64 protein-coding genes, 1 pseudogene and 1 riboswitch (2 of these 66 running past the window's edge) are annotated in these 57,671 nt (G+C 31.8%); of the genes and pseudogenes, 5 read left to right on the top strand and 60 right to left on the bottom strand.

Annotation, left to right across the window (positions count from 1 at the left end):
* The 6 genes from B5X81_RS08720 to B5X81_RS08695 form a co-directional block, all read right to left on the bottom strand.
* Nucleotides 1–541, bottom strand: partial view of an ABC transporter permease gene (locus B5X81_RS08720; protein WP_079491017.1) — the 5' portion only. It extends 392 nt beyond the left edge of the window; 541 of the gene's 933 nt are visible here — the first part of the coding sequence; it begins with the start codon at nt 539–541; its stop codon lies off the left edge, out of view.
* The gene (locus B5X81_RS08715; RefSeq protein WP_170917337.1) at nt 542–1,630 is read right to left on the bottom strand and encodes an ABC transporter permease; all 1,089 of its coding nucleotides are present in this window, start codon (nt 1,628–1,630) and stop codon (nt 542–544) included.
* 29 nt (nt 1,631–1,659) lie between these two features.
* A complete protein-coding gene (locus B5X81_RS08710) occupies nt 1,660–3,180 on the bottom strand; it encodes an ABC transporter ATP-binding protein (RefSeq protein WP_079491014.1) in 1,521 nt (506 codons plus the stop codon).
* A 9-nt stretch (nt 3,181–3,189) separates the two neighbouring features.
* Nucleotides 3,190–4,332 carry a BMP family ABC transporter substrate-binding protein gene (locus tag B5X81_RS08705; protein ID WP_079491013.1) on the bottom strand — a complete coding sequence of 381 codons (1,143 nt, stop codon included), beginning with the start codon at nt 4,330–4,332 and terminating at the stop codon, nt 3,190–3,192.
* Complete coding sequence (locus B5X81_RS08700; RefSeq protein ID WP_079491011.1) at nt 4,325–4,918, bottom strand: xanthine phosphoribosyltransferase; 594 nt, start codon at nt 4,916–4,918, stop codon at nt 4,325–4,327. The genes B5X81_RS08705 and B5X81_RS08700 overlap by 8 nt, the downstream gene beginning before the upstream one ends.
* A gap of 165 nt (nt 4,919–5,083) precedes the next feature.
* A riboswitch (purine riboswitch) is annotated at nt 5,084–5,185 on the bottom strand.
* 73 nt (nt 5,186–5,258) lie between these two features.
* Nucleotides 5,259–6,869, bottom strand: coding sequence for an S-layer homology domain-containing protein (locus B5X81_RS08695; RefSeq protein ID WP_079491010.1), 1,611 nt, complete (start codon nt 6,867–6,869; stop codon nt 5,259–5,261).
* Nucleotides 6,870–7,120: 251 nt separating this feature from the next.
* Here B5X81_RS08695 and B5X81_RS08690 point away from each other — a divergent pair, with 251 nt between their 5' ends.
* Nucleotides 7,121–7,828, top strand: coding sequence for a zinc dependent phospholipase C family protein (locus B5X81_RS08690; protein WP_079491008.1), 708 nt, complete (start codon nt 7,121–7,123; stop codon nt 7,826–7,828).
* A gap of 9 nt (nt 7,829–7,837) precedes the next feature.
* On the opposite strand, the gene B5X81_RS08685 is transcribed toward B5X81_RS08690, so the two are convergent.
* From B5X81_RS08685 to B5X81_RS08645, 9 genes are all read right to left on the bottom strand, one after another.
* Nucleotides 7,838–8,029 carry a PspC domain-containing protein gene (locus tag B5X81_RS08685; RefSeq protein WP_079491007.1) on the bottom strand — a complete coding sequence of 64 codons (192 nt, stop codon included), beginning with the start codon at nt 8,027–8,029 and terminating at the stop codon, nt 7,838–7,840.
* Between the two features lie 125 nt (nt 8,030–8,154).
* On the bottom strand, nt 8,155–8,700 hold the full coding sequence (locus B5X81_RS08680; protein ID WP_244282040.1) for a TDE2712 family protein: 546 nt from the start codon (nt 8,698–8,700) through the stop codon (nt 8,155–8,157).
* A 101-nt stretch (nt 8,701–8,801) separates the two neighbouring features.
* The gene (locus tag B5X81_RS08675; RefSeq protein ID WP_079491004.1) at nt 8,802–9,938 is read right to left on the bottom strand and encodes an MGDG synthase family glycosyltransferase; all 1,137 of its coding nucleotides are present in this window, start codon (nt 9,936–9,938) and stop codon (nt 8,802–8,804) included.
* A gap of 51 nt (nt 9,939–9,989) precedes the next feature.
* Entirely contained in the window at nt 9,990–10,868 is an 879-nt protein-coding gene (gene galU / locus B5X81_RS08670) for a UTP--glucose-1-phosphate uridylyltransferase GalU (RefSeq protein WP_079491002.1), read from the bottom strand.
* Nucleotides 10,869–11,451: 583 nt separating this feature from the next.
* Complete coding sequence (locus tag B5X81_RS08665) at nt 11,452–11,859, bottom strand: GFA family protein (RefSeq protein WP_079491001.1); 408 nt, start codon at nt 11,857–11,859, stop codon at nt 11,452–11,454.
* Nucleotides 11,860–11,935: 76 nt separating this feature from the next.
* The gene (locus B5X81_RS08660; RefSeq protein WP_079490999.1) at nt 11,936–13,108 is read right to left on the bottom strand and encodes a DUF4932 domain-containing protein; all 1,173 of its coding nucleotides are present in this window, start codon (nt 13,106–13,108) and stop codon (nt 11,936–11,938) included.
* Nucleotides 13,109–13,217: 109 nt separating this feature from the next.
* A complete protein-coding gene (locus B5X81_RS08655) occupies nt 13,218–13,775 on the bottom strand; it encodes a hypothetical protein (protein ID WP_079490997.1) in 558 nt (185 codons plus the stop codon).
* Nucleotides 13,776–13,843: 68 nt separating this feature from the next.
* Nucleotides 13,844–14,689, bottom strand: coding sequence for a MerR family transcriptional regulator (locus B5X81_RS08650; RefSeq protein ID WP_079490996.1), 846 nt, complete (start codon nt 14,687–14,689; stop codon nt 13,844–13,846).
* A gap of 357 nt (nt 14,690–15,046) precedes the next feature.
* On the bottom strand, nt 15,047–15,715 hold the full coding sequence (locus tag B5X81_RS08645; RefSeq protein ID WP_079490994.1) for a class I SAM-dependent methyltransferase: 669 nt from the start codon (nt 15,713–15,715) through the stop codon (nt 15,047–15,049).
* A gap of 1,540 nt (nt 15,716–17,255) precedes the next feature.
* On the opposite strand from B5X81_RS08645, the gene B5X81_RS08635 reads away from it, so the two are divergent.
* Entirely contained in the window at nt 17,256–17,906 is a 651-nt protein-coding gene (locus tag B5X81_RS08635; RefSeq protein WP_079490991.1) for a DUF1905 domain-containing protein, read from the top strand.
* Between the two features lie 268 nt (nt 17,907–18,174).
* Here B5X81_RS08635 and B5X81_RS08630 read toward each other — a convergent pair whose 3' ends face one another.
* The 11 genes from B5X81_RS08630 to B5X81_RS08580 all read right to left on the bottom strand — a co-directional run bounded on the left by B5X81_RS08630 (nt 18,175) and on the right by B5X81_RS08580 (nt 28,489).
* Nucleotides 18,175–19,587 carry an SLC13 family permease gene (locus tag B5X81_RS08630; protein ID WP_079490989.1) on the bottom strand — a complete coding sequence of 471 codons (1,413 nt, stop codon included), beginning with the start codon at nt 19,585–19,587 and terminating at the stop codon, nt 18,175–18,177.
* A gap of 113 nt (nt 19,588–19,700) precedes the next feature.
* Nucleotides 19,701–20,090, bottom strand: coding sequence for a prenylated flavin chaperone LpdD (gene lpdD / locus B5X81_RS08625; protein ID WP_079490988.1), 390 nt, complete (start codon nt 20,088–20,090; stop codon nt 19,701–19,703).
* Complete coding sequence (locus B5X81_RS08620) at nt 20,071–20,655, bottom strand: UbiX family flavin prenyltransferase (RefSeq protein WP_079490986.1); 585 nt, start codon at nt 20,653–20,655, stop codon at nt 20,071–20,073. Before B5X81_RS08620 ends, lpdD begins: the two co-directional genes overlap by 20 nt.
* Nucleotides 20,656–20,671: 16 nt before the next feature.
* Complete coding sequence (locus tag B5X81_RS08615; protein ID WP_079490985.1) at nt 20,672–22,021, bottom strand: UbiD family decarboxylase; 1,350 nt, start codon at nt 22,019–22,021, stop codon at nt 20,672–20,674.
* A gap of 333 nt (nt 22,022–22,354) precedes the next feature.
* A complete protein-coding gene (locus B5X81_RS08610; RefSeq protein WP_079490983.1) occupies nt 22,355–23,245 on the bottom strand; it encodes a bifunctional enoyl-CoA hydratase/phosphate acetyltransferase in 891 nt (296 codons plus the stop codon).
* A 10-nt stretch (nt 23,246–23,255) separates the two neighbouring features.
* Nucleotides 23,256–24,323, bottom strand: a complete 1,068-nt coding sequence (gene buk, locus B5X81_RS08605; protein ID WP_079490982.1) for a butyrate kinase — start codon at nt 24,321–24,323, stop codon at nt 23,256–23,258.
* 32 nt (nt 24,324–24,355) lie between these two features.
* Nucleotides 24,356–25,222 (bottom strand): thiamine pyrophosphate-dependent enzyme, encoded by an 867-nt coding sequence (locus B5X81_RS08600; protein WP_079490980.1) that lies wholly within the window; start codon nt 25,220–25,222, stop codon nt 24,356–24,358.
* Nucleotides 25,212–26,411, bottom strand: a complete 1,200-nt coding sequence (locus B5X81_RS08595) for a transketolase C-terminal domain-containing protein (RefSeq protein ID WP_079490979.1) — start codon at nt 26,409–26,411, stop codon at nt 25,212–25,214. The genes B5X81_RS08600 and B5X81_RS08595 overlap by 11 nt, the downstream gene beginning before the upstream one ends.
* Complete coding sequence (locus tag B5X81_RS08590) at nt 26,404–26,697, bottom strand: 4Fe-4S binding protein (protein WP_079490977.1); 294 nt, start codon at nt 26,695–26,697, stop codon at nt 26,404–26,406. The genes B5X81_RS08595 and B5X81_RS08590 overlap by 8 nt, the downstream gene beginning before the upstream one ends.
* Nucleotides 26,669–27,223 (bottom strand): 2-oxoacid:acceptor oxidoreductase family protein, encoded by a 555-nt coding sequence (locus B5X81_RS08585; protein WP_079490976.1) that lies wholly within the window; start codon nt 27,221–27,223, stop codon nt 26,669–26,671. The genes B5X81_RS08590 and B5X81_RS08585 overlap by 29 nt, the downstream gene beginning before the upstream one ends.
* 777 nt (nt 27,224–28,000) lie before the next feature.
* Nucleotides 28,001–28,489, bottom strand: coding sequence for an Lrp/AsnC family transcriptional regulator (locus B5X81_RS08580; protein ID WP_079490974.1), 489 nt, complete (start codon nt 28,487–28,489; stop codon nt 28,001–28,003).
* Nucleotides 28,490–28,627: 138 nt separating this feature from the next.
* Here B5X81_RS08580 and B5X81_RS27780 point away from each other — a divergent pair, with 138 nt between their 5' ends.
* Complete coding sequence (locus B5X81_RS27780) at nt 28,628–28,807, top strand: hypothetical protein (RefSeq protein ID WP_139380285.1); 180 nt, start codon at nt 28,628–28,630, stop codon at nt 28,805–28,807.
* Nucleotides 28,808–29,034: 227 nt separating this feature from the next.
* Here the strand turns inward: B5X81_RS27780 and B5X81_RS08575 are convergent, their stop codons facing one another.
* Together B5X81_RS08575 and B5X81_RS08570 are read right to left on the bottom strand one after the other, a co-directional pair.
* Nucleotides 29,035–29,637 (bottom strand): nitroreductase family protein, encoded by a 603-nt coding sequence (locus B5X81_RS08575; RefSeq protein WP_170917336.1) that lies wholly within the window; start codon nt 29,635–29,637, stop codon nt 29,035–29,037.
* Between the two features lie 398 nt (nt 29,638–30,035).
* Nucleotides 30,036–30,764 (bottom strand): HAD family hydrolase, encoded by a 729-nt coding sequence (locus B5X81_RS08570; RefSeq protein WP_079490971.1) that lies wholly within the window; start codon nt 30,762–30,764, stop codon nt 30,036–30,038.
* A 342-nt stretch (nt 30,765–31,106) separates the two neighbouring features.
* Here B5X81_RS08570 and B5X81_RS08565 point away from each other — a divergent pair, with 342 nt between their 5' ends.
* Nucleotides 31,107–31,349: an AbrB/MazE/SpoVT family DNA-binding domain-containing protein gene (locus B5X81_RS08565; RefSeq protein WP_079490970.1), complete on the top strand. Its 243-nt coding sequence runs from the start codon at nt 31,107–31,109 to the stop codon at nt 31,347–31,349.
* A 102-nt stretch (nt 31,350–31,451) separates the two neighbouring features.
* A pseudogene (locus B5X81_RS28675) lies at nt 31,452–31,805 on the top strand (recombinase family protein); the annotation flags it as partial.
* 206 nt (nt 31,806–32,011) lie between these two features.
* Here B5X81_RS28675 and B5X81_RS28390 read toward each other — a convergent pair.
* The 32 genes from B5X81_RS28390 to B5X81_RS08405 all read right to left on the bottom strand — a co-directional run.
* On the bottom strand, nt 32,012–32,140 hold the full coding sequence (locus B5X81_RS28390) for a hypothetical protein (RefSeq protein WP_280175257.1): 129 nt from the start codon (nt 32,138–32,140) through the stop codon (nt 32,012–32,014).
* Nucleotides 32,141–32,432: 292 nt separating this feature from the next.
* Nucleotides 32,433–32,963 carry a hypothetical protein gene (locus B5X81_RS08550; protein WP_079490968.1) on the bottom strand — a complete coding sequence of 177 codons (531 nt, stop codon included), beginning with the start codon at nt 32,961–32,963 and terminating at the stop codon, nt 32,433–32,435.
* A 210-nt stretch (nt 32,964–33,173) separates the two neighbouring features.
* Entirely contained in the window at nt 33,174–33,929 is a 756-nt protein-coding gene (locus tag B5X81_RS08545) for a DNA adenine methylase (RefSeq protein ID WP_079490967.1), read from the bottom strand.
* A gap of 61 nt (nt 33,930–33,990) precedes the next feature.
* Entirely contained in the window at nt 33,991–34,245 is a 255-nt protein-coding gene (locus B5X81_RS08540) for a DUF5659 domain-containing protein (protein ID WP_079490965.1), read from the bottom strand.
* 32 nt (nt 34,246–34,277) lie between these two features.
* A complete protein-coding gene (locus B5X81_RS08535; protein WP_244282039.1) occupies nt 34,278–34,481 on the bottom strand; it encodes a hypothetical protein in 204 nt (67 codons plus the stop codon).
* Between the two features lie 13 nt (nt 34,482–34,494).
* Complete coding sequence (locus tag B5X81_RS08530; protein ID WP_079490963.1) at nt 34,495–34,710, bottom strand: hemolysin XhlA family protein; 216 nt, start codon at nt 34,708–34,710, stop codon at nt 34,495–34,497.
* A 16-nt stretch (nt 34,711–34,726) separates the two neighbouring features.
* Nucleotides 34,727–35,272: an N-acetylmuramoyl-L-alanine amidase gene (locus B5X81_RS08525; RefSeq protein WP_079490962.1), complete on the bottom strand. Its 546-nt coding sequence runs from the start codon at nt 35,270–35,272 to the stop codon at nt 34,727–34,729.
* Nucleotides 35,273–35,468: 196 nt separating this feature from the next.
* The gene (locus tag B5X81_RS08520) at nt 35,469–35,918 is read right to left on the bottom strand and encodes a hypothetical protein (RefSeq protein ID WP_079490960.1); all 450 of its coding nucleotides are present in this window, start codon (nt 35,916–35,918) and stop codon (nt 35,469–35,471) included.
* Between the two features lie 260 nt (nt 35,919–36,178).
* A complete protein-coding gene (locus B5X81_RS08515) occupies nt 36,179–37,285 on the bottom strand; it encodes a siphovirus ReqiPepy6 Gp37-like family protein (protein ID WP_079490959.1) in 1,107 nt (368 codons plus the stop codon).
* 62 nt (nt 37,286–37,347) lie between these two features.
* The gene (locus B5X81_RS27355; RefSeq protein ID WP_170917335.1) at nt 37,348–37,488 is read right to left on the bottom strand and encodes a hypothetical protein; all 141 of its coding nucleotides are present in this window, start codon (nt 37,486–37,488) and stop codon (nt 37,348–37,350) included.
* A gap of 1 nt (nt 37,489) precedes the next feature.
* Nucleotides 37,490–37,765: a hypothetical protein gene (locus B5X81_RS08510; protein WP_079490957.1), complete on the bottom strand. Its 276-nt coding sequence runs from the start codon at nt 37,763–37,765 to the stop codon at nt 37,490–37,492.
* Nucleotides 37,766–37,776: 11 nt separating this feature from the next.
* A complete protein-coding gene (locus B5X81_RS08505; RefSeq protein ID WP_079490956.1) occupies nt 37,777–39,621 on the bottom strand; it encodes an outer membrane protein assembly factor BamB family protein in 1,845 nt (614 codons plus the stop codon).
* Nucleotides 39,614–40,411 (bottom strand): hypothetical protein, encoded by a 798-nt coding sequence (locus B5X81_RS08500; protein WP_079490954.1) that lies wholly within the window; start codon nt 40,409–40,411, stop codon nt 39,614–39,616. The genes B5X81_RS08505 and B5X81_RS08500 overlap by 8 nt, the downstream gene beginning before the upstream one ends.
* A gap of 3 nt (nt 40,412–40,414) precedes the next feature.
* Complete coding sequence (locus B5X81_RS08495; RefSeq protein ID WP_208985025.1) at nt 40,415–41,488, bottom strand: hypothetical protein; 1,074 nt, start codon at nt 41,486–41,488, stop codon at nt 40,415–40,417.
* Nucleotides 41,489–41,503: 15 nt separating this feature from the next.
* Nucleotides 41,504–42,352, bottom strand: coding sequence for a phage tail family protein (locus B5X81_RS08490; protein WP_079490952.1), 849 nt, complete (start codon nt 42,350–42,352; stop codon nt 41,504–41,506).
* Nucleotides 42,353–42,362: 10 nt separating this feature from the next.
* On the bottom strand, nt 42,363–47,345 hold the full coding sequence (locus B5X81_RS08485; protein WP_079490950.1) for a phage tail tape measure protein: 4,983 nt from the start codon (nt 47,343–47,345) through the stop codon (nt 42,363–42,365).
* A gap of 44 nt (nt 47,346–47,389) precedes the next feature.
* The gene (locus tag B5X81_RS08480; RefSeq protein WP_079490949.1) at nt 47,390–47,641 is read right to left on the bottom strand and encodes a hypothetical protein; all 252 of its coding nucleotides are present in this window, start codon (nt 47,639–47,641) and stop codon (nt 47,390–47,392) included.
* Nucleotides 47,642–47,661: 20 nt separating this feature from the next.
* On the bottom strand, nt 47,662–47,991 hold the full coding sequence (locus B5X81_RS08475; RefSeq protein ID WP_079490947.1) for a hypothetical protein: 330 nt from the start codon (nt 47,989–47,991) through the stop codon (nt 47,662–47,664).
* Between the two features lie 61 nt (nt 47,992–48,052).
* Complete coding sequence (locus tag B5X81_RS08470; protein ID WP_079490945.1) at nt 48,053–48,628, bottom strand: major tail protein; 576 nt, start codon at nt 48,626–48,628, stop codon at nt 48,053–48,055.
* A gap of 49 nt (nt 48,629–48,677) precedes the next feature.
* The gene (locus B5X81_RS08465; RefSeq protein WP_079490943.1) at nt 48,678–49,025 is read right to left on the bottom strand and encodes a hypothetical protein; all 348 of its coding nucleotides are present in this window, start codon (nt 49,023–49,025) and stop codon (nt 48,678–48,680) included.
* A complete protein-coding gene (locus tag B5X81_RS08460) occupies nt 49,022–49,411 on the bottom strand; it encodes an HK97-gp10 family putative phage morphogenesis protein (RefSeq protein ID WP_079490941.1) in 390 nt (129 codons plus the stop codon). The genes B5X81_RS08465 and B5X81_RS08460 overlap by 4 nt, the downstream gene beginning before the upstream one ends.
* Nucleotides 49,408–49,728: a phage head closure protein gene (locus B5X81_RS08455; RefSeq protein WP_079490939.1), complete on the bottom strand. Its 321-nt coding sequence runs from the start codon at nt 49,726–49,728 to the stop codon at nt 49,408–49,410. The genes B5X81_RS08460 and B5X81_RS08455 overlap by 4 nt, the downstream gene beginning before the upstream one ends.
* Before the next feature lie 6 nt (nt 49,729–49,734).
* Entirely contained in the window at nt 49,735–50,016 is a 282-nt protein-coding gene (locus B5X81_RS08450) for a head-tail connector protein (RefSeq protein ID WP_079490937.1), read from the bottom strand.
* Between the two features lie 58 nt (nt 50,017–50,074).
* Nucleotides 50,075–51,385 carry a phage major capsid protein gene (locus tag B5X81_RS08445; RefSeq protein ID WP_079490935.1) on the bottom strand — a complete coding sequence of 437 codons (1,311 nt, stop codon included), beginning with the start codon at nt 51,383–51,385 and terminating at the stop codon, nt 50,075–50,077.
* A 21-nt stretch (nt 51,386–51,406) separates the two neighbouring features.
* A complete protein-coding gene (locus B5X81_RS08440) occupies nt 51,407–52,096 on the bottom strand; it encodes an HK97 family phage prohead protease (RefSeq protein ID WP_244282038.1) in 690 nt (229 codons plus the stop codon).
* Complete coding sequence (locus tag B5X81_RS08435) at nt 52,083–53,333, bottom strand: phage portal protein (RefSeq protein WP_079490933.1); 1,251 nt, start codon at nt 53,331–53,333, stop codon at nt 52,083–52,085. Before B5X81_RS08435 ends, B5X81_RS08440 begins: the two co-directional genes overlap by 14 nt.
* A gap of 3 nt (nt 53,334–53,336) precedes the next feature.
* A complete protein-coding gene (locus tag B5X81_RS08430) occupies nt 53,337–53,531 on the bottom strand; it encodes a hypothetical protein (protein WP_079490931.1) in 195 nt (64 codons plus the stop codon).
* Nucleotides 53,532–53,555: 24 nt separating this feature from the next.
* Complete coding sequence (locus tag B5X81_RS08425) at nt 53,556–55,289, bottom strand: terminase large subunit (protein ID WP_079490930.1); 1,734 nt, start codon at nt 55,287–55,289, stop codon at nt 53,556–53,558.
* Between the two features lie 8 nt (nt 55,290–55,297).
* Nucleotides 55,298–55,624: a hypothetical protein gene (locus B5X81_RS08420; protein WP_079490929.1), complete on the bottom strand. Its 327-nt coding sequence runs from the start codon at nt 55,622–55,624 to the stop codon at nt 55,298–55,300.
* 104 nt (nt 55,625–55,728) lie between these two features.
* Nucleotides 55,729–56,427 carry a hypothetical protein gene (locus B5X81_RS08415; RefSeq protein ID WP_079490928.1) on the bottom strand — a complete coding sequence of 233 codons (699 nt, stop codon included), beginning with the start codon at nt 56,425–56,427 and terminating at the stop codon, nt 55,729–55,731.
* A 1-nt stretch (nt 56,428) separates the two neighbouring features.
* Nucleotides 56,429–57,208, bottom strand: coding sequence for a phage terminase small subunit (gene terS, locus B5X81_RS08410; protein ID WP_079490927.1), 780 nt, complete (start codon nt 57,206–57,208; stop codon nt 56,429–56,431).
* A 386-nt stretch (nt 57,209–57,594) separates the two neighbouring features.
* Nucleotides 57,595–57,671, bottom strand: the 3' end of a protein-coding gene (locus B5X81_RS08405; RefSeq protein WP_079490926.1) for a tyrosine-type recombinase/integrase. Its footprint extends 550 nt past the window's final position; only the last 77 of its 627 coding nucleotides appear in the window; its start codon lies off the right edge, out of view — the gene reads right to left on this strand; its stop codon occupies nt 57,595–57,597.

Raw genomic sequence — 57,671 nt, 5'->3', positions numbered from 1 at the left:
CTGCTGCTGAAGGATTTTCTCCTACCATTCTAAGATTTAATCCCTTTCTTGTATAGTATAAATAGATACCTAATATAATAGCCATAATATAACCTAAATAAATAAATAAGTTATGCTGAAACAATATTTCTCCAACAAAGGGGATTTTTCCTATTACAGGAATTTCTACCGGTTTAAAAAATTCCTTTATAGCTTGTGGAACAACCTCCCCTATAAGCACTTGTCCAGCAAAGCTTGATACACCAGTACCTAAGATTGTCAAGGATAATCCAGTTACAACTTGATTTGTCTTTAATGTTATCGTTAGAAAAGCAAAGATAAGGGCTGTAAGGGCACCAGCTCCTGCCGCACCAAACAATGCTAAAATAGGACTCGATGTTAATAGACCAACTTGAAATCCTACAACTGCACCCATTAGCATCATACCTTCAACACCAAGGTTCAAATTCCCGGATTTTTCTGTCATAATTTCTCCTAAGGTTGCAAATAGCAGAGGTGTACCTGATTGTACTGCCGCACTTAAAAAAGCTATAATCGCCATCTATTCACACCTCTTTTCTAGTCCTTTATTATTTAGTGATATTTTTTTATCTATAACTAATCTATAATTAACAAAAAATTCACTTCCCAATACAAACATCAGAATCATACCCTGAAGTATTTGAGCAGCCGACTGAGGAATTTGAAAAGCAGTTTGTATATAAGCTCCTCCCTGAACTAAAATTGCAAACAAGAATGATACTAGAAGTATTAGAGGAGCACTAAGACTTGATAACCAAGCAACAATAATTGCCGTATAGCCAGTTCCCGCCGAAAGCTCAACAGATAAAGTATTATTAACAGCCGATGCTTGAATCATTCCAGCAAGGCCACAAAAGCCTCCACTTATTAACATAGCTGTTACAATAACTTTTTTTACATTCATACCAGCATATTTACCAGTCTTCTCACTTTCTCCTATAACTGAAATTTCATATCCTTTTTTAGTATGATGCATAAATAGATAAGTAAAAAATACTAATATTATTGCAATCAACCATCCCATATGAATGCCAAAAAGCTTTGGTAATGTGGCATTATCTGAAAAATTGGGTATTTTAGGAAACCCCAATGCATTTGGATCTTTCCATGGCCCAAATTGTAGATAAGTTATCCACTTTATAGCTATATAATTCATCATCAATGTAAATAATGTTTCATTTGTTCCGTATTTTGCTTTAAATATAGCCGGTATTAGGGCCCAAATTCCACCACCTATTATCCCTGCAATAATCATTAATAATAGTAATATTGGCTTTGACATTTCTGGAAATTTTAAAGCAACAAAACTTGATAAAAAAGCCCCCATGTATATTTGCCCTTCTCCCCCGATATTCCAAAATTTCATTTTGAATGCAATTAGAATACCAAGGGCTGTAATTACTAAAGGGATAGTATTAATTATAGTTTCTTTAAATCTATATAATGAACCAAAGGATCCATCTAGCATTGAAATATATACTTTTATAGGATTGTGCCCTAAAAAGAGTATAAATAATGTTGCAGTAAGTAATGCCAATAAAATTCCAATAAATTTAGTTGTTGCAGCTCTAGTCCTACTTATATTTGCTTTTTTAATTATTCTAACCAAAGTTATCATTCCTTCGTAATATCATAAGCTTATTCCACTTTTAGCCCCAATGTTTCTCCTGCCATCATAAAGCCTAATTCTTCTTTTGTGACAGTCTGGGCATCTACAATGCCCGTTATTTTCCCACCACATAAAACTAAAATTCTATCACAAAGCTCCATAAGAACATCAAGATCTTCTCCTATAAATAAAATCCCTACACCTTTTTTCTTTTGTTCGTTTAATAAATCATATACAGTATAGGCAGCACCAATATCAAGTCCTCTAGCTGGGTATGCAGTAATTATCAAGCTGGGATTGGTCTCAATTTCTCTTCCTAAAAGTACTTTTTGAATATTTCCACCTGAAAGCTTTCTAACTGGATGATTAATGTCAGGAGTTGCAATATTTAATTTTTCTACAATTCTATTTGCCTTCTCTCTGGCAGGCTTTCTACTGAGGAAGGCCCCCCTTTGACTCTGATATTCCTTTAAAAGCACATTGTCAACTATATCCATAGAAGCTACTAGGCCCATTCCCAGTCTATCCTCAGGCACAAAACTCATACTAATTCCCATTTTAATAATTTCCCTAGGATTCTTACCTAAAATACTTTGATCTTTGTAGACTATATTTCCTCCTGAAACAGGATATAATCCAGCAATGGCCTCACAAAGCTCTTTCTGACCACTTCCTGCCACACCTGCCACTCCCAATATTTCTCCCGATCTAATATCAAAGGATACTTTATCAAGAACTTTAGTATTCTCACTATTTATTACCGAAAGATTAGTCACATTCAATATGGATTTTTTATTTTTAGTTTCAATTCTTTCAATTGATAAATCTACTGATCTACCAACCATTAAATCTGCCAGCTTTTTAGGACCTACATCTTCTTTATTTACAGTTCTAATAAATTCTCCCTTTCTAAGAACTGTAATTTTATCACTAATTTCCATAACCTCGTTGAGCTTATGAGTAATTATTATTACTGCACAACCAGCTTCCTTCATTCTTTTAATTATTTTAAAAAGTCTCTTTGTTTCTTGGGGCGTTAATACCGCTGTTGGTTCATCTAATATTAAAATGTCTGCTCCTCTATATAAAACCTTTAAAATTTCTAATCTTTGTTTTTCGGCAACTGACATATTGTAAACTTTTTTGTCAGGAGATATCTCCAGTCCATATTTCTCAGAAATCTCCTTAATCTCCTTAGAAAGCTTTTTGCTATTTATGAAGAATTTTCCTTCTTGACCAGCAATAATATTTTCTTTAGCAGTTAAAATATCCACTAATTTAAAGTGTTGATGTATCATACCTATTCCCATTTTAATTGAATCTTTAGGTAGGTTAAATCTAACTTTTTTGTCTTTGACAAAAATAGAACCACTGTCAGGGCTATAAATCCCTGACAGCATATTCATCAAAGTGCTCTTTCCTGCACCATTTTCTCCCAAAATTGAGTGAATTTCACCACTATAAAATTTAAGGCTAATATTCTTATTTGCAACAACTGTTCCAAAGGTCTTAGATATGTTTTGTATATCTACCAGCGTCTTCTTTTCCATCTTATCACCTTATTTTTCTATTTTGCCTTCTACACCTTCTACAAACCATTCAATTGATAACATTTCACTATCAGATAAAGCTTCTCCTTCTTTGACTACAATTTCTCCATCTTGATTTTTAATAGGTCCACCAAAAACATTTAATTCTCCATTTAGTATTTTTTCCTTAACTTCATCTACTTTCTCCTGGGCACCTTCTGGAGCGTTTTCTGTAATTGGCGCAAGCTTAACTATACCATCCTTTAAACCACCCCAGTAGCTATGACTTTCCCAGTTACCATCCATTGCTGCTTTAACCTGCTCTACATAATATGGCCCCCAGTTCCAAATTGGAGCTGTCATAAAAGCCTTTGGTGCCTGCTCATAGGAGTTTGTATTGTATCCAACTGCAAAGGCTCCTGCTTCTTCAGCCGCCTGTTGTGGCCCAGCAGTATCTTGATGCTGTGCTATTACATCTGCACCTTCATCCAATAATGCCTTCGCTGCTTCCTTTTCTTTAGCTGGATCATACCAAGTATGGGTCCATCTTACGGCAACTTTAGCATCAGGGTTTACAGATTGAACACCTAGAGTAAATGCGTTTATTCCTCTAACTACTTCAGGTATACTATAGGCAGCAACATAACCTATTTTATTTGATTCTGTTTTCATCCCGGCAACTATACCAGATAAATATCTTGCCTCATATATTCTTCCAAAATAATTAGACATATTCTCTGTTGTCTTATATCCTGAACAATGTAAAAATTTAACCTCTGGGAATTCCTTTGAAACCTTTTCTACATAATCCATATATCCAAAGCTTGTGGCAAATATAACTTTAGCACCTTGGTCTATCATGTCCTTCATAACCTTTTCAACTTTTTGGTCTTCAGGTACTGATTCTCTGTAGATTGTTTCTACTCCTAATTCTTCTTCTAAATATAATCTTCCTTCATTATGAGAATATGTCCATCCACCATCACCAATCGGTCCTACATAAATAAAACCAACCTTAAACTTTTCATCATCAGTATTCCCATCATCAGTATTTGCTGTTGCCTCTGCCTTAGGATTTTCTTCAGGCTTTTCTGAAGCCTCGTTACCACATCCTGCTAAAAGTGAAAATGATAAAACTAATACTAATAAAATTGATAGTGTTCTTTTAAACATAATTTTCTCCCCTTTGTTGTCTAAATTTTATTTTTCCTTTTTCCATAGAGTCAATAATCGCCAAGGATTTAAGATTTACATTCATATTACGTAGAACATTACCACCTTCTTGAAAACCCTTTTCAATTACGATCCCAACACCAACGAGATTTGCTTTTGCCTGCTTAATAATATCTATAAGCCCTAGCACTGCCCTTCCCTTTGCTAAAAAATCGTCAAGCACTAGTATATTTTCATTTTTATTTATGTATCTTTTGGAAGCTCTAATTTTGTAGGTTTTACCCTTTGTAAAGGAAAAAACCTCACCTTCATAAGTATCCTTATCTAGATTTTTTGATTCAGTTTTTTTAGCAAAAACAACAGGCACATTAAAGTGCATTGCAGCCACACATGCAATTGCTATTCCCGATGCTTCAATTGTTAAAATCTTATCTACTTTTATATCTTTAAAAATTTCCTTAAATTCTTTTCCAACATCATTAAGGAAATTAATATCTAATTGATGGTTTAAAAAACTATCAACTTTTAAAATATCCTTTCCCTCAACTCTTCCTTCGTCTAATATTTTCTTCTCTAAAAGCTCCATCCATTACCTCCTCTCAAGTAAACGAAAGCGTCTTACGACGCATTTGTAATTACAAAAAAATAAAACTCCCATTTTAAAATGAGAGTTTAATATCATATTTTATAATAGTTAATACTTTCCAATACCATTAGATGAGATATCCTTAAAGTATTTACTTTCTTATAAAACAGTTAATTAAACACCCATAGCCAGACTATTTAAGGTAGTCATGTAGAAACTTCTGGTCCATATTACCAAAATTATACGGGCGAACTTTCTTATTTTTTTGTCGTATATTGTTCGATTCAATGTTAATTTTATATTAAATATCGAAAAAAATCAATATCTTTATAGAAAGTTTTTATTTATTTTCCAAATAAGGTATTATTCTATCCATTAAAGCAGCAACTTGACCGCGAGTAATATTCTCCATTGGTCTAAATGTATTATCTTCAAAACCTTTAATAATACCTGCCTTAACCATTTGAGAGACAGATTTATAAGACCAACGTTTATTATCTATATCGTCAAAAGTTATTTCATTAAATATGTTCTCATAATTCTCCGATACTACTCTATCTAACATAACAGCCATCTCTTCCCTTGTTACTGGTTTTTCCGGCATAAAGCTTCCGTCACCATATCCTTCTATAATTCCATGATAAGAAGCTATATCTATTTCTTCCTTTGCCCAATAATCACTTGAAATATCCTTAAAATTAGCTCCCATATTATTAGGCTTTTCTAATCCTAGTGCACGAACTAGTATAACAGCTCCTTGAGCTCTAGTCAATGCTTTATCAGGAGAAAACGATGAGTCACTAGTACCCTTCATTATATTTTTATTAAGCATATTAAAAATCGACTCTTCAGCCCAATGATTTTCAACATCATTAAAATAATATCCGTTTAGCCAAGATCCATAATGATTCCAAATCTTATCATCTTCCTGACCTAAGCTCCAACTAGCACTACCTTTTAAATTATATTTTTGTACTAGTCTAAGTTTATTTTTTATTGACTGATTATTTTCATACCAAATTGTATATGTTCCTGCTTCCAACTTTGTCCCATATAAAGTAGGCTCCTTGTCATAGGGTTTTATATCAATTATAACCTTAGGAGATTCTTCTTTATCATCATAAATAACCTTACTATCATAATCTTCTATCAATTCATTTACTTGTTTAATGCTTATACCCTGTCCTTTAATTTTTCCATCTTCACTCCAAACCCGTCCAAAAAAAGGTATTCCTAATAAAATCTTTTCACTTGGAACTTCCTTTAAAGCATTTTTTATTGATTTTTCAACAAAATCTATACTGGCAACTGGTCCTTCTGGTCCTCCTGGATAACTTTCGTCATAGGTCATTATTACTAAATGATCACTATATTTAGAAAGCTCCTCATAATCATAGGATCCCTGCCATCCCTTATCAGTATTATAAGGATTTGGAGCCACCGCAACAGAAATAATCTTGTTATTAGGCAGCTTTTTTCTTAATAACTTAACAAAATCTGTATAATCATCGCGATCACTTTCTGTTAAATTTTCTATATCTATATTTATACCGTCCAGATTACTTTCCATTATAGTTTTATAAAGATCATTTACTAAAGCTTCTTTATTTTCAAAGGCAGTCCTTCCAAGATTACGATCCCAATGATTACTAAGAAATGGTATTACCTTTATGTTCTTATTATGCATTTCATTAATAAATGATTCATTTATTGATACAATCTGTAAATTTCCATTTTCATCTAAGTTGAAATAGTTTGGTGATATTACATTTAGAGAATTTTGAGTTTTCTCAACATAAGAGCTGTAAAGATTTGTATTTCCAAAATATATATATGACATATTTAGCTTTTTCATTTGAGCATATGTACCATTTGGAAATAAGGCCATACCCGTTAATAATAAAGCACTACTTAATACTGCAATTTTTTTAACAAATTTTCTATTCGACATAATTTTTAAACCTCCCTACTATATACATTAAAAAATAAACAGGTTAAAATCAATGAACAAAATTTGTTAATTATGTAAACCAACATAATCTCACAGATAGTACTTTATTGTTTAACTTTTAAGTTACAGTTTAGAAGCTGTTTATAGAATTTATATTATTTAATTCAAAATAAAAATCAATATTTTTTAATAATTTGTAAACTCTAATATATAAGATAAATAATACCTAATTTTATGGAGGTAAAAACAGCATGAGCCTTATTGAAAAAAACTACGGAAGTTTTCTAAATTATGCCTTTACTTTTCTCAATCCTTTTAAAAAAATAATCATTAATACCCATTGCAATGTTCATAAGTTTATAAATATACAAGCATTAAGAATCTTAAAAAATGACCGCTATAATGATGTTTTTGAAATTTTCACTTTAAATATCTATCATATTAATGAAGGGGCTTTTTGGGCTGATCAAGATTTTAAAAGCAGTTGTCATTTGTATAACCCGCATACAAAACGGGGACTTTATGGAAGAAGAACAGCTATGGACTTAACAGTAGAATATTATAATAAAGCTAAAAATTTATGGCTTAAAAAGGAAGAAGAAAAGGCAATGTTTTACCTTGGGGCAGCTTTTCATATAATTCAAGACATGACAATTCCTCAACATGCAAACGCAAGACTACTTGATAATCATAAGCAATATGAAACTTTTATTAAAAGAACATATCAGTATATAGAGAATTTTAAAGCAAAAGAAAATGCTTATAGATTGGATACTATAGAAGAATATATACGATTTAATGCAAAGGTTGCTATAAAGGTTTATAAGAGATTTAAAAACATTAAAGAAGATGAAGGAAGGTATTATAAAATAGCCAGCTGTACCCTACCTTTGGCACAAAGAACTACTGCAGGGTGTATGCTAACTTTTTATGATGAGGTTATAAAAAAAATCCACTAAGTGGATTTTTTATGGCCTTTGGGGCATTACAAGCCATGCTATTATATATCCTATAATTCCTGATCCTCCCATTAGCACAAAAAGTATCCATCCTAATCTTACCAATGTTGAATCAATATCAAAATATTCTGCTATTCCTGCACATACTCCTGCAATCTTTACATCTGTATTTGATCTATATAGTTTTTTCCCATTTCCCATAGTTCTCCTCCTAATTATAAATCTTTAGTTATGATTTTAAAATCCCCATAACTATATAATAAAATTATATTTTTATCTAAATTAGCAAATCAAGAACTTTTAAATGCATTTTTGCCAATTTAGAACTATGAAGTTTTCTCAGATAATAATTCAATAATTTTTTCTTCAATAAATTCCATTATATCCTTTTCTCCTATAGAAATACTTTCATCATACAAAGAAGGTTTTACCCTGAAGAAATTTACTATAAGTTTATTATCAACTATTCTATAAATCTCTAAATGGTCTGGTACAAAAGCAACTTCAATCTCTTCATATTGTGAACTATTTTCTACATTTTTTAGCTTTCCAATTAATGACTTTAGATTTAAAGTTTTAAGAGGAGTAACCATCATATCAGTATACCCTAAATCTTCTAACATCCACATATTATTATTCCAAAATCTACCTTCTTTTTTGTTTTCACCAGAAAACATTTCTCTATTTGAAATAGCACTTAATGCCCTTCTAACAGACTCTTCATTAAATTCTTCATCATAAATTAACTTCATGGCAGGCATACTTGCTATATCATTTAAATAGGCTTCTCCAACCTTTTCCTTTTCACTTGTTGCTTGCCAATAATAAAGCATTGCTTCAATTACATCTAAATTCACTTTAATTCTTTCCATCATATTTTCTCCCTTCTTAAATAGCCTTTCATTTTATTATACTCAAAGTTTCCTATAAAAGTAAAGTTAAATAAGTAAAAGAGCAGGACTCAACTGTTCTTTTACTCTGCTCTTTTGAAATAATTCATTAATTTGTAATCTTCTATCAATTCATCACCTAATTTTACAATATTATCAATAGAATAATTCTCAGCTATATTATCCATCTTTTCTTTCATCTCTTCTAATATATAAGTTTCACTGACTAAATTATCTACTATATTATTAATTTCATCAATATTCTTTATTACCATAGCAATACCAGAATCAGATAAAAACTGGGCATTATCTTCTTCTTGACCAGGAAGCATATAAGGAATCAACAAAGGGAGCCTTTTTGCTATTGCTTCAGAAACAGTTAATCCTCCAGGCTTAGAAATTAACACGTCAGAATTAGTCATTAGATTTGGAATATTATTTGTAAACCCATATATTACTATTTCTTTATCATTTGGCATTCTCTGATACTCTGATTCTATTCTATTCATCAATGATTTATTATTCCCACATACTACAATAATCTTCATTTTATTTTTACAGCTAACTAAACCTTTTAGAACCTCTTCTATTGATTTCACTCCCATACTTCCACCCATCAATAGAACTGTAAAGTCATGATTATCTCTAATATCATTACTACCGTTATTTGATAAGAACTCTTCTCTTATAGGTATCCCATAGCAGTATAATTTATCCTCAGGTATCCCTTCCTTAATCATTCCTATATTTGTATATTCACTTCCCGTTATATATGCATCTACATGTCTATTAAAATATGTACTATGAGCTTTAAAATCAGTAACAACCGATACAAAAGGTACGAATATACGTTTCCTTTGTTTAAGTCTACTTATAATATTTACAATGAAGGGATGGGTTCCAATTATTAAATCTGGATTAATTTCACGAGTGCTTTTATATATTTTTCTTTTAAATATCCTATATATATATTTACATAATTTAATATTTACTTTTTGCTTATTACTATACTTATAAAGGCCCCTATATATCTTTGGTAAATTACAAGATAAAATTTCATATCCATCAGCAAAAAACTTTTCTGTTATTTTATTAGTCAACTTTAAAATATCTACAACCGTTACATCATAGCCATATAATTGAAACTTTGATGCCAGAGATTTTGCTGCTTGATTATGTCCACCTCCTGTTGAAGCAGTAAAAATTAATATTTTTTTCATATTATTATTCCCCCAATATGTTTTCTGCGTATTAGTCTTTCAATTCTATATTCACTTTAACAATTCACTTTTAAAAAGTTCCAGCAAGTATTTTTTGAAGTCCTCTTTTAAATCTTTTCTTCTTAATGCAAATTCTATAGTAGCTTGTAAAAAGCCTAATTTATTGCCAACATCATATCGGATGCCTTTAAATATATAGGCATACATTGCTTGATTCATAGACAATTCTTTTAGGGCATCGGTTAACTGTATTTCTCCACCAGCTCCCGGTCTAGTGTTATCAAGTATATCAAATATTTCTGGCGTTATAATATATCTCCCTAAAATAGCAATGTTTGAAGGTGCTTCTTCTTTAGAAGGTTTTTCAACTAGATTTTTTACTTTATATACATCATTTTCAATAAATTTTCCATCAACTATACCGTATCTACTAACATTTTCTTCTGAAACTGTTTGTACTCCCAATATAGTAGTTTGATATTCATCGTATACTTCAATCAACTGTTTTAAACATGGATACTCACTATAAACAATATCATCCCCTAGTAAAACAGCAAAGGGTTCATTTCCAACAAAACTTCTTGCACAGTTAATTGCATGACCTAATCCTTTAGGTTCTTTTTGCCTTATATAGTGTATATTAACCATATCAGAAATTTCTTTTATCTGTAAAAGTAATTCATTCTTTTCCTTTTTCTTGAGTTCAATTTCTAGCTCTATTGATCTATCAAAATGATCTTCAATAGCTCTTTTGTTTCGTCCTGTTATAATTAAAATTTCCTCTATCCCTGAATCCACAGCTTCTTCAATTATATATTGAATTGTTGGTTTGTCAACAACTGGAAGCATTTCTTTAGGTTGTGCTTTAGTGGCAGGCAAAAACCTAGTTCCAAGGCCTGCTGCTGGTATTATAGCCTTTCGTACCTTCATATGTAAGCCTCCTTGCAAAATTAGTATTTGTAAATAATTCTATGTATTCTAATCAATAATATATCGAAAATTCAAACATATTTTTTCCATTATTATCTACATTATTATTATACTTATATTATTGTCCAACTGCAACAAAGCAAAGTTTCTTTCTATATTTAAAAGTTGTATTAATTTTCCTATAAATTTATTTCAATACACATAATAGTCTAGCAACCTTTTGTTAAATCTATTAAATACCTTTGTATGAATTTCTATGAACCTTTATAAATTTTATGCATAAAATAATATTGTAAGTTTTGTCAGTGATTTATGTCTTTAAGGAGATGAAAGAAATGGCTTACTCAGATAGAGAATTATTAGCAAGGATTATTAAATGTGAATCAGGTGGAGAAGGCGATAATGGATTACAGTTTATATATATGATGTGAGTTATTTGTCCTATAATAATAAAAAATGGAAAATCTTTTTGATGATTTTCCGGTTAAGTGTTGTTTATTTTTTTTTCGTTGATGTCTGTATTGTTAGACGAATTTTTTTTGCTTTTGCTATTGCTTATTATCAATATATTCGCAATCACATTCTATTCTTCTAAAGGAAGTTTTTCAAATTTTGGAACATTTTCTAATTCGTCATCCCAGTTTGCTTTGCTTGCCATATAAATATGTCCTTGTGGTTTAATGTTAACTTCACAATCAAGGCTTCCAGCAGGAACAACTAATAATTTCCCATCCATCTGCAAATTCGGTAATGCCGATCCACAATTTGTACAAAAACTTTTTATATGCCCACTAGATTTAAAATTAAAAGTTCTTATCTTATTTTCACCAGACAGCCATCTCAACTTTGCTGTATGCGAAAATAGATTTGCACCATGAGCTGAACCAGTATCTTTACGACATCGCTCACAATGGCAAAGAAAGAAATTTTCAAATTCTCCTTCTATTTCAAAATTTATTTCACCACAAAGACATGAACCCTTATATCTCATAATAATCTATCCTTTCTTTTTTGAATATTCAATAGTAATATTAGCAAATCGAATTTCATCTAATAAGGTGTAATTTTTAGTCTAATCTTCTAGTTAACTTTTCGACTAATCCTGGTAAAAAATCATCGATGGTAGGAAACTTATTTCTATCTATCTCGTAATTGGATAGATAGTTATAAATTTCATCTAACCGTTCAAATCCTCCAAATCTAATTTCTTTATTAAGTAGTCGATTAAATGTATATTCTTTCCCAAATACTTGAGTATATATTCTCCCTTCAATAGCCCTAACTATATATTCATCTACCTGTCTGTATAATGGCATATTCCTATATAAAGTATTCTCAGTTAACCTTGTATAATATTTGTTTGTATCTGTACATTTACTAGTTGCAATATGATATATAGGAGTATTTATGTACGAATGTAGATATTCATGAATAACATTTTCAACCATGTAATTAATATCTAATTTATAAGGGTCACAGGTAAAATCATTTGGAGACTGAAAGGTTACTATTTTATTTGTGCTATGAGTTTTATAAGAATAAAAACTTGCCATAGAGGGCCTAAATACGGTTAAAACAGTTTCATACTCTATAGGTAAGTCACCAAAATATTTATTCTTAGTATTTACATATTCTTCTGTTCTTTTGATAAGCTCAATTAATCTACTATCCTTAATGTTGTATTTAACATAACTTTTTATACTATTTATTAAACCCTTATTATTATCAAAGAATTCTTTAGCATTGGTATATTTATAAAATGATTTAAGTCCTTTTATAAAGGAATCTATTTCTTCATCATCCTTAAAAACATAGTTTCTATACTTAGCATCAACCTCACATATTTTATCAAGAGATGGTGTTGAACTATAGCTTAATAGAACCCCGATAGCATCTCCATTTATGTCCCCATTGTAGACATATTTATTAAAATCTTTTAGAAAGCTATGATTTGCATATGGACTGAAAAATTCCTTAGCTCTTTTGTATATTGCATAGTCTTCAGTATTTGGCATTAATATCTCACTGTTAAAATCCATATATAATGCACTAGCTATAATATATGTATCAATCATTTCGTTTGTACTAATAGTATATTCTATCCCTTCGCTTGTTTCAAATAAAATATTTGAATCTAACTCTTTTTTAGTAGTTGTTTTCTTATCTATACTAAATGCTACGTTAAATATCGTTGATAGACAAAATAATAGTGTTACAACTACTATAATCTTTTTAAACATTTTACCTTCTCCTTTTATATACTTTAACTTAAAAACTCTTTTTTAAAAACCGTCGTTATTTATGGTATAGTTTATAGCACTATGTTCAACGGCCTTTTTTTATTATTGTTTAGATTTTACTATTGTTCATTATATAAATAATTTTTTTAGCGGGAACATCATAAACTTCCATTATTTCCTTCTGATTTAACCCATTCTTTTCAACAAATTTATTAATCTCTGGATAAACCTTCATAATCCCAATAAAAACTGAAAATGCATTTTTAAACGGAAATTCTACAGCTATAGAGTTTTGTTTTGGTATTTCTGTAACTTTAAAATTACTCTCTTTCAGCTTTTTAATACTGTTATAATCTGATTCCTCCAAAATACAGCCAGCTATACTTCTTAATTCTTCCTTAGAAACTTTTTTAGGGTCATCATAATACACTCCAAATCCTTTAAAAGTTTCAATACCATATTTATTTAAAAGTGAATCATAAATATTGTCTTGTATCTTTCGTGTTCCCTTATAGTCTCCTTTATGTTCTTCGTAAACTAAAACATAAGGTCCCATTTTTTTTTCCTCAATAACAATTTTAGAAAAGAATCCAACATAATTTAGAAATAATATTATTCCCACGATAATTACTAAAAGTGCTATTAAAATAATTTTTACTACCGGCATTCATATTACCCCCTTAAAATATTTTATACCAAAATTATAAGGTCTACAGTTACTGTAGGGTCAAGAAATTAATTTATATTTTTTACTGGTAATATTATTTCCGTTATGTAATCATCTTCACAGCTAGTAGTTATAGCATCTATTATATAATTTTCAACAGCTCCCCCTAGAAAAGCTAACTCATTTTTATCTAACCAATCTAGCATTTTCCTATATGTTTGATTCATTGTACTATAACTTCCATAATGATAGGCCACTACTCCAAGAAAGCCCCCAAATTTTCTTACAGTATTATCATATTCTCTATTCTCATCAACCTTAACACACACTTCTATATCTGATTGTAAATAATCAAAATTTCTATAATCATCATAATAAATAGCCATCATTGTGCCAATCATTCGAAGGTTATTCTTTTCCACTACATTTGTTAACTTGGTAAATCTTAAATAAAATTCATCTTGCCTGCAAGGCCCAATATATCTTGAATATGCAACATATGAAATAGGAATATCTTTCACACAAATATCAATAGAGTTAGTAAAATTTTGACCATTACTAATCATTTTTTCAAGATATACGTTTAGCTTATTCTTTAATGATGTGAGCTTCAAAATATTTGTTTCAATTTCTTCACTTTTACATTTAATCATCTGTCGGCTATATTCCAAATCATTTCTTTCTAGAAGCTTTTTAATCTGATTAAGTGAGAAGCCAGCTTCCTTAAAATATTTAATTGTATTTATCTCTAGTAATTGATCATGAGAGTAGTATCGATAATTATTAATGGAGTCAACCTTTGCTGGTTTTAATAAATCAATATTATCATAGTGATGTAACGTTCTGACAGGTATATTGCAAATCTTAGATATCTTTCCAATTTTATAATATTTATCTTCTGCTTCTTTCTTCAAGACCTAATCCTCCAATTCCAGTATTCTCTCTCATACTCTAATACATATTATAGCACTTCCTAGAAGTTTGGCTATTATATTTCATAAACTAAAAAAGTGGTTGTCCAAATTTTGTAACATTATGATATTACAATATCCCTATTGCCTACATATTCATTTCCATTTTGATTTTCTATTACTTTTACTTTAATTTTTCCTATACTTGCATAATGCCTTATAAAAAAACATTCAATCCTAGTGAAATAAATATAATAATTAAATATATGAATTTCTTTTTATATTGTGTACCTGAACTTCTCAAAATCCGTGCTCCCGTACACCATAGCGCTAAATCTTTGTTAGCAGACATGATAAGTTCTACCTATTCCTTAAATAGTACATACGATTAGCCATGTTATATTGTTTATACTCAATCGTTTCATATTTTTCAATAATGAAAAACGGATTAATATTATTCTCTACCATTTCATTGGTTAGATTCCATAGATATAATCCAGAATCCTCTTTATAAAATTCATGAGAAATTTCTTTAAACTTATACTCTTTTCTTTGTTGTTTAGTAATATATGGATTTAGTTTTAATAAAATCTTGCCATTAGATTTAACTATCCTATGTATATTCTTAGTTAGTTCAATGGAATCTTCTGGTGTTAAGTTATCTAATATATTGAACAAAATAGCACTTTCATAGCTATTATCATTAATTTGATTCAACTTCTCTATTCCTCCACAAATTACATCAGCTTTACTTTTGTAATTGAATTTCTTTATAACTCTGTTTGCTACTTCAATTGCATTATTACATATATCTATTCCATAGACATATTCCATTCCTTTATCTAAACAACGACACAACGCTCTACCATTCCCACAACCAAAATCTATTGTAGATTTACTATTTTTTACAAGCCAACTAATTCCATTTTCAATCTCTTGCACGTTTATCATTTGAGTAGGATTATATTCTGGGGATTGTCCAAAAACATTATCCCAATATTTTATTGTTTCATCATAACTGTTTATCATTTCACTTCCCCCATTTCTATTTAGTATCTGCTAACTTAGAGATTACTGACTCTACACCTATGTCGGTAATACTCTCCTATATACGGAATACTATTTTTATATTATATCATGATTTGGAATATATTACTAAATATGTCATGATGTTAACCCATATAAAAAGGTAAACTGTTATATAGAATATTAATACTCCAGCTGCTAAATGAGTAAATCCTCTATGATGGGATATCTTTTAGCTTTTAAGTTGTCTTCTACATACTCTATTTAAAAATCCTTTTTAGGTATTTGCATAAGTGGATCTAAATAAGTATAAAGTCCACTGTTTATTATATTGGCTATTTGATCAGAAAGAATTACTACTTGCTACTCATCAATTTTGTTTATACTGCAGTTTTCCATTAACCAATAGCTATCACCTTTCCTCAAACTGTAAGTGGAATTATATATAGGCTTTTTATCTTTCTACTCTTTGCAGTTGGATGGTCAAGATACATTTCATCTTCAAATGCTGCTTGTGAGTTATCTTTTAATGCCTGATTATAATAAAGCTGTGTTAGTAATATAAGGAGGATTTTATATGGAAACACTATTACTATTATTTAAAAAATTAGAAATGATCAAAGTATTTCAGATAATATAATATCTTAATTATAATGATTCTTGCCTATGCAGAATCCTATTTTAGTGATTCTTATATAGTTTTAATTGCTTGTTTATTTTCCTTTGATATTACAGTATAATTATAATTATCAATCAAATTTTCATATATAGGTGATAATATATGTTTAATATTTTAAAAAAACACAAGATAATATTTATTATTCTAATAATTGATCTTTTTTTATATTGGTTGCTATTTTATTCAGGCATTGTACTACCATTTATTAACCCAAGTGTTGAACAATATAAAATTCTAGTTAAACAGGGAACTAGCTTTCCACGAGAAACAAACCAATGTTTTCTTTTTATGTGGTTACAAATACCTATAACTCTTTATGTTTTTGTTTATACTTTAAAATGTTTTTTAATCTCAAATAAACCTTAAGACATTTTGTTTAACCTCGTTAAAATTCTAGTTAATTCTAAAATTTCTTTATATTTACATACAAATATCACTTGCTAATATTTGTTATCCGTGTTATACTTAATACTTCGTGTTGCATATGAAAGGATGAATTATTATTTATAAGAAATACCATTCATTGCGTTTTCTAATTGTTGGAATTACCGCAATGTTATATTATTTAATCTCAATAGTGCCTTACTAAAGGCACTTTTTTTGTTTTCATATATTATTTAGAACTTTGTTCATTCTTCAATACTTTACTAACATTCTAAGTATTATATTTTATAATACCTACAATATCTATGCTATAATGGTAATATATTACTTTCAAGGAGTTGTCTCATGGGTTTATTTCAATTCTTTATCTTGATAAAATATTAAAAATTAGCAAGAATATCTTTAAAGTTAATTTACTTATACAATTAAAAGAATAATGGATAGAAATTAGGCTAATTACTAAATAGCGGGAGGTATATAATGGAATACAAGTTTAGGGAAAAATTATTAAAAGAAGGATTAAGAACATTTATAAGCATTCCTTTTAATGTATGGGAAGTTTGTGGTCAAAAAGGACTTATACCTGTAAAAGTGTCAATAGAGGATTCAACTTTTGAATGTAAACTAGTTCCCAAAGGAAATGGAAACTATTATATACCTATTACAATGGCTATATTGAAAAATTTGAATTTAAAAGAAGAATTCAATATATCTTTTGAACTGATTGCTGCTTTAACACGTATCAATAATAAAAGTCCATACAGTTTAGAAAATCCCATAAGAAAAATAGATAATATCAAGATTATTCAAACGCAAGATGGATTATGTGGACAAGCATGTGTCGCAATGCTAGCAGGAGTCAAGCTAGAAGAAGTAATTAAGTTAATGAAAGCAAAAAAATGGCAGGCATCCTTGAGTAAAGTAATAGAAACATTAGATTACTATGGAATTGCTCATTCGGATAAAATGGTTTATAAACTAAAAAAAGATCAGAAACTTCCAAAATGTTCTCTTATAAATACGAAAGGACATCTAATGCTTTTTTATGATGGAAAATATTATGATCCAAGTAATGGGATATTAGAAGAATATGACCATCAGATAACTGGATACCTAGAAATAGTACTATAGTAGAGTTTATAGTAAAATAAACATCCCCTTGTATCATATTGCATACTAAAAATACCTTTACCTTTATATACAATAAAAATCAGAACCCTTCTTTCCAAAGTTACTTGAATTAATAATGTAACCTTTCAACCCTAAACCCCAATCTTCAAATCAAGAAATTTTGAATATAAAAGATTTATGATTAAATTGATTTATTTCTTTTGCAAAATAGGCTTCTCATAACTAGATTATATCAGTTATGAGAAGCCCTTTTATGGTAGTTTATGAATTATATTATTCCAAAGCTATTAGCAACAAGTATTGCTATAACATTAACTATGATCCAGACTATGGATATGATGAATCCTGGTATTGGCATTTCATAAATCTTCCAATAACCGTATTCGATTGTAGTTAATGGAATTGGGTCTAATGGTAGTAAGAATACACATGAAGCAGTAAATGCTATAGGTAGAACAACCATACTAACAGGTATTCCATTAGCTTGGGCTAAAATAGTAAGAACAGGTATACATACAGTTAAAACAGCAGAAGCAACAGGCAGAATCAAATGCGAAAATATACCAAAAGATGTAATTATTAAGAGAAGTACAACTGTACTCGTTGAGCCTATATCACTTAATAATGTGTTAGCTATCCATTCTGCACCACCGGTTTCGTATATTGCCATTCCTAAGCTTTGAGAAGCTCCAATAAGCAACATTACACTCCATGGTATAGAAGCATTCATTTCTTCCCATGAAACAAGGTTGATTCCTGGTAAGAAAAATAAGGATGAAGCTATAATACTTGCTAAAGGTACAGGTAGAAAACCAGTAAACCAACAAATGACAGTAAGAGCAAAAATCACGATAAATTTATAATGATTTGAATTCAATGGTGGAAGATTTTTTCTTTCCTCTTTAACATTATCTAAACCTTGTACTTCTTCAAATTCAGGTGGATAGAGTTTTATTAGTACAAACCAAGCTACAATAGTCAAAATCATTGCCATTGGAAATCCTATCATAGTCCATTGAGCAAATGTTAATTCCACTCCTGCTACTTGTTTCATTAAGTTAATTGATAATACATTAATACCACTTCCTGCTGGTGTGCCAAATCCACCCAAAGCAGCAGCAATCGGTATTCCCATCATCATAGCTTTACCAAAATTTGACTTTCCTGGAGTACAATTGTTTTGTTGTAAAATCTCATAAGCTATACTTCCAAAGATAATAGCTGTAGGTATATCTACTAATATAGTTGAAACAATACTCGTAGGAAGCATAAAGCTTAACAGTACCATCTTTGATTTTTTACCAAATAAAGTGCTTAAGTATAGAGAAATCCTTTTCCCTAAGTCTATATCAATAAATACTTTCCCTATAACAAGAGATGATAATATAAATACTAATGTATCAGAAAAGAAATTTCCCATAGCTTGTCCAGTTGGAATTATTTTCAAAGCACCTAATAACATTGTAAATAGTAACGTTGATATACCAACTGGAATAATTTCAAATACCCACCAGAATATGGCTACCAGCATTAACGCTATGGATTTTTGTCCTTCAATACTTAAACCAGCAGGTGTAGTTATGTTTGTAAGTATAAAATACAAAGCTACTGATATTGCCCCAAGTATTATTTTTTTAACATAATTATTTTCTACCGAGTTTACAACTTCTTGATTAATCATATGATTTCCTCTCCAATCGTATTATTTGAACAATATTTTTAAATAACAAATGTTTTCCAAAGGATTACTATTCATATTTTAGATCTAAGGAGATAGTTTATTTGCTTAATATATTAATAGCAAACAACCTCCATGTTCCTAATAGCATCTATTAATTCTAATACCATCTTATTAACTTTAATTTCTATTTTATTTATTAAATCCTTACTTATATTATCTATGTGTATCCCACATGTTACAACAACATTCCTATTAAGTGTTTTTACCAATAAATCGGCTGCAGGTTTTACGATTTCATCTTCTTTGTGACCAAATAATGTTATTACTGAAACAGTAGAGCTTATCTTTTTTATGTCAGAATGACTTTTCTTAGGAACACCTACTGCAACAGCCCCTACATGGGGGATATCTCCTCCAAATATCATTACATTTAAATCATTCCCCATAAAAATAGCCTTCATATTAATCATGCAGTCACTATCATTACTTTGAAGTTCTATCATTATTTTGACCCCACCTTTTAAATCTACTATAATCAATATTAAATATATCTAAAGCTTTTCCTACTATGTGATCTGTCATATCTTCAATTGTTTTTGGCTTATTATAAAATGAAAGAACTGGCGGCATAATTATTGCTCCCATATCAGATAATTCCATCATATTTTTTAAATGAATTTTACTCAAAGGTGTTTCTCTTGTTATTAATGCTAATTTTTTTCTCTCTTTCAAACTAACATCAGCTGCTCTGAGCAGCAAATTATCAGAATAGCCAGAGCTAATGCCAGCTAATGTCTTCATGCTACATGGAGCTATTACCATTCCATTGCATTTGAACGTACCACTAGCTATAGCTTCTCCAATATCATCTATTGGATAGTTGACATCAGCCATTGACTTTACTTCATCTAAGGAATAGCCAGTCTCCATATTAATTGTTTTCTCTCCGCCCTTTGTTACAACAAGATGGCTTTCCCAATTATGACAACGCATTAACTCTTTTAGAATTTTTATTCCAATTATTGCACCACTTGCTCCAGAAATCCCCACTATCAATCTTTTCTTCAATTTCTTCGATCACCTACTAAACTTTTTTAGTATATTTATAGTTATTAATATCAACTTCCTTAAATTTAACTCTTTCATAAGCCTCAGGTTTAGGAATAGGATATGTGCAGTCAAAACCAATCTTACTTCCTATACCATTATCAGTTGATGGATTTAATTCATGGCCAAAGCTTTTGGGTATATTTATTATATCTTCATCATACTTGCATCTTGTAGACATGGCTCTAAAAACATCATCAGAGTCATAAATATCAACATCGCTATTTACTGCAGTAACCATTTGTAATGGTGGAAAAGCTGCAAAGGTTGATAATATAGCATTTTTAGCCATCCCATTTTTGGGAGGGTCTATCTGAATTATTCCATAATAGAATCCTCCTCCACCATGACTCAAATATACATCCTTTAGCCCAGGAATTTGTTTTGAAACCGATTGATATATATTGGCTTCGGCTGTTAATCCTACTGAGTTCCATACTTCCTTTCCTGGCAAAAGATTACACGCAATAGGATTTTTCCTTCTTGTTACAGCCTTAACGTGGACAACCCATCTATCATCTTCCTGTGCATAATATCCTGTAACTTCACCAAATGGACCTTCTGGTTCTCTTACATGGGGTAATATTTCAGCCTCAATAATATACTGTGCATCGGCAATACCGCAAACATCAACAGTCTTGCTTTTACAAAGTTTTACGGGTTCTTTGTCCAAAACAGCAGCCACTGCAAGTTCATCTTTATCTATAGATACTGCACTACTAGGTGTTATTGCAGCAATATACACAGAAGGACTTACCCCACAATTGATCGTTATTTCTAATCCCTGACCTTTTGCTTCAGCTCTTTCATAATAGTCCCTTATATGTCTGCCATAATCCATCAACATTCCCAGTTTATTTTTTCCTGTAAGCATCAGTCTGTGAACAGAAGAATTTCTTACCCCAGTATCTGGATCTTTGGCAATTACAACACTGTTAGCAAAGTATGGTCCGCCATCCTTTAGTGCTAATGTTGGAATAGGGATATTATATAAATCTGGTTCTAATTCAATAACTTCTTGAGCCTTTGCATTTTCAACATACTCGAAGGGTTTCTCAATGCTATTTATTTTTTCAATGGCATCACCAACTACAAATGGCAGATTCTTAGCACTACAGTTGTATATCTGCGCTAAATTATCTCTGTTCCAAAACATGCCCATTACAAGATGAGTACTATGACCTTTAATATTTTCAAATACTACTACTTCTTTCCCTTCAAACTTCGCAGCAACACCTGCTAGTTCATGCTTTAAATCTACTTCACTTTCAATTTTTATTAGCCTATTTTTTTCTTCCAATATTTCTAAACATTTATTTAAATCCATTAAATTTCACCTCTTCAAATCATTAATTCTGTTATTTCTAAACCCATTGCTTTCATTCAGGAAAAATTTCTATAATGTTTCATTCAAATAAAGAGCTGATTTAGCACCTACTTTTTTCCTTATGAAGAAGATTTGTAATAGTATAGGAACGTTTTCCTAAAGATTATTAACATGTCTTATATAATATCTTGCAAAAACTATATAAGTAATATTTTATAATCTATATACATACTATCTTCGTATGAAAATTCAAGGTCTAAATTGACCTGTTTTTGTACCTTTAACGCATTATCTTTTAAAATACTTTATATGATAATGCGTTAAAACTTGAAATTACGCCATATAACTAGCTAAAGCTATCGACAAAAGTTTATTCTTAATAAGGTCTGTTCTTGAAGTCATAATAATAGGTGCTGATGTTCCTACTATTGCAGTGGCTGCATCTTTATGGGCATAAAAGAATAATGATTTTCCTAGAACATTCCCTACTTGAAGATTTGGAACAACTATTATGTCAGCATTACCTGCGACTTCTCCCTTTATTCCTTTATGTTTTGCTGCCTCAGGATTAATTGCATTATCAAGGGCAAGAGGACCATCAACTAATGCATCTTTAATTTGACCTCTATCAGCCATTTTACTTAAAACCGCTGCGTCAATAGTATCTGGTATTGCTGGATTTATGACCTCTAGAGCCGATAGAAGAGCTACTTTAGGAAGAGTATATCCTAATTTTTTTGCAAGAAAAATAGCATTTTCTATTATTTGCTTTTTCTCTTTAAGATCTGGCTTTATTGCCATAGCACAGTCCGTTACTAATTGCAATCCTTCTCCATACTCTTTATCAATTACAGAAATTTCACTTATTAACTTTCCTGTGTTTAATCCCTTTTCTTTATTTAACACGGCCTTTAAAAAAGTACTTGTATGCAGTAAACCCTTCATCACTATATCTGCTTCTTTTTTCTTTACTAATTCCACAGCTTTTTCTGCCGCAGCTTTATCGTCGAGTATATCTATTATTTCACAATCAATCTTTCTATTATCTTTTTCTATAGCACTTTCTATTTCTTCTTTATTTCCAATCAAAATAAATTCTGCTAAGCCATCTTGTACTGCCAACTCAACTACTTCTAATATTTTTGAGTCAGCAGAAGCTATTGCTATTTTTTTCTTATCTAATCCTTTAACTTTTTGAACCACTTCTTCTAAATTGTTAATCATACCTTCCTCCTTAATATTCTTTTGCCTCTACCTCACCATTTAAGAAGCGTACGGCATTTTCAGCAAGAGACAGCATTTCATTTTCACCAGGTTTTAAGTAAATAGGAGCTATAAATGAAACACGTTCTTTTATCCATTCTACTAATCTTTTTGAATTAGAAAGACTTCCTGTCATTACTATCCCATCAACCTTACCGCTTAAAGCTGCTGCTGCTGCACCTATTTCTTTAGATACTTGATATGCCATAGCTTCATACACTTCACGTGCATACCCATCTCCATTATCAATTCTTTCTTCAACTTCTAAGCCACTATTTGTATTTAGGTACGACATAAGACCACCGCCACCCTTTACTTTTCTAAACATATCCTCTTTTGTATATTCTCCTGAGAAACACATGTTTATTATGCTTGAAGCTGCTATAGTTCCAGCTCTTTCTGGTGAAAAGCTTCCATCTCCATCTAATGAATTGTTTACATCTACAACCAGCCCTTTTTCGTGGACCCCTACCGATATACCTCCTCCCATATGGATTACTATTAGATTTAAATCTTCATATTCTCTACCTAACTCTTTTGCTATTTGTCTTGCTGTTCTCTTATGATTTAGAGCATGGAATGAACTAACTCTTGTAACCCCCTTAATACCTGAGTATTTTGCTAAAGTAGAAAGCTCATCTGTTACAGGTGGATCAGCAACTATCGCTGGTATATTCAATTTTTTTCCTAACTTATATGCTATTTCATTACCTATATTCGAAGGATGCTCTCCATATTTTCCACTTTTCATATCTGAAATCATTTCTTCATTTAAAATATAGATGCCTCCTGGTATTGGCTTTAACGTACCGCCCCTAACAGCTATTCCATCTAAGCTTGATAACTCACAATTTTTAGCCTTTAATGTAGATAAAATCTTTTCTTCTCTAAACTCCGCTTGATCCCATACATTTGGAAACTGTGAAAGTTCTTCCATACTATGGCTTATAGTCTCTTTAAAAATCTCTGTAGAGTCTTCAAATACTGCTATTTTAGTCGACGTTGATCCAAAATTGATTATCAATGTTTTCTTTGGCATAATTCCCTCCAAATTAAATTTATTTTTTAGTTTTATAGGTACTCATTCTCTTCCATAAGCTTTATGAATTCATAGTTCTTCTTTGCAGCTTTAGTAATTTCTTCGCACATTTCTGGAGTGATATTACTGAATCTTTTCTGGCTAGCTAAGTATTCTTTAATTAAGCTATAGTCCTTTGGCTTCCTATTAACTTTAACTTTTGAACCTTCTCTTTCCCATAGTAACCACATACCAGAATCTATAGCTTTTTTTGCCACATTAATAGTTTGATTAGCTGGGAATTTCCAACCTGCCGTACAGGGTGTTTGTATATGAATAAATTTAGGCCCTTTAATTTCTGAAGCCCTCTTGAATTTTCTCTTTAAATCTTTGATATCTCCTACAGAAGCTGTAGCTTGATAAGCTAAGTTCTGGTGTAGGAACATGAAATCGATATTTTTGCTTGCTTCCTTTTTACCAGTAGGTGTAGTTTTGGTCCATGCACCTAATGTAGTAGCACTACTTCTTTGATTTCCAGTATTCATATATGCTTCATTGTTGTAGCACACCATTAAGAAGTTATGATTTCTTTCGATTGCTCCTGATATAGCTTGCAGTCCAATATCAAAAGTTCCTCCATCACCTGCGAATCCAACAACATTACTATCTTCTTCTCCATTAATCTTTAGGGCCTCTGAAATACCAGAAATATAAGCCCCTATAGACATTAGAACCGTTTGTTGTGATGGGATTGCCCAACCAGTGCTTTTCTCAAATCCCGTAAGTATAGCTGAACAACTTGGAGGAGTAGTAACTACTGTTCTCTTACCTAATACCTCAACCATTGATCTTGCAATTAACTCCATAGCACATCCTGTGCATGTAGTAACTCCTTTACTTAACAATTGTTTATTGCCCATTGTTTCTACCCTCCTCTTTAAGATCTATCCAGCATGTACTTTCCTGAATTGTTCCTTCTTTCTCGTATTGGCACACTTTAGAAAATGCTTTTAGTAGAGTCTTATATCCTACATCTCTACCTCCTAATCCAGCAGCAAAACTGTATAATTTAACATCTTTATTACTGTTTATTAAAGAGGAACATACTTCTAGATATAGCGGAGCAAAAGAACCCATTCCGTGGGATCTATCTATAACAGATACAACCTTTGCATTCTTAGTAGCCTCTTTAACCATCTTTTTAGGAAAGGGTCTAAAAGATATTACTCTTACAACACCAGCCTTTATACCTTGACTTCTTAGCTCTTCAACCCCTTTAATAACTGATCCCGTAATTGAACCCATACATACAAAAATGTAATCTGCATTCTCTGTGTAGTACTCTTTTATGGAAGAATACTCTCTACCAAATATTTCATTGAATTTAGCGAAATTTTCTTCTAATACTGCTGTAGAATTTTCCAATGCCACTTTATGTGAATACTTAACCTCTGTATATACCCTTGGTGACATTAGGTTGTTTATTGCCATTGGATTATCAAAATCTATCTTATAATTTACAGGCTTAAAATCATCTATAAATCTATTTGCTTCTTCTCTGTCGGGAATGTTTACAGGCTCTGTTAAATGTGATACATAAAAACCATCTATATCAACCATTGTAGGTAGTAACACTCTCTCGTCCTCACTGGTTTTATACGCCACCATTATAAAGTCAAGAGCTTCCTGTGGATCATTAGCAAAGAGTTGTATCCATCCTTGATCTCTCTCTCCCATAATATCTGAATGGTCGCATTGAAGATTACATGGTGCAGGTAATGCCCTTGAAACTACTGCCATAACAGCAGTCTGTCTTGAACCGGCAACAATACCCGTCATTTCGTGCATTAGTGCTAATCCGTGGGAAGCACTGGCTGTAAAAGCACGAACCCCTCCTGCAGCTGCACCGGTAACTGCACTCATTGCAGAATGTTCTGATTCTACATTTATATAAGTTGCATCGTACTCTCCTTTATCAATTAATGATGAAATCGTTTGTACAATTGGCGTTTGTGGAGTAATCGGATATGCTGCAACTAACTGTACTTTTGATAACATAACTCCATAAGCTATTGCTGAATTTCCGTCTAAAGCAATTATTTTACCCATTGTTCTCCTCCTTTGCCAAGATGTCTTTTTCACTAACAAAATCTATTGCTTTTTTAGGACATATTTCTACACAAATACCGCAGCCTTTGCAGAAATAGTAGTCTATACCTATTGTCTCTTTATCTATAACACCACATGGACAGTACTCCACACACATTTTACATTTAATACATTCTTCATGGTTTACTACTGGTCTTTTAAATCTCCATATCCCTGTATTGGCATTTGTAAGAACATTTGATAACGGACCCCTGTACCTATCGCTTATAGATTTTTGCTGTTTCATATGCTTTTCTTGCTGATTCTGCATTCAACTCCCCTGCCCTTCCTTTAATCTTAGTTTGGATTGCTTTATAAATGCTGTCTATGGATACGGTATCATCAGCCTTAGCAATTGCTCCCAAAATAGCCATATTAGGAGGAACATCCCCAATAATATCCGATGTTATTTGGTTGGCATCTACACTAATAATCGTTTTCACATTTTCATTATCAAAATACTCTTTCATTTTCATATGAGAATTCACTACTATGGTAGCTCCTTCTTTTAAATTTTCTAAAACGTCTATTCCTGATTGTTTAAGCCCAGTATCAAACACTATTACACAGTCTGGCTCATCTACATAAGACTTTGTTGGAATATACTCATCGTCAATTCTTGCAAAACAAAAAATTGGAGCACCTTGCCTTTCTTGGCCATAAGATGGAATAGACTGTGCAAATTTGCCATCAAAAATAGCACTTTGAACTAAGACTTTTGAGGCTGTTACTGCACCCTGTCCTCCCCTTGCATAAAATTTAATTTCTCTCATTTAGTATCACTCCATTTGTCAAATTATAAGTAATCAGCTTGAATATTAAAAACATCTAAAATATAACAATATATAAACTATTAACACATAAAAGATACATAACCTCCTTTCTTGCAACTATATATTGATAGCAATTTCTTTGTTTTAATTATCATTTTTAATATATATTAGCATTTTTTTCTAACATAGTTAGGTTATATATTATTATCGACTTCTTATTACATAGTGTATTATATCTTATTGTTACTTTGTGGAGTTATAATAGAAAAAACAAACACAAAAGTATGTATTTTTTTAACTTTTCTTTCTATTTGTCTAGTTATGTAATATTTATTCCTTTTAATTGTCTACAGAAGAATAGTTGATAATATATGTTTGTTATTAACTTTTAATACTATAAGTAGAAATTAATCGTAAGAATACAAAATCTTAAATATAATTAGTGGGAATTTCCTGAAATGAAATAATCCTTTAAGATATGGCTTAGGGATTTTAGAATTTTAGATAGCAAAATAAAAACCTTCTTCGCAAAGAATCTTAATTTGCAAAAAAGGTTTTTATTCATACTGTTTGAATAAAATTATTTTATACTTCTTTAATTAAGGAAATTTCACAATTCAGACTTGGCAAAATTGCATATGCGAATATTATCCTTAATTTAATTATTTAGAAATAGAATACATTTTGATGGTATAGACTCGAAGATTCCAAAAGAATATGTAGTAGTTAGATTTTTCAGAAGATAATTATGCAATTTGCTAAATTGATTTAAATATACTAAATATATGTTAATAATGATTTATACTTTTTTAGTAAAATATGGGAATTTACATTTGTTATTCCATCTATTGAATATAATTTATTATGCATAAATTCTCCAATACTATCTAAATTTTCAAGCTGTGCATGAACATGTAAGCTCGTGGCTCCTGTTGTTTGGTAAACAATTGTAATTTCATCAAACTCGGCCAATGTTCTAGCCACAGAATCAATCATATTTGTTTTTACTTCTATATCAAAGAATACACTTGTTTTAAATCCAATGCCAGCACTGTCTATGAAAATAGTAAAATGTTTAATTATACCACTTTGCTTCAGTTTAATTACTCTTTCTCTTACCGAAACCCTAGACAAATGAACTCTCTCAGCAATATCTGAGTAGGATATTCTTGAATTATTAATAAGCTCTCGAAGTATCTTTTTATCTACTTCATCAATCAGCACACTTTTCTCAAGCATATGCTTACTGTCGTTAAGTGATTTCAACTCAACACTTCCCTTCTTCTATAATACTATGATTTTAGCATACATTATGAAGTAAAACAATGTGAAAGGTACCGGGTACCGCCCGAACTCCTAATATTCCATTCATCGGTTAAGGAGCTAACAATATATTTATTTAAGGTGCTGGTGAATCCAAATAGAGGATTCCCAGTAATAATTGTTGCCCTCATTATAACTGCTAAAAATAAAGATAGTAAAACCTTGCCAGTTAAAAGCGATAAAACAATTGCTAAAATTAGTGGTAGAACTGATAAACATCGCGCCTCTACCTCAACCGTTTTAGGGATGAGGTATTTATAATATTCATTTTCATGTATAAGAATTTAACATAGGATTTACCTGTTGCCAATGGAAATTTAATATACGTAATATCTAGATTAAAATTTCTGTATGGCTTTGTTTATATATACTCTATGTTGTCTATACTCAAGTATCTTTCTTGTTTATATCTTTATGAGCAAACATTGTTATGCGATGTCGACTTATTCATTTTCAAAGCAAATATTAATATATTATCAATTTAATCGCTATTCCCATTTATCGTAAAAAATCATGTCATTCCTATTTTTGCCCCTTTTTTGTTCTGGTGTTTCATCTGCATATCCTATAGGAACAAGAAGTTGACATGTAATATGCTCTGGCAACCCTAGTATTTTGTTTATTTTTTCAATATCGATAAAATCAACTAAACAACCACGTAAATTATGGGAAACTGCAGTAAGAATTATATGTTGAGCTGCTATGTAAACAGGCGTGCTTTGCACTAATGTTTTACATGCTTTACGGTTTTCATGCTTTCTTAGAAAATTAACAATATCTTCCCCATATCTAAGCTTATTCCCAATAACACCATAGTCATCATCATTTTGTTCACCAATGTCCCAACTAATATCACAACAACAAGCAATTATTACTGGTGCTTTTGATACCCACTGAGCCCATAATGTTGCACTAGAAATTTCATTTTTTACTTTTTTATCTTCTATTACTCCAAAATAATAATTACAGGTATCTGTCTCAGGAGCAAGTTTGGCACTTTCTAAAATGTCAGTAATAATACTATTATCAATATCCATATCTTTAAATTTTCTTACTGACCTTCTTTTTCTCATTACTTCTAATAATTCCATAATATCCTCCTTTATTTTCCCCCAAAAAATATACCTACATGAATAAGTCAATGTCACATAACTATTCTTTAGTTTAATATCTTTATTAGTTAGACTAATAAAGACGAACATTAGTTATAGTAATGTTCACTAAACCAAATTCTAAATAAAATTCAACTGTTGCTTTTCTTGTGATTCCCATTCAACAACAAATACTTATATAAATCGTTTAAAATTCCTTTAACTATTTTTGTCAAATAGAAAGAATTAATATAGAATAGATTCTTAATGTTGAGTAAACAATATTTCTATCAAAAAAAGAAAGGGCAAAACCAAAGGACTACCTCTTGATGAAGCTTGCTCCCAGTGAAGGTATGTGCTGCGCTAACATACTTTCCACAGCAAAGGGCAGGCTTTTGTTAGGCAAAGTCTTTTTCTTCTCCATTAATTAGTTTTTCATATCCAATATCTAATAACGGCAATACTTCTAATAGAGTTCTTATCTCATGCATTGGATTCACTTCATATTTCCACATATAGTTATTTCTATTTATCCAACAAGTTGTTATTCCCACTCTGTTTGCACCTAGAATATCAGAAGAAGTATCTCCTATATGAATTACTTCTTCTGGTTCTACCTTATAATGTTCTAAAACTTTCTTAAAGATTGTTCCTTCTTTATCTTTTTTATATGATTTGATTTGTTCTGATATAAAAACCATATCAAAATTAAATTTTTCTAATAAAGGTCTTACCATTTCTATATCTGCATCACTTACCAAACATATTGGATAATCCTTACCTACAATTTCAATAAATTCATTACTATCCTCATAGAGCTCTGCAAATCCATGTTCTTCAATAAAAATTTTTGTGGCTTCCATTGGACTTAGATTGAGTTTAAGTTCTTGAAATACTTCTGTGAATTTCTCTAGAAAAATCATTTTGAAATTTATAAAATTATTCCTACTACTAACATCTTCATGAAATTTCTCTATAATTTTTTTATCTACAAGATTGGCATACTTTTCTTCTAATTCTTTTGTATACCCTTTTCCCAAAATTCTCTTCCAAATAAACTCTTTTCTTGTATAAACATTTACTAAAGTTTGAAACATATCAATACAAATAACTTTAATTTTTTTCACAAATATGACCCCATTTCAGAAAAAGATTTTGCCTAATAAGGGATTACTGACTACGCCTATGTCACCAATATTTCTAAATAGGCATGTTATTTGACTATTAATGTGGGTAATACTCGCCTATATGCGAAACATTATTTTTATATTATATCATGATTTGAAATATCTCACTAAAGATATTATATATATTAACCTATCGTAATATCGTATCCCCTGTCCTAACTCCATTTAAATCTATTACCTATTTTAAAGCAGAATATATATTTAGTTTAAATTGTAAAACCAAACGCATTTTTTACCATTTTCCGTCACATTATGTTATAATATCCCATAGGAGGGGATTATATGAAAGCTACGGGAATAGTTAGAAAATTAGATAATTTAGGGAGAATAGTTCTTCCAATGGAGCTAAGACGCACTATGTCTATAAAGACTGGTACACCTATAGAAATATTTGCAGATTTAGATAAGATTGTATTTTCTAAATATAAAGAAAGATGCTATATTTGCGGAAATGAAGATAAACTAATGGAGTTCAAAGAAAAACATATTTGTCAAAATTGTATAAACGATATTAAGAATCGCTAAAAATAAACGTCCTTTAATAATGCTGTTCTTGTCTGCTCTTCTATTTTTCAAGAAAAAACATTATAATTTAAATAAGAAAATTATCAAAATAGGTGGTGCTGTATGAAGGTTTGTATTTACCTTAGAAAATCTAGAGCTGGTGAAAATATGTCTGTTGAGGAAGTATTGAGCAGACATAAAACTACTCTTTTAGCTTATTCTAAGAAGTATAATTATAATGTTTTGGATATAAAGGAAGAAGTGGTAAGCGGTGAGTCAATTGCCAGGCGTCCCAAGATGCTTCAGCTGCTTAAGTAAGTAGAAGATAATAAATATGATGCTGTATTAGTTATGGATATGGATAGGCTCGGCAGGGGCAATATGCGTGAACAAGGGCTTATCCTAGAAACCTTTAAGGAGTTCAATACAAAGATCATCACTCCCAGAAAAACCTATGATTTGACCGATGAATTCGATGTTGTATGAATTTCTATGAACCTTTATAAATTTTATGCATAAAATAATATTGTAAGTTTTGTCAGTGATTTATGTCTTTAAGGAGATGAAAGAAATGGCTTACTCAGATAGAGAATTATTAGCAAGGATTATTAAATGTGAAGCAGGTGGAGAAGGCGACAATGGATTGCAGGCAACATCATACCACCTATAAAAAAAGAAGAAGTTTACTGACCTTCGTAAGCCTCTTCTTTTTTATTATTTTCTAATTCTCTTAAAAATTGATTTAGCAGCTTGTTTATCTCTTTTTTTAATTCCTCTTCAGTTATCTTCCCAGTATATATAACTTCATCCAAAGGCATTCCTCCTTTGGTTATATATATGATGGGATTGATTTGTCCTATAATAAAAAACTGAAAATTGGTTTTGGATTTTTTGTTTAGGTGGTTTTTGGTTTTTCGTTAAAGTCTGTGTTAATGTATAATTAAATCTTTAATTACCAAAAACTCTATTCTAGTAACTAGTGGTTAGAAATTTGTAAAAAGCAAACTCAGATTTATAGATATCTATGATTATAAACAATTTATGCTTTACTTATTTAAAACAATAATATAAATAAAATATATAATACTCTAAAATTATCAATTCCTAATAATCTTCTTTATTAAGTCTTCGTATAAATGCCTTAACTTCATCCTCTTTAATATCTTCTAATTTAGTTGAGTATTTTCTAAGTTTATCAGAATCTTTATCATGAATTTGATAAATAGCCTGATATAAATGTCTATTGTTTGTTGATGTCTCGTTTTTGTCTATGCCATGAACATCAGCCAATAATACTACACTATCTATATAATTGTTCTTATTACTTCTACAATCTTGAATTATTATTTTCACACCAGCAGTTCTAAATTTTTTACTCATTTTTAAATAACTAATAGCATTAACTGAATCTTCTAATGGCATATTGCCGCAATAAAAATATCCTATATTTCCATCAATCATGTTTTCTATATCAGTAATATTCGCATCTTCAGTTGGATTAGATAACTTTCCTAGTAAACCCTTACTCATAGTATGTACAGTATATATAAATGTTCCAAGTACAATTAATCCTATACAGAACCCCACAATAATGTAAATAGTTTTCTTTTTTTGTTTTAATGTTATTCTTTTCATTGCAAATTTCTCCTAACTATTTATTATATATAAACCTATTAAACATAGAGAGTGGTATATCCTTCTATTTTTTTACAAAAATATCGCAATTTCTGACAAAATATTGTTATTATGTTATTATTCAAAACGAAAATATAGACCGGATTTTCTAATCAATACGTTAACTAAAGTTTTAGTCCAAAAACTGAAAAAAGACGGGGAAAGCCCGGTCTAGTAATTCATTATAATTAATTCGCTATATTTCTTTCTTCCCTTACTTTCTCTACTTACAGAATATCCAACCCTAGTTTCTGCAATATTGAAGTCTTTATACCATTCTCTAATCTTAGGATGATCATTTATTGTAAGTAAAAACTTTCCTTCAATATTACTCAAAATACTATTTAATTCCTGATGATGTTCTTCTGTAAAAGGGTTTTTATATCCTGTTGTTTCAAGATAAGGTGGATCACAAAAGAAAAAAGTATGCTTTCTGTCATACCTTCTAAAAATCTCTTGAAAACTCAAATTTTCGATATAAGTATTTCTAAGTCTACTCTTTATGTTTTTAAGATGATCAGTAGTAAATATTTGAGGTTTAGGCCTACTTGTTGTACCATACCCAAAATGATTTCCTTTACTAGCAAAACTCTGAGAAAGTATATAAATGAATCTAATAGCTCTTTGAATATCAGTTAGATTTTCAGAATCCTGTTGCATATATTCATTAAATAAGTCCCTTGAACATATTTCATATTGCAGCAGTCTTGAAACTTCCTGTTCATGATATTTAATTATCTTAAATAAGTTAATAAGCTCTTTATCAATATCATTTATAACTTCGACTTTAGATGGGTCTTTACCAAAATATACCCATCCCGCTCCAAAGAAAGGCTCCACATAGCAAGTATGCTCTGGTATTAATTCTATAATCTTTTTTCTAAGTCTAGATTTTCCTCCCATTCGAGAAATTGGTGGTTTTAACATTACTATCACTCCTTCAACTTTTTTAAAATTAGTTGAAAGATGACAGCTGAAAGTAGTTATTTTAATTATTTTTCTGCAGACAAAGGAGAGTTTTCACCCTCCTTTCTGCAGCTTGATACTCACATATATTTATTGTTTCTGTTTTATTTACAAAGGAAAGTATTGCAGTCTCTAGTTCGTTAGCTGCTTTAAAATAAACTAAGCTTCTATTTCGATTTTTATCCTTTTTAATCTTCTGGATATTAAATCCTTTCGCTACTAGAAATACTATTAAGTCTTTATCTGTGATTAGTTTTAAGTTGTTTGGTGTAATCATCCTCCTTTGATTTTGCCATCCAAATTAATATTTTATTTCCTTTTTACAAATGGTAAATCTAGTCCAGATGTATCAGGATTATTTAATATCCCTAATACAACCCCTATAGAACAAACTGCCTTTACAGTTGTCATAACCCTTTCACTATCTACTTCTACGCCATTTGTAACTAATATAAGCACTACAAGTGATACTAAAGTTATTATTGTCCCGGGATTTTTTAACCTTTTTAACATAATTATCATCCTCCTATTTATTTTGAACATACCAAAAAAAGAAACCTACAAGTGAGGTTCCTCCTAGCATTACTAATGCTTTTATCCAAGCTGTTAAATTTTCAAGCTGCTTAATTAAATTATCAATCTTCTCTCCCATCTTTGCATCATTAACCTCTAAATTTCCTATCCTTTTTTCATGATCATCTAATTTGCTTACTACTTCTTGGTGTCTATCACAAATATTCATTATGGCACCTGCTTTCCTAGTCTAGTAGCCCTAACTTATCAAAAAACACCATCAACTGTTCTTCAGTTACCTGGGTCTTAGGGCCAATTCCGTCATTAATACCTTTTTCAACTGCCTTTTCCCATGAAGATTTTGCCCAGTGAGATACTTCTTCATCTATCTCGTCTTTGTAGGCTTTTTCCAAAACTTCCTTCATAGGAAATTTTAAACCTGGGCAGGTTTTTGTAGAAAATTCATTGTGTCCGTGTATAGGTAACTGACCATATCTGATTTTAACATCATTTAGCAATTTATAAAGAGTATGGAGCTGATTTGCGTTGGGTCTATATTTATCGAAGTTTCCAACTAAACATATACCAATGGATTTTGCATTTTGACCTATAGTATGGGCTCCTACTTCCTTTTCGTCACGTCCCTTATGTAATTTACCATCGGTTGTAATAAGGTAGTGATATCCAATATCTTTCCATCCCTTAGTTTTAACATGATACTTTCTAATTGATTCAAAGGTTCCTTCATTTGTGGCACTATGGTGGAGAATTATTTTATTTGGATTATTCATTTTACACCTCCTAGATTTGACATAAAAAATACACCTTCATGGGTGTTATTTAATAATGTCTATTTAACTATATTTTCTATAAAAACAAACTGCCTATCATATATTTTAATAGGCAGTTTAATAATACTTACTATACTTTTACATGAATTATTAGGCATTAGAGATTTGAATAATAATACAAAACTGTATGCAGGAATTATTCGAAAACATCAAATAATATTCTATAAGCTTGTTTAGGAATACCATATCTGTGTTCTACTAATATATAATAGGTTTCATTTGGACGAATATAAATATCATAGATTCTTTCATCTTCGCCTTTACCTAATTCTGATGAACCAAGCATACGTCCGCGATCATCATATAAATATATGTCGTAATCCACATCTTCATCTCTTAAACGCAAAACTATAGCACTCCCACCTCTTTTCTCTGACCTAACTTTAAACCAATCTACTTTATCTGATTCGGACACTATTCCATCAATAGATATATGATATTCGTTCTCCTTAACTGTATATGGTCCATCTGCAGTACTTCTCGAATTATTAGGTTCCTGCTCAAAATACCTCTCAGTTGCAAAAGCAACTGTCCCCGTGGAAAGTACCATACAAATTACACACAAAAACACTAAAAACTTTTTCATTTTTCTTTTGTCCTCCTTTAATTGTTATTTTTTACTCTTGTATTATCAGTAAGATATAAATCTCTTATACCTACACCTACATAGTAACACAACTTCCAAGAAATAAATGTCGATAAATGTACTATTTTATATATTTTACATAATTTATTATATTTTTTAAAATATATCCAATAATGTAAATATATTTTTAATACTGTAGTTAAATGTTTACCTTCAATTAAGCTTTTGGCAGTGTTGATAAAATACCCTTATCAAAATATTTACTTTCTTCCATCATAATTCAATTGTGAAAGTTCCTGCTTTATCTTATCAATAAATGTAGGTATATTGCTTCCAAAGTTTACTTCAAGTTTAAAGCCATCAGCTTCATATACTTCTGTTACTTCTGTAATTCTAACATCAATTGTTAAATTCCAGCTCTTGTTTTGTACCGTTACTTTATCGCCTAAATCAAAGTCTTTTTCATATTTAAAAGGACCATAGGTAAGTATTTCTCCTTCTAATGTTTTTATCTGGGGTGTTTCAGCTAGCTTTTGATTTCCTCTGGTTTGTAATTCTTCAATGGTTGTAATATCCCTAGCATCTATAAAGGTTTCTATTCTATCTATTCCTGCAGCTTTTCCAGTCTCTACTATCTGCCTATCTGCTCCTTCTCCTCTTCCCCCAACATATCCATAATTTTTATATCCTATATCAGAATCAACATAATGTTGGGTTTTTATATTATCAAATTCATATGAAAAAATAACAGGGCTATTAACTGTTTGATTTATAGTTAAATCCCTGCCTTCATATATATCAATATCTATTTTTTTAGTTTCATGGTTTAAATTCGTTTTAATTCCTATATCAGAAATACTGCATATTTCCTGGATTTCTTCAGAAAGATTTTTATATCTACTCTTCCAGGATAAATTAATTCCCCTATTTTTATTTGGAAGAATATTTAAAAATGATATGTTTCTATTAGTATCTAAAGCATTTACAATACTATTTTTTATATAATGTTTTATTACTGTCTCAGCATTTCCTTTAATAGAGTCATGGTCACTTTCTGGAGGGGGCAGAATAATTCTTTGGGTAAACAAATGATCTATTGTATAGCCTTTAATTAAAAGTGTTTCCGATGCCTTCCCTTGCTCATTAAGGTTTATTTCCCTATGCCTTATTATCCCTATCTTGTTAGAATCATTTCCAAGCAAAATCATATTTCCCTTTTCTAAATATCTTGTATTTTGCTTATGTTTATTTACTGTTAATTGAAATTCTCCATATTTAAGATATTTTCTTGTAAATATAAGGCTTTCATAATTATCTATTTCAGCCAGTAATTCAATAGATGGTGTAAATATTCTAACTGGTTTCATGCTTCACCTACTTTCAAAAATGAAAAAGGAGCATAAAAAATACACTCTTTTTCCAAGGGAAATTACTCATTTTCTGCAATGACTTGCTCTACGACTTCTTTTAAATTTCCTAAGACTGGAATTTGATCCTCTGTATATATTCCTGCTAGAATCAGTGGAACCCATACGTTTTTTACCAGGGCTGAATTTTTAGTAAATGTCATCTTACTCACCTCCTGCCATCATCATCGTTATTTCTGCTAAGGCTTGCTGCAACCCTTGGACTTTAGTCTCAAGCTTTTGGAACTCTAAATATTGAGGTGAATCCACATATTCCCACCACACTGTATTTTCAGCCTTATTCGCTCTTATTACTGCCGTTTTTCCTGCAGGTATTTCCTTAGGGGGTAATTCTTCTACTGCTACAGCTCTTGCTTTATCTTCTTCCGTTAAAACTCTTTCATCATAAACTATACTTCCACCTTCAAATACATATAACATTTTCATTCCTCCTACTCTTTTTCATAACCTTTGACCTGAAATGTCTGGGTTAGTTTTTCAATGTAATAACCTGTCGCCAGATAAACATTATGTTCATCATCTATTTTAATGTCAGCGATATTATCCCTTGCCTGATAACGCCATAATTCCTCACCTCTTTCAGTTAATTTAACTAGAGTTTTGTTAGTATCAACAGCATAAATAGCTCCATCCAAACCTTGTACTGTTCTCAAATAGGATTTAACATCTTTTATGGTAAATGAATGCATGTGCCCACCAGAATATTTATTAAATACTTGAATGCTAGTACCACTAAGATCATAGATAAAATCACCGTAAACATTAAATATGGCCTTTGCTCCATTAAAATAATAGAGACATATTAAGGTATCAATATTATATAGTCTATCCAGTGCCAATACTGTATGGTCATCCCAAAGGTATAATTTATGAAACACACCACTAATACCTATTTCTTTTACATTTAAAACACTTCCTTCAGGAGATATTTTAACTAAGTAGTCATTTCTATTTGATCTGTTTGTAATACTAACTAGAATTATTCCTTCGCTATTTACCACTAAATCTGTTACCTTCCCCGTTGTTTCTGATATGCTGCATGACCACTGCTCTACTCCAAGGGAATCTAATTTTTTCAATGTTTGTGAATCATCAGCAACAAAAACATTCCCCTTATTATCTGCCCTAACAAAGTTCATAATCCGGTCATGGTCATATATCCACTGCTGTTTACCTAGGGCATTAAACTTTCTTACTGTACAATCATCACTGGCACCATATAAATTGCCGTTTCTATCTACATCTATAGAATTAATTGTTCCTTCAAATTGATGAGGAATAAAATTTGACCACTGCTGTTCTGTTGATAAAACTCTTGCTGTGTGCTGTCGCAACACAAAGATTTTCCCTAGTTCTTTATCAAAACCAAAACCTTCAATATCATTGTTACTAATGCTGCAATTTTCACGCCAGATAAAATCAGACAGTTGATTATCAAGCTTGGTAATTTCTTGGTCAGAAACTGTATATATATTATTTCCACTATCAATGAACAAATTATATACATTACATACATTGGCATTGGTTCGCTCAAATATAGGTTCCCCTGTTTGATAACTATGCTTTCGAAGGATCCTTTTGCTATCTATTGAATAAAAATGATTAGTACCCGATTCAATGGCAAGTGCATACGAATCGTAATTATTAGGTATAGTATAGGAATATATGTCAGCTCCCGTCGAGCAGTTAAGCCTTTTAATTATACTATTACCATAACTTACAATAACTGTAGTTTCATTAACTGCTAACCCCATTACATAATCTGAAACTGATGCTGTTTCCCAAATTTTATCCCCATTAGTTCTTTTAAATTTATAGACTTTAGAACCACTAGAATAACGCTCTCCAACATAAACACCAGATGTTTCTACTGCTATACATCCAATATTTCGAGATGTTGATGCTTCCCAAATTATACTTCCATCTAAAGCGTATTTATACAGTTTTGTGTTTTGTGCAAGATAATAACTATCGTCAGTAGATGCAAGGTCAGGTATCATGTGTGCTGAAGAAGATGAGTGGGTATTATCAGCTATTACCTCCCCAGAAAGGGCATCATAAATTGTCACCCCTAAACTGTGCAATACATACACTTTTCCATTGTGATAATGATTTACACCCTTGCGGTCAGACAGAATTCCTAGGGAACGATGAGTAAAAGGTAATCCCATCCCCTTTAATTTATCTGAAGCTATAATCGGAATTAATCCTTCAATAGGTATAACACCTGGGTCTGACAATCCCCTTCCCAAGCCATGTAATACTAAATCATTCATCCGTAATTACCTCCTCTATCCAGTCTCCTACTTCGTTGTATTTTTGCTTATATACAGCGACCCCATCAACTGTTTCTCCATCAGTACCATAATAAGTAACTGTGCGATTTGTATATCGTGGGGAATTCCCCCCACTTAATACAGACTTTTTAGCTAAAGTTCCATCCTGACGGTGCCATTCAATAGTAGTAAAGATCCCTTTTTCATCTTTCCCAGAACGATATGTGTTTGCCAAATCTCCATGGGCTGAAAAGTCAGCTTCATGCTGCCTAAAAAGGCTCCAAGGCACTAGGTCAGCTGTTTCGTTAGTAATTTCCTGTATGCGGTCAAACCACTCTTTCCACTCTACATAGAAATCCCCATTAGGCTCACCAGTTTTACTTTCCAGCCAAGCATCCCAAAGGTTTTTATAAACTTCTGGATGATTAGCCCACCAAGCATCCCATTGTTCCTGCATCCACTGGGTTTCACTTGCTATATCTTGAGGCAAAAGTAGCTTTCCACTAATATAGCAATCCACCGCTTCTGGTTGACTTGCTTTACCTTCAATAATCTCTTGAGATACTATAATCTGATCAAATACTGATGCTTGATAAGATTCCCCTGCAGAAAGAACTTTATCCCTCATCACATATGCACCAGCCATCTTCAAACTCACATTTTGTGCTGTTTCTGATAAATTGGTTAAAATTATAGATTTTAATATTACTACCCTATTATTTGGTACTTGATACAAAGGCTCAAAAGCATTTAATAATGTTCCTTTATTAAGTCGTACTGCACTTCCCATATACTACATTCCTCCCCATGTATTGATTACAGCTAACCCTTCTAACCTACGCCATTTTCCATCACTGATTTCCACTTCCAGATTATTACCGCTAATACGTAAGCCGTGGGTTTCCTCTCTTACTGTACGATCTCGATGGGCTTTAAAATGACTACGTGGCACTAGGTTGCTAACATCTTGAATTTCTTCAAACCACTCTTTCCACTCTACATAAAACTCTCCATTCGGTGTCGCCAATTTATCCTCTACCCAAGTTCGCCAAACTTTAAGAGCTTCTTTCTTAAACCATGAATCCCATACCTTTCGTACTTCATCAAACCAACTTTTCCACTGTATATAAAACTCCCCATCAGGTGTTGCTAGTTTTTCCTTTGTCCAATTACTCCAGGTAGTCTGAAAAGCTAAAAATTTGCTCTGCAGTGAAGCTAGAAAAGCAGTGTATTCGATATCAATATTCTGTTTTTTACTAGCCATATACTTCAACCAGATGGTTAGTTGTTCATTTCCTTGTGCTCTTTTTGCATCTAGATAAATTTTCCATTCATTAAATAGTTCTGTAGTATCTACTTGTTCAAATAAATGTGTAACAAAACCACAAACTTCGTTATTTAGTCTTTCATCAGTTATCTGGTGTGCTTCTATAAAACTTTTCCCAGCAAGGATTTCCACTTGCGCTAAAGCCAACTCATAGATGTTTTCATCACGAGTTAGTTCTGGCACTTGGGGTGTTTCGGCTGGAGTGCCGGTTAAAATAAAGGCCTTTACATAGCGATTTTCCAAGGTCTTATCTAATCTTATTACTACCCTATCAATGCGATTGTACTTAGCATGTGCACTTTGGTGGTATAGTTTTAAAGGCTCCATATCAATTTTATAAAGATAGCCTTCAACCCAGGCATAACCAGGAAGAATATGAGTTTTCATGTCCTGCCCTTGTGCACCAACTTTCAAGTCGTCCCCATCACCATTAAAAACACCGTTTCTAATAAATCGCCTAAAATACTCCGCAAATTCATCGGCACTATAATTCCTTTCATCATCCATGGTACTATCAAAAAACATATATTTCTCTGCCAATTTCTCACCTTCTTTCTAAACCCCGGTATATCTATTTCTATATGTTACTTTCACCTTTGTTTTCTGGGAGTCATTTAAAGATTCGTATGAAAGAATATTTTCTCCTGGAACTAAACTCCAAAACACTGAATCAAGCTCAATATATCCAAATGCATTTTCAATGCTGCCATTTAGCCTTTCAATTTCAACTTTTTTATTCCCAAAGGTTGTATCTATTTTTAATATTTCACCTTCTAGAAGCTCTTTTTTAACCTTTATAAGTTCCCCTGTTGTTTCATTATGAATAGTAGGATTACTACCTGGGCCATAGAATTCTATCTTAACTGGAGTTGATACATCACCACTATTAACTATTTTTTTCTTCTTCCCACGATAGCTGAAGGTTGTAGGTAGTCGTAAGCCAAATTTTATTCCTCCCATTAGATATGAAAGTTCCTCTCCTTCAATAAAAGTATCTAGCCAAAATGGACTAGGAGCTATTAAGCTTATAATACAAGGCTGTACATTCGGCCTTGTTTTTCCCCATACTGGAGCTTTTTCAACCACTACTGATAGTATTTTTTCAGTATTATTATTAATATATTTTATAAAACCTTTAATCTTTGGATTAAAGGTTTTTGATAACTGCTGCCTATATTCATAAAGCTGATTTTGGTTCTTACTCAGAATAACTACCTCTAATGTTAAATATCTTGATTCTAGTAACGTATCTATGTGGGTTTCTCCATCTTGAAAAGGAGCCTTTTGCATTTGTACATCAGTATTAACTGCACCAGTCCCTTCTATAGTTTGTAAAAAAAAAGGCTTAGTATTTGTTAGTTTAATACTTTGCCCTTTCTCATTCGTATAGATTATGCTTTGCATATTTGACCTCCTACCATAACATCCCAAGTTCCCTACTAGCAGCTTTAATTTTTCTTGCTGTTTCAGCAGGACTTAAAGGTTGTAAACTGTTTATAGTGAGATTCTGTGTAACACCTCGATTAACACCATCTAATTTACTAGCAATAGCATCTGCTAATTTATTGTAGTTTATATCAATTTTAATATTATTACTATTATTCTTATAAGCTTCACCCGACATAATTCTTCGAGTCTGTGTATTAGTAAATATCTTAGTGTGCCTAGGTAAATCAAGTAATTGTTTACCAGTAGCCACATAAGAACGCCCACTGGGTTCTTGTATTAACTCGTTACCTTTTTCAGATACCCAAGTCAATCCACCTTCAAAGTCATTAGTTCCGATTGCATTTCCTGTTATAGCTTTTTTTGCACTTGAATATACTGTTTTAACTTTTCTTGTAATTTTTAAAACTTTGTCTTTAACCTTCATACCGTTAAACTCTTTTATTTTATCTATTGCATTCTTAGCTTTATCTATTATGCTGCCAAAAATATCTTTCATTTTGTCAACATAATACTCAACTTCTTCTTTCGTTTCTTCTATTGCATCTACTGTAACTTCCTTAACTTTTTCAACTTTTTCTTTTACATCAGTTCTAATATTCTCCCATGCTTCTGATATATTTGTTCCCATTTTCTTTATAAATTTTACTACATCGTCTTTCATTTCAATAGTTTTAGTAATAACATCTTCCTTCATGAGCTGCCACTTGGATTTAACTTCTCCTGTTTCCCAAATAACCTCATTAATATGCTCGCTTGCTTGTTTCTTAGCTTCTTCCACAACTTTATTATGCATTTTTTCTGCTTTGTCTTTAGCTTCATTATACTGTCTTTTTGCTTCTTCTATTAACTTTTCAGCCTGTTCCTCTGAAATTATACCCATTACATCTCGTTGTTTGATTATTTCTTTTATAGTGTCTTTACGTTGCTGTTCAGCTTCTTTTATAGTTTTTTCCTTTTGCTCTATACTATTTTTAACAACTTCTGCTTTTTGTTCTAAAGTAATTCTATCAGCTTCACTTTTTAGTCGTTCAAATATAGCTTTTTGCTCTATTTCACTATCAGACAGTGTTTCTATTGCTATTTTAGACATTTCCCCTTGTATTCTATTTATTTCTCTCTTTTCTTCCTCAGATAAAGTACGTTTTTTGTTGCTTGCAATAGTAAAAATTTCATTAATTCTATTTTGACCTTCTGTAGTTTTAGTTTGCATTTCAGTATATTTATTGTTAACAGTATTAAGTATAGCTTTCTTTTCTTCTTCTGTTAGAGTTTTGCTTTCAGAAAACAACTGATTTAAAGTTGATAGTGTATTATTTTTATGGGTTTCAATCTCTTTATTTGTAGAAGATGATAATTCTTCATATTTGCCTATAACATTATTTTTCATTTCTTCTGTAACGCCTTCTACACTTAAATAGGCTGTGGTCAATTGACCTGTTAATTCGTTGTTTTTAGAAATATAATCATCAATAGCTGTTTTCATTTCTTCCTTTGATTGTTTAAAATTATCTGTTGTCTCTTTTGCTTTATCTGCAACTACACCCTCTGAATTTGCCAGTGTCTCTAAATCCTGTGAAGTATCTAATGCCATATCTCCCATAGCATTTATTGAATCACTTGCACCGCTGCTTGATGTACTTGCCTTTTTAGATTCTTGCTCCAATGAAGATATTTTCTTATTAAGTCCTTCTAAAGCTATCTTTTGTTCATCAACTACACTCTTGACATTTAGCATTTGATCAATAGCATCCTGAGAAGTTTGCTTTTCACTATTAAGCCCATCAATAATTTTAGAACTCATGCTCTGCCCTGCATCTTGCCATTTTGGAGTATATGTGTTTAATAGTTTAACTAATTCCTTTTGGTTTCCATCTAATATTAATTTTCTTGCTTCTGATTCAGTGTTTTCTGTGGATTTTAATTTTTCATAGTGTTTCTTTGTTTCCTCTATTTCTGCCTTTAACCCCTCTATTACTTCTTTATTCTTAGCTAATTCATTAGCCTTTTTATTGTCGTATTCTGCTTTTAATTCGTCTTTTTTCTTGCCTGTCTGCTCTTTTATAGCGTCCATTTCTTCCTTTAACGATTCCTTTTGCTGCTTTCTTTCTTCAAGTATTTTCTCCCTCTCACGTTCAAGTAAAAACTTATTTAGTTCTTCTTTAGCCCTTTTTCTTTCTTCGTCATTATTGGCTTCTTCTACTGCTTGCTTTAGTCTGGCTTGTTTTTTCTTTGATTCCTGTTCTCTTAGAGCTTTTTCCTCTGCTTGTGTCTTAGCGTCTATGGCATCTATCTCAGATTGTATTGCTTGTAATCGGTCATATTCTTCTTTATCTATGACCTTTAATTTAGCCATATACTCTTTATCATATTGCTTAATAATTTTATTGCTTGCGTTTTCTTGTGCTTCTATTTGTCTATTCAAGCTATTTATTTCAGCTTCTTCTATATCCTCATATTTCTTCTTAACTGCTTCAACAACCTTATTTGCAAATCTATCAAGCTTATCTACATTAACTTGTATACTGTCTTCTATACCTTTTGCAATTTTTTTAGCTTGATCTAATACATCATCTTCCCCATCTTCCATACCAATTTTAAGTCCTTCATCTATATATCTTCCATATTCCTGCATTACACGAGAAGGAGAATGTATTCCCATTACTTTTTTAAAGCCATTTTTTATTTTGTTGGCTAAGCTTTTCATATAGTCGATTACTTCATGGGCTTTGTTGGTTATGCCATTTTTTAGACCTTGTATAATATAAGCTCCCATTTCTTTCATTTTTGAAGGAACTCTTTTTAATGCATATATTGAATTTTTACCAAAATCCTTAATTTTTCCTACTATTTTACCTAATCTTCCACCGGTTATATTATCTAGTGTTTCAAAGCCTTTCTTCCACACACTTATATATCCTTTTGTGTATGTTATCATTACGCCTTTTATGCCGCCACCATTTTTTTCTATTTCTTTAGATATTAAATTCCATGTTTTTCTTGTATTATCTTTTAATTTAGTCCAAGTTTCAGATACTTTTTTTCTTGTGCTTTCCCAAGCTTTACCTATTCCATTACCAACTATTTTTGCCACTGCTTTAAGACCTTCCCAGGCCTTTTGTAATGCCTTTCTAACCGTTTCGTTTTTGAAATACAATGCGGTCAATATTGCTATTAAACCTGCAACTGCTGTAATTACTAGACCTATAGGATTAGCAGTTAATGCCGCATTGAGTAACCACTGGGCCGCTGTAACTGCCTTTGTGGCAGCTGCCCCTGCTATCATAGCCCCTTTTTGTGCTGCCATACTAGCTGTGCTAGCAATAGTTTTGGCTGTATTTTTTATGTTAGCCAGTTCTAGGGCCTTAATTGTTTTTATCATTTTACTTCCAACTTCAATACTTGTACCTATAGCACTGGCAAATTTGCCTATTACTAATATTCCTACTCCAACACCACTTGTTAATAATCCTATTGTTGTGATTAGTTTCTTCTGTCCTTCATCTAAAGATTGTACCCAATTAACAAATCCCTGCATTTTTTCAACCATTTGATTTACTGTTGGAGCTAATATTTTCCCAAAAGATATAGCTAAATTTTTCAAAGAATTGACTAAGTCGGCTATGCTGTCTTTGGTTCCTCTATTCATCTTTTCAAAGGCTTTTTCCGTAGTTCCAGTTGAATTTTTCATTGCTTCCAAAGCTCCACTAAAGTCCTCTGATCCCTTCGTTGCAAGTACAGTTACAGAGTTTAATGCTTCAACTGATCCAAAAAGTTTTGCCATCTGTTCTTCATTTCCACCAGTTTTATTTCTTATTTCATCTAAAAATTCAGCCCATCCAATTGATTTTAGGTGAGCTGAATTAAATTCTAATCCTAATTTGGCAGCTAGTTCAGAAGCTTGCTTTGAAGGTTTTAATATATTTGAATAAGCTGCTTTAAGTCCTGTAATTGCCTGTGATGTTTGAATACCATTTTTAGTTAGTGTAGCTATGGATGCAAATAGTTCTTCTGTAGATACTTCTAATTTAGATGCTATAGGTATTACATTTCCTATACTTTGAGCCATTTCTCCAAAAGTAGTTTTACCATAATTCTGTGCTTGGAGCATTTGATCAGCAACGCTTTTGAAAGCTTTTTTTCCCTTTAACCCATAAGCATTCATTACTGTAGTCAAACCATCAACTGCGGTTGTTGTATCGGTAAAGCCACCTTCTGCGGCTTTGGTGGACACTTCTACATAGTCCAATGCATTTGCAGTATCTCCAGTAGCACTTATTGTCTGATACAAAGCTTCATTAAGCTCAGTTGCAGCTATTCCAGTATCATTAGATAGTTTTAATACGCCCTTATTTAATTGGCTTATAGATTTAACTGTAGTATCTGCAATAGTGGCAACCTTGTTACTGCTTTCTTCAAAATCTCCACTAAATTTTACGGCAGCAGTTCCAGCCGCTACTATAGGTATACTCAATTTACTTGTTAAGTCCTTACCAACTCTACTTAATCTATTTCCAACAGATTTCATCTTTTTGCTTGCTTTATCTAATTTATCGCTTAATTGTTTCCATCTACTGCCTTGTTCCTTTATATCTTTATTTACTTTGTTTAGTTGGTTTTGCATTTTAGTCATTTCTGTTTTAGCCCTATTAAGTTGAACTAGCATATTTTGTGTTTCTTTGTTATCGTCACCTTTTGCTTTCTTTACTTTCTCATATTGTTCTGATAGAAGCCTAACCTTATCTTGTTGAACTTCTAGCTTCTTTGACAAGGATTGAGATTTTAATTTCATTTGATCTAGGCCTTTTTCAAATCCACCCATCTCGGCTTTAGATTTTTTAAACTCTGAATCTAAAACTCTTAGACTTCTATTTATTTGTGCAATTCCTTTTTTAAAATCCGAACTACTTAAACCAACTTCAACATTTACCCCTGAATTTTCTTTTGCCACTATACCACCTGCCTTAGGCAAAAAATAATGATATAGTTAGCTTTTTACAGCCAGTCTATATCATCACAATAGCATTTATCATATTTATCTTTGTTTGTTCTATTTTCTAATCCGTTGACTTGTCTGTATATTTTGTAAAGACTGTTTAACTTTCTTATTGTGCTTTTCCAAAAAATTTCTTCATTCATATTCAAAAAGTTTGTTGCGATATAATACCAAAAATCAAAATTTATTCTGCAATCTTCCTTTGTTTCATCCTCTATACAATCATGCCCTTTATCCTCAGTTTGTGGCAAGCAATTGTATAAAGCTTCTATTACTTTTTTTCAATTTCATTTTTTATACCTGGTTCAATAGCATTAGTTAAGCTTTCAACTAACTGTTCAACTTTGTCTACCTCTAAAAAGTTAACCATCTTACCTACATCACGTATTGTTAATTTCTCATCTTCATGTAATAGTCCCGCCCACAGCAAAAATCTTAAACTATTAAAAACTTTATTGCTATTTCCTAGATTATTAAATGCTATTTCTACATCTCCAAATTTGTCCTCTATTTCACACATAGCGTTCATATCATATATCAATTCGTGGTCTTTGCCATCTAACTTAATTTTTACATTCTTAACCTTTACATTGTTAGCCATATTATTATCCCGCCTTTCAATTTAATTACCTATCTATAATAGAGAAGGACCCCCCTCTCTATTATCCTCCAATTGCTGCAGGTTTCTCATACACCTTAACAAACCAGTTTTGCCCTATCTCCGGTGTATATCCTGTGTTATCTTCGTCAGTTTTGGCTCTCCATTTTCCATCATATTCACGACACTGGAATACACCATTTACTGTGGGGGTTTGATATTCAATACTGTCTTTTGTTCCTTCAAATTGTTCTTGTGAATAGCTTAATTTGCCCTTATACAGCCAATAATATCTAAACTTTCCATTAGATTTCTTTGACTTAAAAGCCAATGCTATATAAGGAATATCATTATCCCTACCTTCCTCAACGACACCATCTTCATTCATGGCGATACCAAAGAGTTTAGCTCTTTGTTCATCGCTCAGATCATTTACACCGAACTCAACATTGACCTCTGAAATTTGACTGTAACTTTCAGTCAACGTATCATCACCATATAACTTACCCTCAGAAATTTGAGGATCTAACGTAATATTCATAAGCCCTTTAATTCTCTCTGGAGGTTCATACTCAACGCCTGTTTCATCATCTTTATTTAAAATCGCAAAATATAACTCTCTAACGCCTATAGTTGCCATATTATCACTATCCTTTCATGTTTTTTGTAAAAAAAATAGAGCAGCTCTGCTACTCTACATTTACATAATGCAAATATCTAAATGCCTTATGATATAGTTCTGTATCTTTTTCGTATAAATCTGGACTTACATCGAATTTTATAAATCTATCTCTATGTTGTTTCATTATTTTTTTAAGTTCATTTTGCAGGTTATAATACCTTAATTTATCATCAGAAAATAAACTGATCTGTATTGCATATTCTATTTCTACTTCTTTATCATCGGCGTATAAAGAATCCCTTTCATTAAAAATATAAAAATTGATGTATGTCCTTTCATCACCTTCGTATCGAAGATAGTGAGCTTTTACTCCTAAAGGTTTTAAAATGTCCTTTATTTCTTTTATTAAGCTCATTTTGCCACCTTCTTCATTATTTTATTTACTTCTTTTTGTGCTATTTTTACAATCTTATCCTTATTATCTAGAAATGCTTTAGTCATAAAAGGTTGTGGTTCCATTTTACTTGTGCCATATTCAACAAAATAGCTATAGAAAAATCCATGGCCCTTCACTTCTACTTTTCTAATGGCTGCACCCTCTATATATTTCATTGTGCTAATCTTAATATTATCTGCCATATGGTTTTTGTTGTATGTGGAACGTGGTGCATTTTTCTGTGCATCATCACGAATAGGTTTTGCCATTTCTATAGTGATTTTCTGTTCTGCTTTCTTTAATACATCTGGGGCAGATTCTAGATTTTTCATTAATTCCTTTAATCCTTTTATTTCTATACTCATTTCACACACTCACATATTAGATTCATAAATTTCTTGTTGTAATCAAAATAATCTATAAAAGTAATATCATATTCTTTGCCATTAAATATTACTCTCATATCTTCCCTTAATCCTTTTCTATACCTTATTTGGAATTTTGTCTTTATTTTATTATTTTCTTTAGCAGAACTGAAAAATTCATTTCCCCCTATATCTTGGACTTTAGCCCATGGCCTAGAAATAGCAGCCCATTTTTTCGACTCAATTCCTGTTTTTTTATCCTCCACAAACTGTTTTTCTTGTATTGTAATTCTATAACTTAGCTTTCCTGGATCCATAACTCATCATTCTTTCTTAAGCTTATATGCTTCAAGCTGTGCATATAAGCTAACTATAATAGGATTTATTTTTGATGCCCCCAGTCTATTTTCATATAGGTCAGCAATAATTATCTTTTGCAGCAATTTATATAAGTCCTGGGCGTTTGTATCGGCTTCAACATCTTCAGGATCAACACCTGTAGATTGTTTAATCAATATTTCACTAGAGCTGATTAGTCCAGTCAAGGTTGCATCCTCATCATTACCATCTATTCTAAGCCATTCCTTAAGTTCATTAATCTCCATAAAATCACCTATATAACTGATATTTTAAAAAGAAGGGTAGATCATACCCTTCTATAAATTATTCACCCTTCTTAATGATAACTACTCCATTTGGATCTATAAGCTTTCCATCTGCAATCAAGATTGCTTTATCAACCCACTCATTTGTATCATGATCAAAGTATCTATACATCATCATCTGCATATTGCTGTTAAATCCATAATTTCTAAGGTTGCAGTATACAGCAACTACTTCCCCTACAGCAGCATCGTCATAAGGAGCAATCACATCGTCTTCAACCTGTATAACTTCTTTTCCGCCAAACCTTTCCTGAGGCCCCTTTGTTATTCCATAATTTACTCTTCCTATAGGCTGGCCATTTGCATCAACCATTCCATCGATATAGCCTTCGAAGGTTCCTGATGCCATTAAAAATGATGCTCCAGCTTTATATTTTAGTGGCATTTTTGCAAATACTTTTTTCTTCCATGCATCCCATTTTAAAAAGTCACTGGAAGTCAAGGTCACTATTTGTTTAGATGGAACTCTAGTATCTGCTGTAATTCCTAAGGGCTTTCCTGTGCCATTTCCTTTAAGCACTGCAAGGTCAAGAGCTTCTACCATAGCCTCTACAATCAAATCGGTTATTGTACTTTCAAATCCTGCCAGTGATACAGTATCAGCAAGTAGTGAAGTTGATATTTTACACTCTAATCCATAGTAGCTGAAGGATATGTTTTCATTTACTTGGACTTTCTGTTTATCAGATGATGTAGTTTCTCCTATCCATGTTGCAGTTGGCTTAAGAGATAAAATTGGAATTGTAAGGCCACCTTTGATATTTAGCTTTCTAACTCTATTAAAAACCTGGCCATAAGTAGTTACCTTTCTTATGACTTCGTTTAAAATAGTAGAAGGTATAATGGCAGATACATCACCTGTTGTAGTGGTTGCATCAGCTCTAAGCTCAGTAGTAATTTTTCCTGTCTGGCAGTAATCCATAAATGCTTTTCTATATTCTAGAGTTCCATATCTATCCTCTGGCTCTTGATTTCTCTGCTGAGAATTAGTTGGCCCAACTCCATAGGTCCCTAATGGGTTAAATCCTCCAGTTGGATTAGCAGCATTTCTTCCTTGCGGATCCTTGTTAGGGTCCACATTTCCCATACCAGCAATATTACTTGGATCATCTTGTGGCTTAGCATTTCTCTCTTCCTCTTCAATTTCATCTATCATAGATTGAAGGTCTGCTATTTCAGTATTTAAACCATCAATTTCTTTCTGTGCACTTCTTATTTCTTCAATCTTATCTGTAGATTCAACGATTTTCTTTAAGCTTGCTTTTCTTTCTTGCTTTAATTTTAATAATTTCAGTAATCTTTTCTTCATGGATTATCACCTTAACCTTTCTTAAAATTTAAATAATGTTTTTGCCCTTAGTCTTTCTAATTCAAGTAAATTCTCTTCTCCAGCTTCATTACTTAAACCCAGTTTAGCCCTAGCATTATCCAATGCCAGCTTTGCACTATCCAGTACATTTCTATCCCTTGAATCTATAATAATGTTAGTTCCATCATAGGCTGGAAAACTAACAGCTGAGACCTCAATAACTTTATCAATTTCATGTATACGTCTTGTTGGCATTTCAGAATCTAGATTATCCCAACTTTCGTCTTTTACATAAAAAATGAAGCTCATACCGTCCATATCTCCTCTTGATACAGAACTATATAAACTTCGTGCGTCAGAATTATTGTCAACATCTAAGTTGGCCTTAATAGCCAATCCAATGTCATCTACATTTAACTGAAGTGTAGAATTAATGTTATTATTTCTACTTCTTGCAAGTGGTATCTTATTCAAATCATGATTAACGCTAAAAAGAACATCTTTAAAATCTGTCTTATCAAATGCTCCACGCTCAATCACTTCATAGAAAAATCCCCCAATATTAGTTACCTGATCAAATACTGCTGCATGGCCTGCTATTATATACTGAGGGCTTTCTTCATTTGAGTTATCAATCGCTCTTAAATCAGCCATAAGAAAATTACGCTTAGCCTTTCCACAGACCGTTGGCTTATTTTTATTCTTGGCCAATGCTTTCACCTCCGTTTTTAGCTTTGTTTAGTTGATACTGAGTTGCTATTTTTGTATCCACATAGTTAAGACTAATAGTACGCCTATTTCCGCTGCCATCAGTAAGTGGTGGATAACCTAATATGGCCAGCTTTTGATTATCGGTTAGTAAACCTTGGCTGCCTGCTATTTCAAGCAATTTTAATTTTGACTGTGTACTTAGGTACATCATGTCCTTTTGGTAAAAGACTATTTCATTTCCAACATCTAATTCTCTCTGGGTAAACATGCCCCTTGAGTATGCTTGCCCTGATCTAATTAATATTGGTTCTAATGTTTTTTCATAGAAGGCTTGATATTCTTCATCGGTATATTTGCCACTTAATATCTCCCAGGATACTCCATACCAATTTAGGACCTTATCTTGTAGAAAATTTAAGGTTTCTCTATCTATTAGCTTTGGATCGACCTTTAAAGGAGTATATTCTCCCTTTAAATCCAAAGGTAATATCCCACTTTCACCACTATTTATTAGCTCTTCGAATTTCTTCCTTTCCTTCTTTTGCACTTCATCATCCATCATGGTATTAATTTTAAGGAGCCCTCTAATACTTAAGCTTGTTTTAATTGCTTTTCCCAGTCCTTGAAGAACTGTATCATTTATCTGCAAAACCTTTAAAAGAGCTTCATTGTCTGGCTGACCACTGGCTCCTCCACCCATTATGTCATTTACAGAAAATTTCTTTCTTATATGGATCACATCTGAATAAGGTAGTGTATAATTTTGACCATTTCCAAAATAAAGCTTGATGAACAATCTTCCTTTTATGTCTTGTAGAAAATCTACTTGAGTTGGGTTTAAGGGATATAACCCTGTAAAATATTTTGATTCATATCCTCTGGTGTTTGTATAGGTTTCATACGTTGGATATATAAAAAGATTATAATTCATCATTAGCAGCCAGATAGTTTTCTCTATAAATTCACTTATTGTCATGAATTCATTTGGAGCAAATTTAAAAATTCTGTTGATACTGCTTTTAGGAATTTGCTGTATTCCGCTGCTGTCTGTATATATGTGCCTTGGCTTTAGCTTACTCATTTCTGCTGCTATGGTATCTATACACATTTGAACTATATCGGAGATGTAAATATTCTGTCCAAACTGGCTGAAAGCAGGATAACTACCATCTAGTACTTTGGCATAATTTAAATTTTTATTTGATTTATTTTTACTCATTAAACTTTTAAGTAACATCTGCTATCTTCCTTTCTCTGCAATAAAAAAAGCAAATGCAATAAAACAAATGCCTAGGGTTATATATCCTGCTGGTATAAAAATTTTAAATACTCCTATAGATAGTAAAGCCATCCCTAAAATCAGGAATATATCATCTATAAGCTTTAGTATCAAAGTACCAAGGTTCCTAATACTTTTTAATCTCTTTTTAATCAATCCATCACCACCTTATGATCCTTACTAGCCCATTCTCTTTACTAATTCCAAAAACTCTAATTTATGATCTATGTAAATTCGATAGCAGATCATCATAGTAACAGCCCCATCTATTTTTTTATTCTCTTTACCTTGAATTTTTATAGGCATTATCTCTTCCTTTGAATTAGCAGTAATGGCTGTGTTTTCTAGACAATATCTATCGATTGGATTGTTATTGTATATTACTTTATTACTCTTTAGATCAGCTTCTAATAATTTCATTGGCTCCGACATGCTTCCGAAGGACTGATCTACTTTTTTAGTATCGAAGCCATAATCCTCCTCCATTTCTTTAACCCAATATACAGCTGACCATTTATCGTAACCAGTATTATAAAATCTAATTCCATAGTTTCTGTATAAATTATAGAACCATTTAGTTACTAATCTAAAGTCGTTCTCATTGCCATCTGACAGAGTCATCAATCCATCTCTTACCCACTGGCGATATAATTCTCTGTCTTCTTTAGGAAGATTGCCAAGCTTCGACTCAGGTATAAAATAATGCTGTAGAAAATACTTTTTGTCGCTTTTGGGCTTCATCAGCATTGCCCTTGCACTGCATAAGTCCCCAGTTTTACTAAGATCCACTCCGCCAATTCCAAAGGCGTTTCTAAATTCCTCTATATCAAAGGTTTCTTTATTATCAATGTCCTCAGTTGTGAGCCAAGCTGTGACATTGTTTTGTTTTATATTAAAGTCCTTTGATAAAACAAAGACCCTTTTGGACTTGCTGAGTTTTGCTTCTTCAATCATCTTGCGCATAAAGGACCATTTTTTTATTACTCCCAGTCCAGGATTACTTTTTACCCAGGTCTTTTCATCCTGCCATATTTCCTGCTCATTATCCTGGGTTTGCAGCCATATGAGCCATCTTGGTCTATGTAAATCCCCATCCAGTACTTGCCTAGCTTCCTTTAGTCTATCATCCAAATATCCATCATTAACTACACCCTCTGTAGTCAGTTCAAAGAATAGTGGTTCATCCTGGGTTGATAAGGCTTGTCGTATTGGCATAATAGATGTATCATCCTTCATCTCATGGACTTCATCTACAGCTCCTACACCAATATTCCTACCTTCCTTGGCTCCTGTTTTTGCCGATATTTTACGAATACTGCCCTTATTCTTATATGAAAACTTTCCTTTTTTCTTTGGCTTTCGAGGATTCCCAAAGTATATGCCTTTAATATTCTTTCTAGTAACCTTTTCAAGGGCTGGGCTTTCTTCACGCATTGCATTTATGGCTTGGAACATGAGATCAGCCTGCTCATAATCATTACTGCTGCAAAGAATTTTTATACCCTGCTGCCCACAGAAAAACTCAGCTAAGCATATGGCAGATATAAGTGGAGTCTTACCATTTTTCCTGCTTACTAGGTACAAGATATCTTGATGAAGTCTTACTAATCTACCTACCTCATCATCGTATATCTTAAAAATATAAATTGCCTCTATAAAAGCTTTTTGAAATAACATTAAAATAAAAGGCTTCCCAGCAAAGGGAGCCTCAAAGTGTTTACACCTAGTTTCTATGAACTTAATTCTTTTATGGGCATCGGTAAAATCTATAGTAATATCAGGATTGCTAAAATGACTGTAAAGTATATCTAATTCTTCCATAAGCTCATGGCCAATAAGTATCTCCTTTGTTTTACACTTACTTATATATTCCAATAACCAGGAGTGGGTTCCATTATATTCTGGGTTGATCATATTATCACCTATTCAAATTCTGCCAGTTCATCATCATCTTCAATGATTCCTTTATTTAATACTCCATTCAGTGTTTTTATAACTACTGAATATGAGTTGATGTTTTTTAAGTACTGCTTTCCTGCCTCTGTTTGCTTCTGGAGCCCTTGATTTGATGGATGTACTTTTATCATGCCTGTTTTCTCGATGATCTGTTTTAGATAGTAATTTTCAGCTTTAAGAAAAGCAGCATCTTCAACTAATCCTTCAACAAGCTTTCTTTTGCTTTCCTCAACATCCTCAAATACTTTCTTCAGCTTTGATAATTCTTGCTTATATATATCCTTTTTTGTCATTTTTCAAAAAACCTCCAGGGATTTTTAAAATTTTTGCTGTGTATGCAAAAAGCCTTCGCCTTTACGGTCATGGTAACTTTGCCTATAGTTTGAAACCGGGGGGATTAAGGAGTAAATCTTGTGAACCACTTCTCTATGTACTGCTTCCACTCATTCTTTCTGTACTTTCTGTCCTCATCAAGCTCTAATCTTGCAAGACATTCTTCCTTTGAAGCTTCACAGAAGATAAGCTCTGCTCCTAGATCAACAGCAAGCTTTTCTCTTCTGTATCTATCAGCAAAGCCTCCTATTATCCAAGCGTTGTTCCATCTGCCATAGCGAGTCTTGATATTATCTATGAGTAAGTTGTAGATTCCTTTGACATTTGTAAATAAGTTATCTGGCTTGTCAAAGCTTGGCAGCATTGATACAGCTTGATATAAATAATCCATGTCTACAACTATATCTCCCCTTCTTGCTTCTTGCTTAACATAAGTATTCTTACCACTAAGTGGAGCTCCAAATACAATGTATACTTTTCTTTCCCTGCTGTGGCCAAACCTATTATGTTCTTTATTGTGACAATCGGGACAAAGAATTTCTATAAGATCTGGATTGAGGCTTATGCTGTAATCATTTACATTCTCAGGTGTTAGCTCTACTTTATGATGTGCTATAGCGTTTATTGTGTCAGTTATTATTTCTCCACACTTCTCACATCTCAGCTCACCCTTTTTATTTGTCCTTGCAAGTATTATAGCTAATCTAAGAGTCCTCCACTTTTGTGAAGCATAGAATGTTCTTAGTACCGCATACTTAGCCATGTTAAAACACCTTCATTTCATCTATTTTCTTTTGATGCTCAAATCGTTCTTTCTGCATCTTGAGCTTCTTCTTATCATGCTGCTTCTTGTACTGAAGCTCTGGATTTTCTATCTGAGTCTTAAGCCTTTCTACTCTAAGCTTTTGTTCTTCTGTCGCTATATCCCAGTTGGAGTGAAGCATTTCGTCGTACTTTTTAATCATCCTAGTTAAAGTGGTCATAGCTCTGCTTTGAGCATTTAAAAAGTTGGCTTGTTTTTCCCAAGCTTGCTGTATTTCATACTCTTCTTCTCTGTAAACCTCAACAGTTTTTTGCTTATCCTTTGGTCCTACAAGCTTTGACTGAGATTTAATCTTCTTAAGCTCTTTAGTTTTGTCTTCTTTATCTTCAACATACATTATTTTCTGAGCTCTTATAATAGCTATCCATTGAGTTAATATCTGAGCCCAGAGAATTTCTAAAGGAGATCCACCAGCTTCTTCAGCTTCTTTAATTAGATTCCTAGATTTAGTTGGAAAGTATTTTGAATACCATCCATTCTTTCTAGCATTCTGATTTTCATGTGGTGCTCCTCCATTGTTTCCTACTGCATTTTGATTTCCTTCAGGTGCTCCACCCTTAGGATTATACTTTTTACTCCAGTTGTCTGCCTTCTTCCAGTAGGTAATATTTCTTACTTTCTCATTTAGCTTAGCTGCTATTTCTTTAGTCGTTATATCTCCATGATGTTCCCTGTATATTTTAAAGGCTAATTCTCTATTTGGGTTTCTAGCTCTTGGCATAACCTCACCTCAATTTTGAAACTGTCATTTATTTATGTTATTTAATCAATTTCTAACCATTCTAATTACGTTATTTTCTTAAAGCTAGTTGAGTTGTTCCATTCCGAAAATCAAGTTTTTTGTTGCAGTTTAAATAATCTCCAATAGTATTGTATAACTAACCTATTAAACGACTTACGGATTGATTTTTAGCTAAGAATCTTTATTAAATGTTGATAATTCAATAGATAAAGCCCTATTTATTACTGTAATTTGAATGTGACATTTACATAGGGAATCACACATTCATTTTTCTTTTTTGCTACTTCTATATATCTTAATTTTTTGCATGTCAATGTTAAACCACCAAAAAATAAGACATTCATAGTCCAAAAAAAAGAATCTAATCATATCCTGATTAGTTTGTTTATGGTATCACTATACTCATCATAGGTTTCTCTATTAAGACCTAAGTATGCCTTTG

The sequence above is a fragment of the Maledivibacter halophilus genome, from assembly GCF_900167445.1.
In the GTDB taxonomy this organism is placed as follows: domain Bacteria; phylum Bacillota; class Clostridia; order Peptostreptococcales; family Caminicellaceae; genus Maledivibacter; species Maledivibacter halophilus.
Note: the sequence above shows the minus strand (reverse complement) of the source record. Positions and strands in the feature narration are given on the sequence as shown.

Excerpts from the sequence above, each read along its gene's own strand:
- B5X81_RS08710 (WP_079491014.1), bottom strand. The coding sequence starts at position 3,180 with ATGGAAAAGAAGACGCTGGTAGATATACAAAACATATCTAAGACCTTT.
- B5X81_RS08705 (WP_079491013.1), bottom strand. The coding sequence starts at position 4,332 with ATGTTTAAAAGAACACTATCAATTTTATTAGTATTAGTTTTATCATTT.
- B5X81_RS08700 (WP_079491011.1), bottom strand. The coding sequence starts at position 4,918 with ATGGAGCTTTTAGAGAAGAAAATATTAGACGAAGGAAGAGTTGAGGGA.
- B5X81_RS08695 (WP_079491010.1), bottom strand. The coding sequence starts at position 6,869 with ATGTCGAATAGAAAATTTGTTAAAAAAATTGCAGTATTAAGTAGTGCT.
- B5X81_RS08690 (WP_079491008.1), top strand. The coding sequence starts at position 7,121 with ATGAGCCTTATTGAAAAAAACTACGGAAGTTTTCTAAATTATGCCTTT.
- B5X81_RS08685 (WP_079491007.1), bottom strand. The coding sequence starts at position 8,029 with ATGGGAAATGGGAAAAAACTATATAGATCAAATACAGATGTAAAGATT.
- B5X81_RS08680 (WP_244282040.1), bottom strand. The coding sequence starts at position 8,700 with ATGGAAAGAATTAAAGTGAATTTAGATGTAATTGAAGCAATGCTTTAT.
- B5X81_RS08675 (WP_079491004.1), bottom strand. The coding sequence starts at position 9,938 with ATGAAAAAAATATTAATTTTTACTGCTTCAACAGGAGGTGGACATAAT.
- galU (WP_079491002.1), bottom strand. The coding sequence starts at position 10,868 with ATGAAGGTACGAAAGGCTATAATACCAGCAGCAGGCCTTGGAACTAGG.
- B5X81_RS08665 (WP_079491001.1), bottom strand. The coding sequence starts at position 11,859 with ATGAGATATAAGGGTTCATGTCTTTGTGGTGAAATAAATTTTGAAATA.
- B5X81_RS08660 (WP_079490999.1), bottom strand. The coding sequence starts at position 13,108 with ATGTTTAAAAAGATTATAGTAGTTGTAACACTATTATTTTGTCTATCA.
- B5X81_RS08655 (WP_079490997.1), bottom strand. The coding sequence starts at position 13,775 with ATGCCGGTAGTAAAAATTATTTTAATAGCACTTTTAGTAATTATCGTG.
- B5X81_RS08645 (WP_079490994.1), bottom strand. The coding sequence starts at position 15,715 with ATGATAAACAGTTATGATGAAACAATAAAATATTGGGATAATGTTTTT.
- B5X81_RS08635 (WP_079490991.1), top strand. The coding sequence starts at position 17,256 with ATGGAATACAAGTTTAGGGAAAAATTATTAAAAGAAGGATTAAGAACA.
- B5X81_RS08630 (WP_079490989.1), bottom strand. The coding sequence starts at position 19,587 with ATGATTAATCAAGAAGTTGTAAACTCGGTAGAAAATAATTATGTTAAA.
- lpdD (WP_079490988.1), bottom strand. The coding sequence starts at position 20,090 with ATGATAGAACTTCAAAGTAATGATAGTGACTGCATGATTAATATGAAG.
- B5X81_RS08615 (WP_079490985.1), bottom strand. The coding sequence starts at position 22,021 with ATGGATTTAAATAAATGTTTAGAAATATTGGAAGAAAAAAATAGGCTA.
- B5X81_RS08610 (WP_079490983.1), bottom strand. The coding sequence starts at position 23,245 with ATGATTAACAATTTAGAAGAAGTGGTTCAAAAAGTTAAAGGATTAGAT.
- buk (WP_079490982.1), bottom strand. The coding sequence starts at position 24,323 with ATGCCAAAGAAAACATTGATAATCAATTTTGGATCAACGTCGACTAAA.
- B5X81_RS08600 (WP_079490980.1), bottom strand. The coding sequence starts at position 25,222 with ATGGGCAATAAACAATTGTTAAGTAAAGGAGTTACTACATGCACAGGA.
- B5X81_RS08595 (WP_079490979.1), bottom strand. The coding sequence starts at position 26,411 with ATGGGTAAAATAATTGCTTTAGACGGAAATTCAGCAATAGCTTATGGA.
- B5X81_RS08590 (WP_079490977.1), bottom strand. The coding sequence starts at position 26,697 with ATGAAACAGCAAAAATCTATAAGCGATAGGTACAGGGGTCCGTTATCA.
- B5X81_RS08585 (WP_079490976.1), bottom strand. The coding sequence starts at position 27,223 with ATGAGAGAAATTAAATTTTATGCAAGGGGAGGACAGGGTGCAGTAACA.
- B5X81_RS08575 (WP_170917336.1), bottom strand. The coding sequence starts at position 29,637 with ATGGAATTATTAGAAGTAATGAGAAAAAGAAGGTCAGTAAGAAAATTT.
- B5X81_RS08565 (WP_079490970.1), top strand. The coding sequence starts at position 31,107 with ATGAAAGCTACGGGAATAGTTAGAAAATTAGATAATTTAGGGAGAATA.
- B5X81_RS08550 (WP_079490968.1), bottom strand. The coding sequence starts at position 32,963 with ATGAAAAGAATAACATTAAAACAAAAAAAGAAAACTATTTACATTATT.
- B5X81_RS08545 (WP_079490967.1), bottom strand. The coding sequence starts at position 33,929 with ATGTTAAAACCACCAATTTCTCGAATGGGAGGAAAATCTAGACTTAGA.
- B5X81_RS08540 (WP_079490965.1), bottom strand. The coding sequence starts at position 34,245 with ATGATTACACCAAACAACTTAAAACTAATCACAGATAAAGACTTAATA.
- B5X81_RS08535 (WP_244282039.1), bottom strand. The coding sequence starts at position 34,481 with ATGTTAAAAAGGTTAAAAAATCCCGGGACAATAATAACTTTAGTATCA.
- B5X81_RS08530 (WP_079490963.1), bottom strand. The coding sequence starts at position 34,710 with ATGAATATTTGTGATAGACACCAAGAAGTAGTAAGCAAATTAGATGAT.
- B5X81_RS08525 (WP_079490962.1), bottom strand. The coding sequence starts at position 35,272 with ATGAATAATCCAAATAAAATAATTCTCCACCATAGTGCCACAAATGAA.
- B5X81_RS08520 (WP_079490960.1), bottom strand. The coding sequence starts at position 35,918 with ATGAAAAAGTTTTTAGTGTTTTTGTGTGTAATTTGTATGGTACTTTCC.
- B5X81_RS08515 (WP_079490959.1), bottom strand. The coding sequence starts at position 37,285 with ATGAAACCAGTTAGAATATTTACACCATCTATTGAATTACTGGCTGAA.
- B5X81_RS27355 (WP_170917335.1), bottom strand. The coding sequence starts at position 37,488 with ATGACATTTACTAAAAATTCAGCCCTGGTAAAAAACGTATGGGTTCCA.
- B5X81_RS08510 (WP_079490957.1), bottom strand. The coding sequence starts at position 37,765 with ATGTTATATGTATTTGAAGGTGGAAGTATAGTTTATGATGAAAGAGTT.
- B5X81_RS08505 (WP_079490956.1), bottom strand. The coding sequence starts at position 39,621 with ATGAATGATTTAGTATTACATGGCTTGGGAAGGGGATTGTCAGACCCA.
- B5X81_RS08500 (WP_079490954.1), bottom strand. The coding sequence starts at position 40,411 with ATGGGAAGTGCAGTACGACTTAATAAAGGAACATTATTAAATGCTTTT.
- B5X81_RS08490 (WP_079490952.1), bottom strand. The coding sequence starts at position 42,352 with ATGCAAAGCATAATCTATACGAATGAGAAAGGGCAAAGTATTAAACTA.
- B5X81_RS08475 (WP_079490947.1), bottom strand. The coding sequence starts at position 47,991 with ATGGCTAACAATGTAAAGGTTAAGAATGTAAAAATTAAGTTAGATGGC.
- B5X81_RS08470 (WP_079490945.1), bottom strand. The coding sequence starts at position 48,628 with ATGGCAACTATAGGCGTTAGAGAGTTATATTTTGCGATTTTAAATAAA.
- B5X81_RS08465 (WP_079490943.1), bottom strand. The coding sequence starts at position 49,025 with ATGAGCTTAATAAAAGAAATAAAGGACATTTTAAAACCTTTAGGAGTA.
- B5X81_RS08460 (WP_079490941.1), bottom strand. The coding sequence starts at position 49,411 with ATGAGTATAGAAATAAAAGGATTAAAGGAATTAATGAAAAATCTAGAA.
- B5X81_RS08455 (WP_079490939.1), bottom strand. The coding sequence starts at position 49,728 with ATGGATCCAGGAAAGCTAAGTTATAGAATTACAATACAAGAAAAACAG.
- B5X81_RS08450 (WP_079490937.1), bottom strand. The coding sequence starts at position 50,016 with ATGGAGATTAATGAACTTAAGGAATGGCTTAGAATAGATGGTAATGAT.
- B5X81_RS08445 (WP_079490935.1), bottom strand. The coding sequence starts at position 51,385 with ATGAAGAAAAGATTACTGAAATTATTAAAATTAAAGCAAGAAAGAAAA.
- B5X81_RS08435 (WP_079490933.1), bottom strand. The coding sequence starts at position 53,333 with ATGTTACTTAAAAGTTTAATGAGTAAAAATAAATCAAATAAAAATTTA.
- B5X81_RS08425 (WP_079490930.1), bottom strand. The coding sequence starts at position 55,289 with ATGATCAACCCAGAATATAATGGAACCCACTCCTGGTTATTGGAATAT.
- B5X81_RS08420 (WP_079490929.1), bottom strand. The coding sequence starts at position 55,624 with ATGACAAAAAAGGATATATATAAGCAAGAATTATCAAAGCTGAAGAAA.
- B5X81_RS08415 (WP_079490928.1), bottom strand. The coding sequence starts at position 56,427 with ATGGCTAAGTATGCGGTACTAAGAACATTCTATGCTTCACAAAAGTGG.
- terS (WP_079490927.1), bottom strand. The coding sequence starts at position 57,208 with ATGCCAAGAGCTAGAAACCCAAATAGAGAATTAGCCTTTAAAATATAC.